Below are 56,687 nucleotides of genomic sequence, written 5' to 3' on the forward strand. Positions count from 1 at the left end.
TGAGTTTGTCGGCCACCTTTCTCTCTCGCATACCAACCAGATAATCCGGATACCCAAGATTTTCAGGGAGACGTCGAATTCCGTGGTTTCTTCCTGCAGGGCGATGTACGAGAAGCGCTTGAGCAGGGGCACCAGGTCCTCGATGTCGGCGGCCAGGTAGCGGTTGTCGGCGAAGCGGCGGGTGGCCAGTTCCACGAAGCGGAAGGCCACCTGGTGGGCGCCGGGGAGGTCGTCGGCCTGAAAGTATCGCTCCAGTTCGGGCAGCATTTGCGCCAGGTCCTCGATCTGGCCGGGTTGCCAGTCGCGGGCGGCGCGGGCGGCCATGTGGGAGAGCAGCAGGAAGAGAAAGTCGTACAGGTCGCGGACCTCGCTTTCCGTGACCTCGCAGACCCGCGCGCCGCGCCGGGGTTGCAGTTCGATCAGGTGTCGCTTTTCCAGCAGCCTGAAAGCCTCTCGCAGTGAGTTAGTGCTCACATCCAGACTTTTCGCCAGTTCCGCTTCGGGCAGTTTGGTGCCCGGGGCCAGTTCCCCGCGCACGATCCGTTCGCCCAGGTGATCGGCGATCTGTTCACTGAGACTGACGGCTTTCAACGACATCGTTTCCTCCTGAGGGTGGCGGCCATTATCCGCCCGGGGCGGTCCTGTGTCACTAATTGAGTTGTTTGACAATTCAAGAAAGGGTGCTAATGTTGCCATCGAGGACTGACAACGTCACGGGAGACCATCATGTTCGCCAACATGCATTCCGATACCATGCTGAAAATAAAAAAATGGGGGTATCTGGCCTTTTGGGCTCTGGTGCTGCCGCTGTTGCCGATGAGTGCCTTTATCGGGCGCGAGGCCGGGACCCAGGATTACTGGGCCTGGTTCATCTACTTCGTGGTGTTCGGCATCATTCCGGTGCTGGACTATCTGATCGGCAAGGACCCGTCCAACCCGGATGAGGAGGTGCAGGTGCCGTCGCTCAGCCAGGAGCGGCTTTACACCTATTCCCTGTTCCTCATGGGTTTCCTGTGGTTGGCGGTGTTGTTCTTCGCCGGCTGGGTGTTCGTGAACAACGACTATTCCTGGTTCGGCCAGTTGGGCTGGATCATTTCCATCGGCACCGTGGGCGGCATCATCGCCATCAACCTGGGCCACGAGTTCGTGCACAAGGACCCCAAGCTGGAGAACTGGATGGGCGGGCTGCTGCTGTCGTCGGTGACCTACGCGGGCTTCAAGGTGGAGCATGTGCGCGGCCACCATGTGCACGTGTCCACGCCGGAGGACGCGTCGTCCTCCCAGTACAACCAGGGGCTCTATGAATTCCTGCCCCATGCGTTCAAGCACAACTTCCTGAACGCCTGGAAGCTGGAGAAGCAGTACCTGGAGCGCAAGGGTAAGAAGAACCTGAGCGTCCACAACGAGCTGATCTGGTGGTATGCCATTTCCGCGCTGTTCGCGGTGGCCTTTGGGCTGGCGTTCGGTTGGATGGGCGTGCTGTTCTTCGTGGCGCAGAGCTTCGTGGCCGCCTTCACCCTGGAAGTGATCAACTACATCGAGCACTACGGCCTGCATCGCCGGGTCAAGGACAACGGCCGCTACGAGCGGGTGACGCCGGCGCACAGCTGGAATTCCAACTACCTGCTCACCAACCTGGCCCTGTTCCAGCTGCAGCGGCACAGCGACCATCACGCCTACGCCAAGCGCCGCTATCAGGTGCTGCGTCATTACGACGAGAGCCCGCAGCTGCCGGGCGGGTACGCGGCCATGTACGTGCTGGCGTTGGTGCCGCCGCTGTGGAAGAAGGTGATGAACCCGCGGGTGGAAGCCTATTACGAGGGCGAGATGGATCAGCTGTTCCGCGATGGACGCCGGGTCAACAACATCGCCTGAGGGGCGTGGCGACGGCGCGGCCCATGGGGCGCGCGCCGGATCGCGGCGGGACCGCCGCTCCTACGGTTTGGTGGGGGGCGGGGCGTCCGCCGCCACGTCCTCGATGCGGTCCACCTTGCGCAGCGCCGGGAAGGCGCTCATCCACAGGCCCACCACCGCCAGGGTGCCCACCCCGCCGATCACCGCCGCCGGCACCGTGCCGAACCAGGACGCGGTGACCCCGGATTCGAACTCGCCCAGCTCGTTAGAGGCGCCGATGAACAGCATGTTCACGGCGTTGACGCGGCCGCGCATGGCGTCCGGGGTGGCCAGCTGCAGCAGGGTCAGGCGCACGTACACGCTGATCATGTCGGCGGCGCCGGCCACGAACAGGGCCGCGAACGACAGCCAGAATTCCCGCGACAGGGCGAACACGATATTGGCCACGCCGAACACCGCCACCGCCGCGAACATCACCAGGCCGGCCCGGCGCTGGATGGCGCGCATGCCCAGATAAAGCCCCATCACGAAGGCGCCGGCGGCGATGGCGCTGCGCAGGGCGCCCAGCCCTTCCGGCCCCACGTTCAGCACTTCCTCGGCGTACACCGGCAGCAAGGCGGTGATGCCACCGAACAACACCGCGAACAGGTCCAGGGAGATAATGCCCAGAATCACCGGCTTGTGGCGGATGTAGAGAATGCCGGCGGTAAAGCGCCGCCAGGCGCTGGCTTCCGCCGGTGCCGGATCCCCCCGGTAACGCAGGCGCACCGCGAACAGCATCAGCACACCCAGCACGAACAGGCTCAGGGTGACGCAGTAGGCCACCACCGGGCCCAGCGGGTAGAGCAGACCGCCGGCCACCGGGCCGCCGATCACCGCGATCTTCATGATCGAGGAGTTCAGGGCGATGGCCTTGCCCAGCAGGCCGCGCGGCACGATCTGCGGCAGCAGGCTTTGCAGGGTGGGGCCGGTGAAGGCGCGGGCGGCGCCGAACAGCACCAGCACCGCATAGAACAGCCGGACGTCGGTGTCGGCGCGCCAGGACAGTACCATCAGCAGGGCGCTGCACAGCGCCTGCACGCCCCAGCTGAAATGCAGCAGCAGGCGCCGGTCGAGGCGGTCCACCAGGTCGCCGGCGGGCAGCAACAGGACCACCATGGGCAGAAACTGGGCCAGCCCCACATAGCCCAACGACAGCGGGTCGCGGGTCAGGGCGTAGACCTGCCAGGCGACGATGATGGCCTGGATCTGCATGGCCGCCGAGGCGAACAGCCGGGCGACCAGAAAGGGAACGAAACCGGGTTGGCGGTAGACGGCCGTGGCCGGATCGGAAACCGTCATGCGGGACCTGTGGCGGGCGGAGGGCCGCTCAATCAATCACCTTCCGGTGATTGGGTCAAGTTCCCGACCTACTGTTTCCAGGCCTACTGCTTCCAAAACAGCGGCGTGAACAGCACCAGGAAGGTAAAGATCTCCAGCCGGCCCAGCAGCATCAGCAGAGTCATCATCCACTTGGCTTCCGGGGTGATGTTGGCGAAGCCGGCGCCCACCTGGCCGATGCCCACGCCCAGGTTGTTGATGGAGGCGGCCACGGCGCTGACGGCGGTGGTCAGGTCCATGCCGGTGACGGTGAACAGCAGGGTAAAGATCACCGAGATGGTGATGTACACGCCGACGAAGCCCCACACCGCCTGCAGCACCCGGTCGTTGACCACGTGCTTGCCGAAGCGCAGCGCGAACACGCCATTGGGATAGATCAGCCGGCGCAGCTCACGCAGGCTGTGGCGGGCCACCAGGGCGGCGCGCACCGCTTTCATGCCGCCGCCGGTGGAGCCGGCGCAACCGCCGATAAAGCTGATCAGCACCAGCAGATAGGGGATGTAGCCGGGCCAGGCGGCGGCATTGGTGCTGGTCAGCCCGGTGCCGGTGCCGAACGAGGCCACCTGGAAGGCGGCATGGCGGAACGCCTGGTCCGCCGGGTCGTGGACGTGGAACACCATCAGCCCGAACCCGACCAGCAGAATGTAGAGCAGCATCAGGCCCATGAAGAAGCGGAATTCCGGATCGCGCACGAAGGTCAGCAGCGAGCGGCTGCGCCAGGCGGCGAAGTGCAGCGCGAAGTTGACGCCGCCGATCAGGATGAACACCGTCGCCACCCAGTCGATGGCGGCGTTGTCCCAGTAGGCCATGGAGGCGTCGTGGGTGGAAAAGCCACCGGTGGAGACGGTGCTGAAGCTGTGGCAGATGGCGTCGAACAGGGTCATGCCGGCGGCCCAGTAGGCCAGCGCGCAGACCACGGTGATCGCCAGGTACACGTACCACAGGGCCTTGGCGGTCTCGGCGATGCGCGGGGTCAGCTTGGCCTCTTTCATGGGGCCGGGGATTTCCGCCTTGTAGAGCTGCATGCCACCGATGCCCAGCATGGGCAGAATCGCCACCGCCAGCACGATCACGCCCATGCCGCCGAGCCATTGCAGCTGCTGGCGGTAGAACAATACCGACGGTGGCAGGTTGTCGATGCCGGACAGAATGGTGGCGCCGGTGGTGGTCAGCCCCGATACGGACTCGAACACCGCGTCGGTGAAGCCCACCGGCACCGCGTCGGAGATCAGCAGCGGCAGCGCACCGATCAGGCCCAGCACCGACCAGAACAGGGTCACCACCAGAAAGCCGTCGCGGGTTTGCAGCTCGGCGCGGTGGCGGAAGAACGGCAGCCACAGGGTCAGGCCCAGCAGCAGGGAAATGCAGAACGAGGTCAGAAACGGCCCTTCGGTGCCGTCGCCGTAAAAAAACGCCACCGCCACCGGCGGCATCATGGTGAAGCTGAACACCACCAGCAGCAGACCGAGCACCTTGGAAATCAGCGCGAAATGCATCGGCCGGCCCTAGAAGAAGGTGAACCCGACCTGGAACAACTTCTCCACGTCGCGGGTCCGCCGTTTGTCGATCAGGAACAGAATCACGTGGTCGTCCGGCTCAATCACCAGATCGTCGTGGGCGATCAGCACCTTTTCGCCGCGCACGATGGCGCCGATGGTGGTGCCCTCCGGCAGGTCGATGTCCTCGATGGCGCGGCCCACCACCTTGGACGACTTGGCGTCGCCGTGGGCGATGGCCTCGATGGCCTCCGCCGCGCCGCGGCGCAGGGAGTAAACGTTGACCACGTCGCCCCGCCGCACATGGGTAAGCAGGCTGCCGATGGTGGACTGCTGCGGCGAGATGGCGATGTCGATGTCGTGGCCCTGCACCAGATCCACGTAGGCCGGGTTGGCGATCAGCGTCATCACCTTGCGCGCGCCCAACCGCTTGGCCAGCAGCGAGGCCATGATGTTGGCTTCGTCGTCGTTGGTCAGCGCGCAGAACACGTCGGTGTTTTCGATGTTGGCTTTGAGCAGCTCATCCCGGTCGGTGCCCAGGCCCTGCAGCACCACGGTGTGGTCCAGCTTCTCGCCAAGCCACTCGGCGCGCTGCGGCGAACGCTCGATCAGCTTCACGTTGTAGCGGTGTTGGATGCTCTTGGCCAGCCGGTAGCCGATGTTGCCGCCGCCGGCGATCAGCACCCGTTTGTAATTGTGCTCCAAGCGGCGCAGCTCGCTCATTACCGCGCGGATGTCGTTCTTGGCGGCGATGAAGAACACCTCGTCGTCCGCCTCGATCACCGTATTGCCTTCCGGAATGATCGGCCGGTTGCGGCGGAAGATCGCCGCCACCCGGGTGTCCACGTTGGGCATGTGCTTGCGCAGTTCGCGCAGCTCGTTGCCCACCAGCGGGCCACCGTAATAGGCGCGCACCGCCACCAACTGCACCCGGCCGCCGGCGAAGTTCACCACCTGCAACGCGCCCGGGTGTTCGATCAGCCGCTTGATGTAGTCGGTGACCACCTGCTCGGGGCTGATGATCACGTCGATGGGAATGGCGCTTTCGTTGAACAGCTTGTCGCCGCGGGCGGTGTAATTGGCGGAGCGGATACGGGCGATCTTGGTGGGGGTGCGGAACAGGGTGTAAGCGACCTGGCAGGCGACCATGTTCGCTTCGTCGGAATTGGTCACCGCGATCAGCATGTCGGCGTCTTCGGCGCCGGCATCCTTGAGCACCCAGGGGTAACAGCCCATCCCCTGCACGGTGCCGATGTCGAGGCGGTCGCCCAGCTCCCGCAACCGCTCGCCGTCGATATCGATGACGGTGATGTCGTTGCGTTCCCCCGCCAGGTTCTCCGCCAGGGTGCCGCCCACCTGGCCGGCACCGAGAATGATGATCTTCATGATCCGGGATTGATCGCCTTCTTGTTGGGGCCGCCCTGGTCCGGACTCGCTTTATCCAGACAGGCCAGGTAGAAGCCGTCCGGGCCACCGTCGCGGGGCAGCAATTGCCAGCCCGCCGTTACCGCCACCGCCGTGTCCGGCCGTGGCGTGCGGTCCCGGGCGTCGTCGGTGCGCGCCAGAAACGCGTCCACCTGCTGGTCGTTCTCCGCGCGCAGCACCGAGCAGGTGGCGTACACCAGCCGGCCCCCGGGCCGTAGCAGCGGCCATAGTGCATCCAGCATCCGCGCTTGTAAATCCACCAGCGGCGGGATGTCCGCCCGGCGCCGGTGCCACTTCACGTCCGGCTGGCGGCGCAGGATGCCGGTGGCGGAACAGGGCGCGTCCAGCAGGATGGCGTCGAACGGTTCGCCGTCCCACCAGCCGCTCGGGTCGGCGGCGTCGCCCACGCGCGGGTCGGCCTCCACGCCCAGCCGCGCCAGGGTGTCGCGCACGCGGGCCAGGCGCCCTTCCGCCAGATCAAGAGCGGTGACCCGGGCGTCCGGGAACGCTTCCAGAATCTGGCCGGTCTTGCCGCCGGGCGCGGCGCAGGCGTCCAGCACCCGGCCGCCGGCGGGCACGTTCAGATATTCCGCCGGCAGTTGCGCGGCTTCGTCCTGCACCGAGAAAGCGCCGGTCTCGAAGTCCGGCAACGCCGTCACCGGGCGCGGCGGGCTCAGGTACAGACTCCAGGGCGCCAGTTCGCCGGGGCGGGCGCCGTCGCCCAGCAATGCCACGGCCTGCTCGCGAGTCTGCCGCCGGCGGTCCACGCGCAGCGTGAAGGGGGGCGGCGCCAGGCTGGCCTGGACCAGCTCATCGGCCTGCGCCGGCCAGTCTTCCTGGAGCTGGCGCCACAGCCAGTCCGGCAGGGAGCCGGCCACCGCCGGCGGGTAGTCGGCGAAGACGGTGGCGGCGTCGGTGCGGTCGGCCTTGCGCAGCACCGCGTTGGCCAGGCCGCTGGCCCAGCCGGCCTTGAGGCGCCGGCACAGTTCCGGGTAGGCGTTGACCACCGCGTGGGCCGGCCGCTCGCTGAACCACAGCTCATAGATGCCGCACAGCAGCGCCAGCCGCACCGGCTGGGCCTTGGCCTTGAGGGGCTTGTCGAGCTGGTCGTTGAGCCACTGATTGAGCGGGCGCAGGTAGCGGCACACGCCGAAGCACAGGTCGCGGGTGAGGCCGCCGGCGCTGCCGTCGGGGACGCCCCGGCGCAGCACTTCGCGCAGGCTGGCGCCATCGCCCTGGCCGGGCAGTACGCGGTTGAGGGCGCGCACCGCCGCCAGGCGGGGATCCGGGCTTTCAGCCAAGGAAGGCTCCTGGTTGGAACAGATCGGGATGGCCGCGGCGGATTTCCGCCACGGTCAGGGATTTCTTGCCGGGCAACTGCAGCCGGGTCAGGCGCACGGCGCCGTCGCCGCAGGCCACCAGCAGACCGTCGTCGCCGACGGTGAGAATGCGCCCCGGCTCGGCCTCGTCGTCGCCGGCTTCGGGGGCTTCTTCCGCGCCCCAGATGCGCAGCGGCTGGCCGTTCAGCTCGACCCAGGCCACCGGCCAGGGGTTGAAGGCGCGCACCCGGTTGACGATGCCCCGCGCCGGCAGACCGAAGTCGATGCGGGCGCCGGGCTTGCTCAGCTTGTGTGCATAGGTGACGCCGTCCTCGGGCTGGGGCTCGGCCCGTGCCAGGTGGCCGGGCAGATCGTCCAGCACGGTGGCCAGCAGGCGCGCGCCCTGGGCGGCCAGGCGGTCGTGCAGCTCGCCGCCGGTCTCCCGATCGCCGATGGTCAGCGCCTCGCCGAGCAGCATGGGACCGGTGTCCAGGCCCGCGTCCATCTTCATGATGGTGTTGCCGGTCTCGGTGTCGCCGGCCACGATCGCCCACTGGATCGGCGCCGCGCCGCGCCAGCGCGGCAGCAGCGAACCGTGCACGTTGACGCAAGCGAGACGAGGCAGGTCGAGCACCGCGCGGGGAATGATCAGGCCGTAGGCCACCACGATCAGGGCATCCAGGTCCAGGTCGGCGATCTGGCGCTGAATCTCATCGCCTTTCAGGGATTCCGGCTGCAGCACCGGCAGGTCGTGGGCCAGCGCCAGCTGTTTCACCGGGCTTTGCACCACCTTCTTGCCGCGCCCGGCACCCCGGTCGGGCTGGGTGAGTACGGCGGCGATCTCATGGGGGCCGTCGATCAGCGCCTGCAGGCTGACGGCGGCGAAATCCGGGGTGCCGGCGAACGCGAGTCGGAGAGGGGAAGTGCTCATCCGGCGTTCTGGCGGTGGATTTTCTGGAGTTTCTTCTTGATCCGGTCGCGCTTCAGCCGCGACACGTAATCGACGAACAGCTTGCCGTCCAGATGGTCGATCTCGTGCTGGATGCAGGTGGCCAGGATGCCGTCGGTGACGATCTCGAAGGGCTCGCCGTTCCGGTCCAGGGCATTGATGCGCACCTTGGCCGGGCGCTGCACTTCCTCGTAGAAACCGGGCACCGACAGGCAGCCTTCCTCGTAGGGGGCCAGGTCCTCGGTAAGCGGGGTAATCTCCGGATTGATGAACACCAGGGGCTCGTCGCGGGCCTCGGACACGTCGATCACCAGCAGCCGCTGGTGCACGTTGACCTGGGTGGCCGCCAGGCCGATACCGGACGCGTCGTACATGGTCTCGATCATGTCGTCGATCAGTTTGCGAAGCGCGTCATCCACCTGCTCCACCGGTTTTGCTACGGTGCGAAGCCGTGGGTCGGGAAATTCCAGTATCTCCAGCTTTGCCATGGGGCTCCCGTGGGTCTCTTTTACGGACGAACAGCTACTTGCGAAGCTGCTTTAAATTCGGTTGCTAAATCTATGATCGCGTTGCTAATATCCGAGAACGACTGTGCTCGATCCGGGGGTGCGTCCGCCTTCTCGCGGACGCCGATAATGATAAAAGGAATCCGCTGATGATGAAATCGCTGCGGCGAATCCTGTGTCTGGGGGTCCTGTGTCTGGGAATGGGGTCCATCGCCTCCGCGGTGGTGGCCGATACCGTCCAGTTGCGCGACGGGCATCCGGATGTCTACTACGTCAAAAAGGGCGACACCCTGTGGGACATCAGTGCCCGCTTCCTGGAGAACCCCTGGCAGTGGCCGGAACTCTGGCACGACAACCCTCAGATCGACAACCCGCATCTGATCTATCCCGGCGATGAAATCCGCCTGTTGTGGACCGATGGCGAGCCGCGCCTGACGGTGCGCCGCGACGGCAACAGCCGCACCGAACTGGCCGACGGCACCGTCAAACTGACGCCCCGGGCCCGGGAGCTGGACCGCGACAGCGCCATCCCCGCGATTCCCATGAACGCCATTCAGAGCTACCTGAAGGAAGCCCTGGTGGTAACGCGGGCCGAGATCAAGGACGCCCCCTATGTGGTGGGCGGCCAGGACCGCCGGGTGGTGTACGGCATGGGCGACACCGTCTACGCCCGTGATCCGGACGATCAGTTCGAAAACGCCCCGCCGCGCTTCGGCATCTACCGGGTCGGCGAGGAGTACGTGGACCCGGAAACCGACGAGGTGCTGGGCTACGAGGCCCGCCAGATCGGCCTGGCCACCATCACCGCCCACGATGAGGACATGGTCACCATGAAGGTGGTGCGCTCGTCGGAGGACGTGCGCGTGGACGACCGCCTGTTCCCGCAGCCGGACCGGCTGGTGCGGGCGGTGCTGTACCCGCACGCGCCGGCGGAGAAAACCACCGGCCACATCATCCGCTTCTTCGACCGCATCAACAGTGTGGCCCGCAACGACGTGGTGGTGATCAACAAGGGCGAGCGCGACGGCATGGAGCCCGGTCACGTGCTGGACATCTTCCAGCAGGGCGAGCTGGTGCGCGACCGCCAGCGTGACGAAATGGTGCGCCTGCCCCGCTCCCGCTCCGGCACCCTGGTGCTGTTCCGGGTGTACGAAAAGGTCAGCTACGGCCTGATCATGGAATCGGTTCGGCCCATTTACATGAAAGACATCGTGGAAAGCCCGGAGGGCAGTTACTGACCTCCCGGCGCGCACAGGGAGGTGCGCGATGGACCCTCAACTCAAACGGCTGGCCCTGGCCGCCGCCTTTTCCCCCGCCTCCGGCCGGCTTGGCCGGGCGCTGCGGGAACGATCCCCGGACCGTCACCGGCCGCTCGATTATCTGAAACATCTGCCGCCGGCCGGCGACGCCCGTCTGTTGCGTGACCCCGAGACCCTGGCGCCGGTACTGCACGGCCTGGCCGCCCACGGCTGGCGCTGGCTGGCTTTGGGTGACGACGACTATCCGCCGCTGCTGGCGGACCTGGAGGACGCCCCCGGGGTGCTGGCGGTGCGCGGCGACCCGGCGGTGCTGTCGGCGCCGCAGCTGGCGCTGGTGGGCGCCCGTCACGCCAGCGCCGACGGCCTCGACAACGCGCACCGTTTCGCCCGCGCCTTCGCCGGGGCCGGCTTCACGGTGACCAGCGGCCTGGCCCTGGGCGTGGACGGGGCGGCCCATCAGGGTGCTCTGGCCGGCGGCGGGACCACCGTGGCGGTGCTGGGCTGCGGGCCGGACCGGATTTACCCGGCGCGCCATGCGGGCCTGGCGGAACGCATTGTCCAGGGCGGCGGTGCGCTGGTCACCGAGTTCGCTCCGGGTGCCGGGCCCCTGGGCCCGCATTTTCCCCTGCGCAACCGGGTGATCAGCGGCCTCAGCCTGGCCACGGTGGTGGTGGAAGCGGCCCTGCGCAGCGGCTCCCTGATCACCGCCCGCACCGCCGCCGAGCAGGGCCGCGAGGTGTTCGCGGTGCCGGGCTCGCTGCACAACCCGCTCAGCAAGGGCTGCCACCGGCTGCTGCGGGACGGCGCCAACTGGCTGGAAAGCGTGGACGACGTGCTGGCCGCGTTCGGTGATTTTCGTCGCACCGTGGAACACAGCCCGGCGCTCAATACCACGCGCCCCGGCGGCTTGCTCCGGCACTTCACCGGTGGCGTCAACGACCTGGATGCCCTGTGCCGGCGCAGCGGCCTGGCCATGGCCGAGCTGGCCGATCAGCTGGCGGAACTGGAGCTGGAAGGCCGCGTGCAGCGAGTGGCCGGCGGTTACACGGCGCGCACCGCGCCGTCCCGGGACTGACGTCGGCCACGGCAATCGGTATCCTTGCCCGGTCCCTGACTACCGATGCCCGCGACCCATGAATCAGCACCTGGACACGGCCCTCCGCATCCTCCGCGCCGGCGGGGTCATCGCCTACCCCACGGAAACCGTCTATGGCCTCGGCTGCGACCCGTTCGACGAAGCGGCGGTGCGCCGGTTGCTGGCGATCAAGCAGCGGCCGGTGGAAAAGGGCCTGATCCTGCTGGCCGCCGATCTGCGGCAGCTGGACGACCTGGTGGTGCTGGACGACGCCCAGCGCCGCCAGCTGGCCGACACCTGGCCGGCGCCGGTGACCTACCTGCTGCCGGCCACCGAGCGGGTGCCGGCCTGGATCCGTGGCGCCCACCATAAGGTGGCGGTGCGGGTGGGCCCGCATCCCGTGGCCCTGGCCCTGGCCCGGGGGCTGGGCACGCCGCTGGTGTCCACCAGTGCCAACCGCGCCGGCCGTCCGTCCGCGCGCAACCGCTTTCTGGCCACCCGCCATCTGGGCCGGGACGTGGACTTCGTGGTCACCGGCGACACCGACCCGCGCGGTCGGCCCTCCGCCATCATCGATCTGCAAAGCGGCCGCGTGCTGCGCTAGTGCCTGAAGGAGCGAGCAAGATGCAAGACGTGTCCCCGGACGCCGTGAAAGCCTGGTTGCTGGAACTGCAGGACCGGATCGTCGCCGAGCTGGAAGCCGAGGACGGCGGCGGCCGTTTTATCGAGGACGCCTGGGACCGGGCCGAGGGCGGCGGGGGCCGCAGCCGGGTGCTGGCGGACGGCGACGTGTTCGAAAAAGCCGGGGTGAACTTTTCCCATGTGTTCGGCGCCCGCCTGCCGCCGTCCGCCTCGGCCCACCGGCCGGAACTGGCCGGCCGTTCGTTCCAGGCCATGGGCGTGTCCCTGGTGATCCACCCGCACAATCCCTATGTGCCCACCAGCCATGCCAACGTGCGCTTCTTTATCGCCGAGAAGGAGGGCGAGCCGCCGGTGTGGTGGTTCGGCGGAGGCTTCGACCTGACGCCCTTTTACGGTTTCGAGGAGGACGCGGTGGCCTGGCACCGCACCGCCCGGGACGCCTGCGCGCCCTTCGGCGAGGGGCTCTATCCCGAGTTCAAAGCCTGGTGCGACGACTACTTCTTCATCAAGCACCGGGACGAACCGCGCGGCGTGGGCGGCCTGTTCTTCGACGACTTCAATCGCCTCGGTTTCGAGGACAGCTTCGCGCTGACGCGCGGTATCGGCGAGGCCTTCATCCACGCCTACCGGCCGATCGTGGCGCGCCGCAAGGCCCTGCCCTTCGGCCAGCGCGAGCGGGACTTCCAGCTCTACCGGCGCGGCCGCTACGTGGAATTCAATCTGGTCTACGACCGGGGCACGCTGTTCGGTCTGCAGTCTGGCGGGCGCACCGAATCCATTCTCATGTCCCTGCCGCCCCTGGTGCGCTGGGATTATGACTGGCGGCCGGACCCGGGCAGCCCGGAAGCCGAGCTGTACGAGAAGTTTCTGATCCATCGGGAGTGGCTATGACTGATCGCTACGCGGTGTTCGGCAATCCGGTCAGCCATTCCCGGTCGCCGGACATCCACCATGCCTTCGCCGCCCAGCGCGGCGAGGACCTGACCTACCAACGCATCGAGGCGCCGGTGGACGGCTTTGCCGGCGCGGTGGCGGCGTTTTTCGACGCCGGCGGGCGCGGCGCCAATGTGACCGTGCCCTTCAAGGAAGAGGCCCACGCCCTGTGCGGCGAACTCACCGAGCGGGCCCGCCAGGCCGGCGCGGTGAACACCCTGTGGCGCCGCGACGGGGTGCTGCACGGTGACAACACCGACGGCGCCGGCCTGGTGGCGGATCTGCGGCGCAATCAGGGCTGGGCCTTGCAAGGCAAGCGCCTGCTGGTACTGGGCGCCGGCGGCGCGGTACGCGGCGTGCTCGGCCCGCTGCTGGCGCAGGCGCCGGCGGAGCTGGTGATCGCCAACCGCACGGTGGCCCGGGCGGACACCCTGGTGGAGCGGTTCACCGGCCTCGGCGTGCCGATGTTCGCCAGTGCTCTGGATACCCTGACCGGGCCGTTCGACGTGATCATCAATGCCATCTCCGCCGGCCTGCACGGCGAGATGCCGTCGCTGCCGGACGGGCTGATCGGTGACGCCACCGTGGCCTACGACATGGTCTACGGCGCCGAGCCCACGCCGTTCCTGCGCTGGGCGGAACAGGCCGGGGCCGCGGCGGTGTGCGACGGTTTGGGCATGCTGGTGGAGCAGGCGGCGGAGGCCTACGCGGTATGGCGCGGCCACCGGCCGGACACCGCCCCGGTGCTGGCCGATCTGCGCCGCCAGCAGGGCTGAGCCCGCCCCGGGCGCCGCGCGGTTTTACAACTTTTGTCGTCGCGCCGCTGGTGGCGGCGGCAAGGACGCGGTGAAATATTCGCCGGCGGTCGCCGGGGCGGCCGCTTTTTTCGCCTGACTGATTTTGTTTTTCGCGCCGTTCGAGCGGTGTGCTTGCCCGTTTGCGTTTCGTGGAGATTCACCAATGCGTGCACTGTTGGGTACGATGATGTTGGCCGGCCTGCTGGGTCCGACCTTCGGCCAGGCCGATACGCTCGGCTTCTCGTGGGACAACGACCTGTTTCTCGGCCAGGACAAGAACTACACCAACGGGGTGCGGTTCAGCTGGGTGGGCGACGGGCAGGACGATTGCGAGCACAACGGCGGCGCCACCTGCGCGGTGGCCCGTACCCTGGATCCGCTACCCGGCATTTCCGCCGCCGACGAACGCCATGCGCTGACCGTCAGCCTCGAGCAGATCATGATCACCCCCTCGGACATCGAGCGGACCACGCCGGACTACAACGACCTGCCCTATGTGGGTTACGCCAATCTGGAAGTGGGTCTGTTCAGCTGGGACCAGCGCAATCTGTACGGCTACGGTCTGCGCGTGGGTGTGGTCGGGCCGGATTCCGGCGCCGAGAACAGCCAGAAGTTCGTGCACCGGGTGGTCGGCTCCAACGAGCCCGAGGGCTGGGACAACCAGCTGGGACCGGACACCATCGGCGGCGCCTGGTTCATACAGGCCCACCGGCTGTTCCGGCACACCGGCGACCACGGCTATGAAACCGAGCTGGGCACCGCCTGGGGCATCGACGCCAACAACTTTGACGGCCATGCCCAGGCCGGCGGCTTCGTGCGCTTCGGGCGCAACCTGCCGGGCAATTTCATTCCCGACTACGCCGGCATCGGCACCGCCGGCTCCCTGGTGGGCCTGTTCGACCGCCGCGGCTTCGGTTGGGAGCTTTTCCTGGGTCTGGCCGGTCAGTACACCGGTTACTCCTACATCGAGGAGCACGCCGGGCCCTACGACATCGAAGCCCGCGACTTCACCGGCACCGCCATTGGTGGCTTCGGCCTGCGCAACGACGGCTTCAGCTTCACCATGACGCTGCAGACCTCCACCTCGCCGCTGCGCGACAGCAACGACCCGCTCAGCTTCGGCAACCTGTCGTTTATGTGGGCGATCTAGCTTCCGCCCGGTAATCGTCCTTGAGTTTGACGTAGTTGCCGGCCACGTAGGGCAGAAAACGCAACTCCTGCTCGGTGAGCTCGCGCACCGGGCGGGCCGGGCGACCCCGATACAGCCAGCCGGATTCCAGCCGTTTGCCCGGGCTCACCAGGCTGCCGGCGGCCAGCATCACGTCGCTTTCCACCACCGCGCCGTCCATGATCATGGTCTGCATGCCGATCATCACCCGGTCGCCCACGGTGCAGCCGTGCAGCATCGCCTGGTGGCCGATGGTCACGTCCTCGCCGATGTCCAGCGGGAAACCGCCAGGATTGAACTCGGAGGCGTGTGTGATGTGCAGCACCGCGTTATCCTGCACGCTGGTGCGCGCGCCCACGCGGATGCGGTGCATGTCGCCGCGCACCACCGCGCCCGGCCACAGGGATACGTCGTCGGCCAGTTCCACCTCACCGATCACGGTGGCGGCCGGGTCCACCCAGACCCGTTCACCCAGGGTCGGCGCCTTGTCTTTGAAGGGGCGAATCCCCATTTCACTACTCCTGAACGTTTCCGTTACCGCCCGTTTATACCGAGAGGTCCCATGAGCCACAATCCGCTGATCGATTATCCGGATCTGCCGCCGTTTTCCGACATCCGCCCCGAGCACGTGCAGCCGGCGGTGGACGCGCTGGTGGCCGCCGGTCGCGAACGCATCCGCGAGGTGCTGGCCAAGGGCGACTTCAGCTACCGCGCCCTGGAGCAGACCCTGGCCGAGGAAGACGACCGCCTCGGCAAGGCGTTCGGTCCGGTGGGCCACCTCAACGCGGTGGCCCAGAACGAGGCCCTGCGCGAGGCCTACAACGCCTGCCTGCCGCTGCTCAGTGAATACGGCACCGAGGTGGGCCAGAACGAAGCGCTGTTCGCCGCCTATCAGGCGCTGCGCGACAGCGACGAATTCCAGCAGCTCAGCCCGGCCCGGCGCAAGGACATCGACAATACCCTGCGTGATTTCCGCCTCTCCGGCGTGGCGCTGTCCGGCGAGCAGAAAAAGCAGTACATGGAGAACGCCAAGCGGCTCTCCGAGCTGACCACCCGCTTCGAGAACAACCTGCTCGACGCCACCCAGGCCTGGAGCAAGCTGGTCACCGACGAAGCCGAACTGGACGGCCTGCCGGAAACCGCCCTGGCCGGCACCGCCGACCGGGCCCGGGCCGAGGGCCATGAACAGGGCTGGCTGCTGACCCTGGACGTACCGGTGTTTATCGCCGTGATGAGCCATGCGCGCAACCGCGCCCTGCGCGAGGAAATGTACCGCGCCTTCACCACCCGGGCCTCCGACCAGGGGCCCCAGGCCGGCGAATACGACAACGCCGGGGTCATGGACGAGATTCTCAAACTGCGCCATGCCCAGGCCAGCCTGCTCGGGTTCGCCAATTACGCCGAGGAATCCCTGGCCACCAAGATGGCCCGGGACGTGGACGAGGTGATGACCTTCCTGCACGACCTGGCGCGCCGCGCCAAACCCCAGGCGGAACAGGAGCTGGCGGACCTGAAGGCGTTTGCCGCCGAACAGGGCGCCGATGAGTTGCAACCCTGGGATCTGGGCTTCTGGAGCGAACGGCTGCGCGAAGCCCGCTACGACCTGTCCGAGGAGGCCCTGCGCCCCTGGTTCCCGGCGGAGACCGTCATCGACGGCATGTTCCAGGTGGTGGGCAAGCTGTTCGGCATCCGCTTCCGGCCCCGGGAGGACGTGGACACCTGGCACCCGGACGTGCGCTTCTACGAGCTGGTGGACGACGACGGCACCGTGCGCGCCGCCTTCTACCTGGATATGTACGCGCGCACCGGCAAGCGGGGCGGCGCCTGGATGGACGATGCCCGCATCCGCCGCCGTCGTCTGGACGGCTCCCTGCAAACGCCGGTGGCCTACCTGACCTGCAACTTCGCGCCGCCGGCCGGCGGCAAGCCGGGGCTGCTGACCCACGACGAGGTGGTCACGCTGTTCCACGAGTTCGGCCACGGTCTGCACCATATGCTCACCGAACAGGACGTGCCCGGGATTTCCGGCATCAACGGCGTGGCCTGGGACGCGGTGGAGCTGCCCAGCCAGTTTCTGGAAAACTGGTGCTGGACCGAGGAAGGGCTGGCGCTGATCTCCGGCCACTATGAAACCGGCGAGCCGCTGCCCAAGGCGATGCTGGAAAAGATGCTCGCCGCCAAGAATTTTCAGAGCGCCATGGGCATGATGCGGCAGCTGGAATTTTCCCTGTTCGACATGCGTCTGCACGCCGAATACCAAGATGGCATGAGCATCCAGAAGGTGCTCGACGAAGTGCGCGAGGAGGTATCGGTGGTGCGGCCGCCGGCCTTCAACCGCTTCCAGAACGGCTTCGCGCACATCTTCGCCGGCGGCTACGCGGCGGGCTATTACAGCTACAAATGGGCGGAGGTACTGTCCTGCGACGCCTATTCCCGCTTCGAGGAAGAGGGCCCGTTCAACGCCGACACCGGTCGGGATTTCCGCGAGAAAATCCTGGCCCAGGGCGGCAGCCAGGAGCCCATGGAACTGTTCGTGGCGTTCCGTGGCCGCGAGCCGAGCGTGGAGCCGCTGCTGCGGCACAGCGGTATCGGAGCCTGATATGGCGGTAAAGCGTCAATTCATCGCCGGCGCCGCCTGCCCGTCCTGCGGCGCCCTTGATCGGGTCCAGCGCTGCCTGGACGGCGAACGCATCTGGATGGAGTGCGTTGCCTGCGGCATGGTCCGCGATCTGGACCAGCAGCCCGCCGCCGTCGGCGCCAATGAACAACCGGTCGCTCTGCGAGGGCCCAAATCACGCTGACACGATGGGAGAAGGGAGGAAGGATGGCACATCGTCGAGCCGATGACCCCTTGACGCTGCATATGGGGCACGAGGAGTTGGTGATCCGGCGGCGTTACGAGACGCTGAGCATCATCAACGACTTTCTGATCGCCATCTGGTTTCTGGTGGGCAGCATTCTGTTTCTGTATCCCAGCCTGGCGGAGCCGGCGGCCTGGCTGTTCATCATCGGCAGTTTCCAGTTCCTGATCCGGCCCACCCTTCGATTGCTCAGCCATATTCACCTGCAGCGCGTGCCGGAAAGCGACTGGGAACGTTAGCGCCGTTCCCGGTCGCCGGTGGCGTCCGCTTCAGGGCATCCAACTGGTCGCGGACAGGCTGTAAAGAAGCAGGGCGGCGCTGATCAGCGCCAGCACCATCAGCACGATGGCGATGATGCCCAGTACCATGCCGGCGGTGGTTTGCGGGCGGCCCCGCGGGTCCATGGCGCCGGCGTCCATGGCCGCCAGATCGCGAATCCCCAGCACCATGGCGATCACCCCCAGGGGCGCGAAAATCGCCACCGACAGTATCCCCATGACCAGAATCGGCGCGCCCCGGTGAGGGCGGGCATCGGGCGCCACCTCCACGACCGGGGCGGCCCGTCCGGCGAATGCCGCCGTCAGCAACAGCGCGGAAGCGCTCAGCCCCAGTATGAAGTGCACCGCTGAAGCGATCAGGCTGTAGGTCTCCCAGGTGATCACGCCGTCGCTGGCCAGACGCACCAGGAACATGTTGGCCAGCATCATGAAGGCCCCCTGGAGCAGCATCAGGGCGCTGGCGATGATCACCATGATCGCCGGTTTGCGGTAGCGGGACAGAAACGCGCAGCCCAGAACGATGCCGATCAGAGCGGGTACGATCAGCGGAAAGACAGCCAGAAAATTACCAAACACTGCGGACATACCGGTCAAGCTCCTTGAAGGTTTATGCGCAGGACCATACCGGGGCGCGCCGCCGCTGTCAGGCGAGAGCGCGATGAACCAAAAAAAAGCCCCGCCGGGCGGCGGGGCAGGTACTGAAGATTCAGCGCGGGCTTATTTCTCGACGAAAGCGCGCTCGATCACGTATTCGTGGGCGTGGCCGCCGCGGGACTCACGGAAGCCCCAACCGTCCAGAATGTCGGTGAGATCCTTGAGCATGGCCGGGCTGCCGCACAGCATGAAGCGGTCTTCGTCCAGATTCGGGGTCGGCAGGTTCAGATCCTCGAAGATCTTGCCGGAGGTCATCAGGTCGGTCAGGCGGCCCTTGTTGCGGTACGGCTCCCGGGTCACGGTGGGGTAGTACAGCAGCTGGTTGCGCACGTACTCGCCGAAGAATTCATTGTTCGGCAGTTCGTTCTCGATGATTTCCCGGTAGGCCAGCTCGGAGGTGTAGCGCACCCCGTGGGTGAGAATCACCTGGTCGAACTGGTCGTAGATTTCCGGGTCCTTGATGATGCTCATGAACGGCGCCAGGCCGGTGCCGGTGGACAGCAGCCACAGGCGCTTGCCGGGGCGCAGATGATCCGCCACCAGGGTGCCGGTGGGCTTGCGGCTCACGTAAATCTTGTCGCCGGGCTGAATTTTCTGCAGCTGGGAGGTGAGCGGGCCGTCCGGCACCTTGATGCTGAAGAACTCCAGCTCTTCCTCGTAATTGGCGCTGGCGATGGAATAGGCGCGCAGCAGCGGCCGGCCACCCTCCTGCTCCAGGCCGATCATGGTGAAATGACCGTTCTTGAAGCGGAAACCCGGGTCCCGACTGGTGGTGAAGCTGAACAGCGTGTCGTTCCAATGGTGCACGCTGGTGACGGTTTCGGTATTCAAATTTGACATAAGCTAATGCGCTTTTATTCCCAAATCTTCAGTTGGTGAGAATGTAACCACTTTTCCGATATCGGTAAAATGGGTAATTCCGATATTTGATATCGACGTTGCCGATATATAAACGCTAATAGTTCGCATTTGTGCGCCGCGGGCGCATATATACACGGGATCGCCGCCATGCGCTACACCCTGAGGCAGTTGGAAGTCTTTCTGGCCACCGCCCATTTCGAAAACGTGAGCCGCGCCGCCGCCCATCTCAGCATGTCCCAGTCCGCCGCCTCCGGGGCGCTCAAGGAGCTGGAATCCCAGTTCGAGGTGAAGCTGTTCGAACGCGCCGGCAAGCGGCTGCGCCTCAACGAACTGGGCCGTCAGCTCTGGCCCCGGGCCGAGGCGTTGCTGGCCCAGGCCCGGGACCTGGAGGCCGGCCTGCTGGCCCACCAGGAACTGGGTCAGCTCAAGGTGGGGGCGACCCTCACCATCGGCAACTACCTGGCGGTCAGCATCATGGCCCGCTATATGGCCGAGCAGCCCGGTGCCCGCGTGCAGCTGGAAGTGGCCAACACCCGCAACATTGTTGACCGGGTGTTGGGCTTCGACCTTGATCTGGGTCTGATCGAGGGTGAAATCAATCACCGGGACCTGGATCTGCTGCCCTGGCGGGACGACGAGCTGGTGGTGTTCTGCGCGCCGGACCATCCGCTGGCCGGACGCGAGCGCCTCGACGATGACGACCTCAAGGCCGCCACCTGGATCGTGCGCGAGCCCGGCTCCGGCACCCGCCAGACCTTCGAGCGCGGCATGCACGGCATTCTGCCGGATCTGCACCTGCTGCTGGAGCTGGAACACACCGAGGCGATCAAGCGCGCGGTGGAAACCGGGCTCGGCATCAGTTGCCTGTCACGGGTGTCCCTGCGCGAGGCGTTCCGGCGTGGTTCCCTGGTGCCGCTGCCGGTGCCAGGGCGGGACTTCAGCCGCGCGTTCTATTTCGTGCTGCACCGGGAGAAGTACCGCAGCCCGGGGGTGGAGCGCTGGCTGGAGCTGTGCCGGGCGTCCACCGCGCCAGGCTGAGGAGAATCAATACGGCCGATAGGACGGCCGGATCACGCCGTCCAGAGCGCTCCAGGGCACCGTCAGCTGCGGCTGGCCCATGGCATAGGGCGCGATGCTGTAAACGTCATAATGCAGCACCACCCCGTCCCGGGTGAGCCGGTAGGAATCGGTCTGCTGGAACGGCCAGTCTTCCCGGAAGCCATCGTCGGACGGCGCCTCTTTCTCCACCCAGCGGGCGTGGGCCTGCTCGGCGGCGTTCCAGAACGCCTCCTCCTGGCCGGATGCGATCAGCCGGCCCAGGGGCACGGCGTGGTTCTCCGCCAGATCCCAGTTCAGCCATTGAGTGATCGGCATGCCGTGGGCGCCGCCGGTGAATTCGTAGCTGTTGATGGCCACGGTAACCAGGTCGTGCCAGCGGCCGATCTGCTTGGTGTCGCCGGACAGTTCCCAACCGTGGCTGCCTTCGGCGGCGACGCCGGCGGCGGTGGCCAGGAACTGGTCGGCGGCGGCCTCCAGGCTGTCCGGGGTGGTCGGGTTCTCGCCGGTCACCACCAGCTGGCCGGTCAGTTGCCGGCGTACGGCGGCGTTCAATGCCGGTTGCCCGTCGTAAACCTGCAGATGCACTTCGAACACCGGGCAATCGTCCCCGTCACAGCCTTGCGGACGCCGTTCCAGGGTTTCCATTTGGTGGGTCAGCTTGGCCGGCACCGGTCGGGCCGACTGTTCGCCGCTGTCGCCGGTGTCATCGGATTTGGCGGGCTGCCCGCCGTCCGTGGCCGGGCCGGCTTCCTCCTTGGGCGGCGTATCGGTGCTGTTGTCGCAGGCGGCCAGGGACAAGGCCAGGGCCAGGGCGGAGGCGATCAGAAGGGGCGATTGCCCGGAGCGGCGCATCATGGCGGGTTCCCGTCGGTTCCATCGAAAAAAGCGGCGCGGGCGAGCCGCGCCATGGTTCGGGAGCATGCCTTGATTGCCCGCCATCGGGCAAGTTCGGCCGCCCTCAGTCCATTTTTTCGAAGTAGCCGAGAATGCGCAGCGCCGCGACCTTGCCGCCACGGATATCCAGATCGCTGCCGGCCAACGCCATGGCCGGATTGCGCTGGCCGGCGGCGATCTGCTTCCAGACCGGCTCGCGGGTGACCAGCACCGCCGCGGTGTCGTCGTCCAGGCCCTCGTGCACCACCGCCACGCCGTGGCGGATCGCCAGGGTGAAGGCACGGCCGGAATCGCTGAACTCGAAGCCCAGCTTCTCCTCCGCGTCCAGGGTCTCCTCGGCCTTCAGGAAGGCGGGCATGGCGTGCAGGAAGTTGTCGATGGGCAGCGTCGCCAGAAAGCCGTCCGGCGGGGGGGCGCGGAAACCGGGCTTGAGGCCGTCGGCGGCCTCCCGGGCCACGGTGAAATAATAGTTGCGGGCGTTGGGGTTGGCCTCGCCCTCGGCCAGCCGGCGCAGGGCGGCGGCGCGCAGGTCGGCCACCTGATCGTCGTCCGGGCGCAGCACCGCGAGATCGTCACTCAGGCTCAGGGCCCACTGGGCGTCGCCCTGCTCCAGCGCCTCGCGGGCCTTGTCCAGCAGGGCGGCATCGCCGCCGGCCAGGTCCGCCATATGACGGGCCCGCTCACCTTCGGGCAGGGGTTGCAGGGTGCTCGGGTTGCCGTCGAACCAGCCCAGGTAACCGTCGAACACGGAACGGATCGACCAGCTGACCTTGCCATAGAACGGTTGCAGCCAGGGGTGCTCGGCCAGATGCGGCGGCAGGTGCACCCGCTCGACGATCTGGTCCGGCGTGTAGCCTTTGTTCATGTAGCGCAGGGTCTGGTCGTGCACGTACTGGATGGCGTCCCGGTAGGCGGTCAGCGTGTCTTCGATGGTGTCGGCGCCGGTGAGCGGCCGGGTATGGCTGGGCACCAGGTATTCGGCGCCCAGGGCGCGAATCCTGTCGAGGCTGGCCACCCATTGGCCGGTGTCCCGGTAAGGGGTGCCGCGAATGGTGTACAGGTTCGGGAACGCCTGATAGATGTTGTCGCCGGACAGCACCACTTTCTTGTCCGGCAGCCACACGAACAGCTGGTCGTTGGTCTCCCCCGGGGCGTGCACCAGTTGCAGGCGCAGGCCGGCGATGGTCACTTCCAGCCGCTCATCCACGGTATGGTCCGGCGGCAGCGCGAACAGCTCGCTGTCCTCGGCGACCCCCAGGAACGGACCGATGCCGTCGTTGATCAGCTCCCCTTCCGGCAGATGGTGGCCGAACATGCGCATGGAGCGGGCGGTGATGATCGGGCGGATCTGGTTGACCACCCGGTTGATGTAGTAGCCGGTGCTTTCGTGGGCGTACACCGGCACCTCGCCGGGGGCGGCGAAGGCACGGGCCCCGAACACATGGTCGGCGTGGTTGTGGGTGTAGATCAGCGCCTTGATCGGCTTGTCGGTGATCTCGCGGAATTCCGCCAGCACCCGGCGCCCTTCCGCCACCGTTTCCATGGTGTCGACGATGATGATGCCGTCGTCCCCTTCCAGCATAATGGAGTTCGCCAGGCCGTAGCCGATCGCCACATACACGCCGTCGGTGACTTCCACCACGCCTTGCTTGAACACCTGGGTGTGCGCTTTCAGGGCGTCCGGAGCGGGGGCTTCGGGGGCGGCGATGGTGGTCTCGTCGTCGCCGCAGGCGGCCAGCGCCAGCGTCATTAAAAGAAACAGGTATCGCATGGAATCTTGTCCTTATTGGAATGCCTGGCAGCAGGCTAGCCCCGTGCCCGGGCCACACCAAGGTGGCAAACGGCCAGCGGGTGGTGGCCGGTGACCACCGCCACCACCGTGGCCGCCTGGCCGCTGGCGCTGGTAGGCACCCTGGAGCGTGGCGGCGTGTCGGCGGCGGCGCTGCTGGAGGCCGCCGGCCTGGAGCCGGCCCTGCTCGGCACCGAACCCGGCGGTCGGGTGCCGGTGGACGCCATGAGCCGGCTGTGGACGGCGGCGGAGCGGCTCAGTGGCGACCCGGCCATCGGCCTGCGCGTGGGCCAGGTGGCGCAGCCCATGCACCTGCGGCTGCTGGGCCTGCTGGTGCAGACCGCCCCGAGCCTGGACCGGGTGCTGGATCTGGTGGTGCGATTCCAGGCGCTGATTTCCACCAGCGTCACGGTGTCCCGGCTGCACCGGCCCGGCGCCGAGGGCCTGGCGATCCAGGCCCTGCCCGGCGAGCCGGTGCACGCCTGCGCCCTGGACGCCTTTGTCGCCGTGCACGTGAAGCATCTGCAGCGGGTGGCGCGCCCTGGCGTGGTCCGCGATATCGAACTCAGCCGCCCGCGGCCCCCGGCGGCCACCCTGTGGCGGGAGCGCCTGGGCGTGGAAGTGCGTTTCGGCGCCGAGCGCAATGTGATCTGGCACGATGCCGGTGGCCTGCGTGATCCGCTGCCTCTGGGCGACGCGGCGCTGTGCCGCCAGCACGAGCAACTGGCGGAGCAGGCCCTGGCGGAACTGGACCGGGCGCCGCCGCTGATCCGCACCCTGCGCGGGCTGCTGCGGCTGCGCGCGGACAACCCGCCCTCCCTGGCCGAACTGGCCGCCTCCGTGAATCTCAGCGAGCGCTCACTGCGCCGTCATCTGGCGGACGCCGGCAGCGGCTATCGCAAGCTGATCGAGGAGCAACGGGCGGAGCAGGCCGCCGCCTTGCTGCGCCGCGACGGCCTGCCGGTGGGCGAAGTGGCGCGGCGGCTCGGCTTCTCCGATGCCAGCAATTTCGGCAAGGCCTTCAAACGCTGGTATGGCGTGAGTCCCGACCGTTTCCGACAAGATCGTTGAACTAACCCCTTGTTTTTCAGTGTTTTGCACCCATATAGGACGGGTCAATCAATAATAGAGGAGTGTTAGTGCCTAATTCTCGGAGTGAACCGATGCGACGACCGTCCCTTCTTCTTGCCGCGGCCCTGATGATGGCCACCACCGCCAGCAGCTGGGCGCAGGACGCCACCGAAGGCGTGCCCAATGTGAAGCAGCCCGAGCAGGAAAACGTTCAGACCCAGATGCGCGATACCTGGGAAGCCATCAAGCAGTTTTCCGCCGAACAGAAGGATCAGGCGTTGGCCGCCCTGAGCCAGGCGATGACCGCGTTGGATGAAGACATCGACCAGGCCCGCGCCAATATCGACGAAAACTGGCAGGACATGTCCCAGGAAGCCCGCCTGCAGAAGCAGGAAGCGCTCGCCGACATGAAGGACAAGCGCCAGGACCTGGGCGAGCAATACCAGGAACTGAAAGCCGCTTCAGCGGATAATTGGGAAGTGGCCAAGGCCCGTTTTGGCGGTGCCTGGGAAGAGACCAAGGACGCCTGGGCGGAACTGACCGCGCCCCAGCCGAAAGCCGCCGACTGACCGCTCAGACGTCGGCGAAATCCTCGCCGCCGCGCAGCCAGCGCCGCAGTAGCCGCTCCACCTGATGCGGATGGTGCGCCAGCAGCTCGGCGGCCACCTGCCGCGCCGGCGCCATCAACGCCTCGTCGCGGACCAGATCGGCGATGCGGAACGCCAGATCCCCGGTCTGGCGGGTACCCAGCCATTCGCCGGGCCCGCGCAGCTTCAGATCCTCCTCGGCGATCACGAAGCCGTCGCTGGTGTCGCGCATCACCGCCAGCCGCTTCTTGGCGGTCTGTGACAGCGGCGTCTGGTAGAGCAGCAGGCAGTAGCTCTGCGCGCCGCCCCGGCCCACCCGGCCGCGCAGCTGGTGTAACTGCGCCAGCCCCAGCCGTTCCGCGTTTTCCATCACCATCAGGGTGGCGTTGGGCACGTCCACGCCCACCTCAATCACCGTGGTGGCCACCAGCAGCTGCGCCTCGCCCCGGGAGAAGCGCCCCATCCGTTCCTGCTTTTCCTTTGCCTTCATGCGTCCGTGCACCAGCTCCACGGTCAGTTCCGGCAGCGCCTCGCGCAGGGTCTCGAAGGTGGCCTCGGCGGCCTGGGCCTGCAGCTCGTCGGATTCCTCGATCAGGGTGCACACCCAATAGGCCTGGGTGCCCTCCAGGCAGGCGGCGCGGATGCGCGCCACCACGTCGTCGCGGCGCGAGGTGGGCAGCGCCAGGGTCTGGATCGGCTTGCGCCCCGGTGGCATCTCGTCGATCACCGAGGTGTCCAGATCGCCGTAGACGCTCATCGCCAGGGTGCGCGGAATCGGCGTGGCGGTGAGCGTCAGCTGGTGCGGCACCTGATTGCCGAAGCGGCCCTTCTCCCGTAACGCCAGGCGTTGCTGCACGCCGAAGCGGTGCTGCTCGTCGATGATGATCAGGCCCAGGCGCTGGAACGCCACCGCCTCCTGGAACAGGGCATGGGTGCCCACCACCAGGGCGCCGCCGCCGTCGGCCAGGGCCGCCAGGGTCTCGCGCCGGGCCTTGACGCCGACGCTGCCCGCCAGCCACTGCACCTGGATGCCCAGGGGCGCCAACCATTGGCGGAAATTGTTCAGGTGCTGCTCGGCGAGCAGTTCGGTGGGCGCCATCAGCGCCACCTGATAGCCGGACTCCATGGCGACCAGGGCGGCGGCGGCGGCCACCAGGGTTTTGCCGGAACCCACGTCGCCCTGGATCAGGCGCAGCATGGGGTGGCGGCGGCGCAGGTCGGCGCGGATTTCGCCGATCACCCGCTGTTGGGCGCCGGTGAGCGCGAACGGCAGGCTCTTCAGCAACTGGCCGGTGAGCCGTTCCCCTTGCAGGGTGGGGGCTTCCAGGGCCTTCTGGCCGGCCCGTTTGGCCAGCATGCCGAGCTGGTGGGCCACCATTTCCTCCATCACCAGCCGTTTCACCGCCGGATGGTTGCCGTCCAGCAGCAGATCCACCGGATCGTCGGGCTGCGGGTGGTGGAGCTTGCTGAGCGCTTCCGCCAGACCGGGCAGGCCGCTCCGGTCCAGCAGGCTGGCGGGGATCAGTTCCTCCGGCTCGTGGGTGCGCAGCCATTGCAGGGCCTGGCCGGCCAGATTGCGCAGCAGCTTCTGGCTGACGCCGTCGGTGGTGGGGTAGACCGGGGTCAGGGATTTTTCCAGCGGCGGCAGATCCGGGCCGGTCTGGTATTCCGGGTGGTAGAACTCCAGGCCGGCGGCGCCGGGCCGGGGCTCGCCGTAGACGCGAATCGCCCGGCCCTTCTCCAGGGCGTTCTTCTGGGCGGCGCTGAAATGGTAGAAGCGCAGCACCACCAGACCGGTGCCGTCGCCCACCTTGCACAGCAGCGAGCGGCGCTTGCCGAACACCACGTCCGCGGCCAGTACCTCGCCCTCGATCACCACCCCCTGTTCCGGGCGCAGGCCGCCGATGGGGGTGATGCGGGTGCGGTCCTCGTAGCGGAACGGCAGGTGGAAGAGCACGTCTTCCAGGGTGTGCAGGCCCAGTTTGGCGAGCCGCTCCGCCGCCCGGGGGCCGACCCCCTTGAGGCGGGTGATGTCGATGCGTTCCGGCGCGTCGGGCCGGCTCATACCGTGGCGCTCATCAGGATCGGATCAGGCCGCCAACCCTTCACGGGGCACCGAGTGGCGCAGAACTTCGATGGCCTTCGGCCGCGGGAAGCTGTCGCGCCACACCAGGGCGATGGTGCGCGACGGCACCGGCGGCGCGAACGGGCGCACCGCGAAGGTGGATTTGTCGTAGCCGTGTTGGTGCAGGGCGGAGTCCGGCAGCACCGTGATGCCCAGGCCGGAGGCCACCATGTGCCGCAGGGTCTCCAGGGAGCCGCCCTCGATCTGCACCAGGTTGCGTTGCCGCTCGGAATCGATGGCCGGGCACAGCTCCAGCACCTGATCGCGGAAGCAGTGGCCCTCGCCGAGCAGCAGCAGGGTTTCTTCCAGCAGCTGCTCCGGGCGGATGTGCTTCTGTTTGGTCCAGGGGTGGTCGCCGGGCAGCAGCACCGAGAAGGATTCCTCGTACATTTTGGCGCGCACCAGGCCGCCGCCGGAGAACGGCAGCGCCACGATGATGGCGTCCAGCTCACCCCGGTCGAGCTTGCCGCGCAGCACGTGGGTGTAGTTCTCCTCGATGAACAGCGGCATCTCCGGCGCTTCCGCGCGCACCCGCGGCACCATGGTCGGGAACAGGTAGGGGGCCACGGTGAAGATGGCGCCCACCCGCAGCGGCGAGCCGAGCTGGTCGCGCTGGCTCATGGCCATCTGCTCCAGCAGGTCGGCCTGCTCCAGCACGCGCTGGGCCTGGGCGACGATGGGCTCGGCCTGGGGCGTGACCACCACCTCCCGGGGGCGTCGCTCGAACAGCGGCATGCCGAGCTGCTCTTCCAGTTTCTTGATCGCCGCGCTGAGCGTCGGCTGGCTCACGTTGCAAACCTGGGCGGCGTGCCCGAAATGGCGTTCACGGGCGAGAGCGACCAGATAGCGAAGTTCTGTTAGGGTCATAAGCGTCAGAAGTTTTTTCGATGATGCACCATTCTGCCGGACTGATACCCAATGAGCCATATTCTGATTGCCGGTCTCGGTGACCTGGGCACCGGCCTGGCCGCGCGGCTGGGCGCCGACGGCCACCGCATCAGCGGCATTCGCCGCGGCCACACCGCCCCCGCCGGGGTCGATCTGTACAGCCAGGACCTGCTCGACGGCGCGGCGCGCCTGCCGCCGGACCCGGTGGATCTGGTGGTGGTGATCATGACGCCGTCGCGCTACGACGAGGAAGGCTACCTGCAAGCCTATGTGCGGGCGCCGCTGAACCTGCTCGATGGGCTGGCGGCGCGGCAGCCGCTACCGCCGGTGCTGTTCGTGTCGAGCACCGCGGTGTTCGGCGACCAGGACGGCGACGTGGACGAGGCCACCCCGCCCCGCCCGAGCCGCTACAACGGCAAGGTGGTGCTGGCGGCGGAAGAGGAAATCAGCGCCCGGGGCCTGGCCACGGCGGTGCGCTTCTCCGGGATTTACGGGCCCGGGCGGCATCGTTTGCTGAGCAAGGTGGAAAAGCTGGCGCGCGGTGAGGAGGCGCTGCCGGAGGCCGCCTGGAGCAACCGCATGCACCGGGACGACTGCGTCGGCCTGCTGCACGCCCTGGCGACGCGCTGGCTGGCCGGGGAGACGATGCCGCCGCTGGTGGTGGGCACCGACAACCATCCGGCCAGCAATCTGGAGGTGTACGCCTGGCTGGCGGAACGCATGGGGTTATCGCTGGCGGTGCCGGATGCGGCCCCCACCGGCAAGCGTATCCACAGCCGCTTTATCGCCGAGGGCGGTTACAACCCGCGCTACGGCGATTATCGGGCGGGCTACGAAACGGTGCTGGCGGAGCGCCGGGCGGGGTGACCGGTCCTGGGCCTGGAGGGCGCGCTGCGGTATCTTTACGCCCTTGTGCCCAGCCCTGGAATCGGTACAGTGTGCGCCTTTCAGAACGGGGCGACCGCCCAAGTGGAGAATCAAGCGATGACGATACCGGTAGCCGTGGTAATGGGGTCCCAGTCCGATTGGGAGACCATGAAGGAAGCCTGTGACGCCCTCAGCCAGTTCGGCGTGGGCTGGAAGGCCGAGGTGGTGTCCGCCCACCGCACGCCGAAACGGCTGGTGGAATTCGCCGAGCAGGCGGTGGACGAGGGCTACCAGATCATCGTCGCCGGCGCCGGCGGCGCCGCTCACCTGCCCGGCATGATCGCGTCCCTGACGCCGCTGCCGGTGCTGGGCGTGCCGGTGAAAAGCCGCGCCCTGTCCGGCCTGGACAGCCTGCTGTCCATCGTGCAGATGCCCAAGGGCGTGGCCGTGGGCACCCTGGCCATCGGCGCCTCCGGGGCCTGGAACGCGGGCCTGCTGGCCGCGCAGATGCTGGCCACCCGGGACCCGGACCTGCTCAAGCGCATCGCCGACTGGAAAGCCTCCCGCGCCGACGAGGTGCTGGCGAACGCCCAGCTGGGCCAGGAAAGCTTCGAATGAACCGGGTGCTGGTGCTCGGCGGCGGCCAGCTCGGCCTGATGATGGCGGAAGCGGCGGCCCGGCTCGGTCTGGTGGTGGATCGCTACGACCCGGAACGGGCGGTATTGTTGCCCGGCACCTCCGATCTGGCGGTACCGATCACCTGGGAAGAATGCCTGGAGCGCTACCCGGTGATCACCGTGGAGCGGGAGGCCTTTCCGGACACCGGCCTGTCCGCGCAACTGGCGGCCAGTGACCGCTGCGTGGCGCGCGGCGCCCTGGCCACCATCCCCGACCGCTTCGACCAGAAATCCATGCTCGACCGTCTGGGCATCCCCACCGCGCCCTGGCGCCTGCTGGACCGGGCCGACGACCTGGCGGCGGCGGTGGCGGACTTCGGCGGCGTGGTGGTCAAGGCACGCAGCGGCGGCTACGACGGCCGGGGCACCTGGATCGTCGGCGAAGGTGGCGACCTGGGCGCGGTGCCCGTCGACGAGCTGGCCGGTCGCGCCATCGTCGAGAAGAAGATTCCGTTCCGCCGCGAGCTGTCCATCGTCGGCGCCCGGGCGCTGTCCGGCGAGACCCTGTTCTACCCGCTGACCCGCAACTGGCACGTGGACGGCATCCTGCGCCTGAGCCTGGCGCCGGCCAATGCCAGCGCCGCGCTGCAGCCCCACGCCGAGAACACCCTGCGCCGCATCATGGAAGAACTGGACTTCGCCGGCGTGATGGCGGTGGAGTTCTTCGAGCAGGACGGCGAGCTGCTGGTCAACGAGATCGCCCCGCGGGTGCACAACTCCGGCCACTGGACCCACGAGGGCGCCGACTGGTCGCAGTTCGACCTGCACGTGCACGCCCTGGCGGGCGTGCCTCTGCACTCGCTCAACGTGCACGGCCCCACCGCCATGGTGAACCTGATCGGCACGCCCTTTGATCAGGCCTGGCTGCAGCATCCCGGCGTGATGCACTGGTACGGCAAGTCGGTGCGCCCGGGTCGTAAGGTGGGCCACGCCAATCTGACCGCGCCGACCCTGGACACGCTGCGCGAGGACCTGCGCGCCTGGGCCGATGTGCTGCCGGAGGGGTTCGAGAAGGTGCTGGACTCGGAGCTGGACCTGGATCGCGGCTGAAGCGATCCCGCCCAATAAAAACGCCCCGCTCAGCGGGGCGTTTTCGTTTCCGGTCGATGGAACCCGCCGGTTACGGAGGGGTACAGGACGGCAGACCGGCGCGGTCGCTGCTGAACTGACAACCGAAGTCGTCGTTGGCCACCGTGGCCGGGTCCAGGAAGTCGTCGCCGTCGGGCCGGATCGAATTCTGTTCCCATCTGATCATGTCGTCGAAAGCGGTTTCCTGCTCGTCCAGCGTGAAGTCGCAATGAGACAGGGACCGGATGGCCCGCTGCACCAGCCAATCGCCGTTGCCATTGGCTTCCGCCCGTTCGCGGTAGATTTTGCCGTGCTCGAACGGTACGTACAGATCCCCAAGCCCCTGCAGGCTGACCACCGGCACGCTGAACTCGCCATTGATCACCGGAATCCAGCGCAGGCCGTCGCCGCGCGGGCCGTTGGCCGCCGGGTTCATCTCCACACGCAGGATGGTGTCATTGAAAGCCTGTTCCTCGCTGGTCAGCGCTGGATCGTTATCGAACTGATATTCCACGCCGGCGTTGCCGCTGAGATCGCGGGCGAGGATGCCGTTGACGGTACCGTCGCGGCCACCGGTGCCCATCACGGTGCCCCAGAGGGCGGTTCGGAAACCGAGGTCGGCCAGCGGGCGCTCGCCGCCGGTGAGGTGCCGGAACAACGCCTGGAGTTTTTCGCCCTCTTCAGTCAGCACCCCCAACGACGCGCCCTGGGGCACCGTGGTCCATACCACGTCATTGATGGCGGTCACATCGAAATTGGTGGCGGGAAACGCTTCCAGGGGCGGGGCAGCGGGATCGACGGTGTGGGCGAAGTGCTGTGCGGCCAAAGTGGCGCGGGTCAGATATTCGAACTCATAGGTGTCGCCCACCACGCCACAGATGGGCACGGCGCCGTTGTACTGCACCTTGTGGTTGGCGGTCTGATAGGTCTCTTCCTCGATGGCCGCGGCGGTGACGTGACCGCCCATGGAGTGGCCCATGATGTAGATTCTGTCCGGCGCGGCCAGGCCGCGGCCGTTGTCCTCGGCGATGTCGTTGAACGCCAGCGCCAGCTCGTTGGTGTCCTCCACGCCGGTGCGCACATCGTAGTAGTTGGTGGAGTAGCTGGAGGCGGCCCAGGCATAGCCCTCGTCGAGCAGATGCTGACGGATGCTCGGGTTGCCCACCGCCAGTTCCTGGCCCTCGCCCCGGTAGCCGTGGGCGTACATCACCAGCCGACCGTTCCAGGTCTCCGGCACCTCGATGCGGTAGCCGGCGCCGCTGGGGCGCACGCCCCACCAGCGGCTGGCGTTGGCGTGGCCGGTGACACCGCTCTCATCGAACGGCAGGGTCGCCTCGTCCACCGCGAACGTGCGGCTGTCCTGCTGGCGTTGGGGCTCGGAGGGGCTTTCGGTGTAGTCGTTGTCGCTGTCGCCGCCGCAGGCGGTCAGCAGCCCGGCGGCCAGCAGGCCGGCGAGCAGGGATCGGGTGCGTATTCCGGATGGAAAATCCACGATAAGTCTCCCGTTATTCTTGGCGTTATGGGTTGGTTGTTCTTGCTGTCTTATCTGGTATTCCGCTCTGCGAAATAGCGTTTTCACAAAGCGTGGAGCTAATATCCGGCTCGGTCGGAGAGGGTGTCAAGGGGAGAAATGCGTTTTTGGCGGGGTGTTTCGCTGTGCGAAATAAAAACGCCCCGGGCGGGGCGTTTTTGTGAACCGGTCGGACGTGGGGCCGACTCAGGCGATGTCCATGATGCCGTCCATTTCCACGCCGGCGCCCTTCGGCAGGGCCGCCACGCCGATGGCGGCGCGGGCCGGGTAGGGCTCCTGCAGGTAGCTGGCCATCACCTCGTTGACCAGGGCGAAGTGGCTCAGGTCGGTGAGGAAGATATTCAGTTTGACGATGTCCTTGAGGCCGCCGCCGGCCGCTTCGCAGACCGCGGTGAGATTATCGAAAACCTGACGAATCTGGGCCTCCATGTCGCCGTCCACCAGCGTCATGGTGGCCGGATCCAGGGGGATTTGCCCGGACAGGTAGACGGTGGCGCCGGCCTTGATGGCCTGGGAATAGGTGCCGATGGCGGCGGGCGCCCGGTCGGTGTTGATCACGGAACGATTGGACATGATTGTGCTTTCCTGCTGAATGAATGGCACCGGCCCGGCGGGCTCAGGCGCTGATACGGTGAATCCTCACAACATTATCCAGCGTACGCAAACGTTTGATGATGCGGGCCAGATGAATGCGGTCCTTGACGGTGAGGGTGACGTTGATGACCGAGAGCGTGGGGTCCTTCTCGGCCATGTCGATGGTGTCGATGTTGGAGCCCAGCTCGGAGACGCTGTTCGCCAGGGTGGCCAGCACGCCGCGCTTGTTGACCAGCTCGATGCGCAGGGCGGCGGTGAATTCCTGGCCCACTTCCTTATCCCAATCCAGCGAGATGCATTTTTCCGGGGCGCTGCGCATTTCCGCCAGCAGGTTCTTGCAGGTGTCGCGGTGCACCACGATGCCGCGGCCGGCGCTCAGATGGCCGAGGATGGTGTCGCCGGGCAGCGGATAGCAGCATTTGGCGTAGGTCACCATCAGCCCTTCGCTGCCACGGATGGCCAGCGGGCGGCGGTCCCGGTCGCGGCTTTCCTCTTCATCCTCGCGGGCGCCGGCCAGCTTGCGCGCCACCAGCGGCGCCAACCGGTTGCCCATGCCGATGTCCTCGAGCAGGTCATCGAAGCTGGCGTAGTTGTTGTCCGCCAGTTCCACCGCCAGGGTCGCCTCGGACAGCCGGCTCAGTTCCATCTCATAGCCGCTCAGGGCTTTTTCCAGCAGGCGGCGGCCCAGCTCGGCGGCGTCCTCGCGGCGCTGCTGCTTGAGGAAATGGCGGATGTTGGAGCGTGCCTTGCCGGTGACCACGAAGTTGAGCCAGCCCGGGTTCGGCGTGGCGCTGGGGGCGGTGATGATCTTCACGGTCTGGCCGGACTCCAGCGGCGTGGAGAGCGCCGCCAGCTTGCCGTCGATGCGCGCCGCCACGCAGCGGTTGCCCACCTTGGTGTGCACCGCGTAGGCGAAGTCCACCGGGGTGGCGCCCGCGGGCAGTTCCTTGATGTCGCCCTTGGGCGTGAACACGTAGGCCTCGTCCGGGAACAGGTCCACCTTCACGTTTTCCAGGAACTCCATGGAGTTGCCCGCCTTCTGCTGGATTTCCAGCAGGCGCTGCATCCAGGACTGGGCGCGGGTGTGGGTGGGCGAGCCGGAGTCGTCGCTGGCCTTGTACAGCCAGTGGGCGGCGATGCCGTTGTTGGCCATCGCCTCCATTTCCTCGGTGCGGATCTGGATCTCCAGCGGAATGCCGGAGTGGGCCTTCAGGGTGGTGTGCAGCGACTGGTAGCCGTTGGCCTTGGGAATCGCCACGTAGTCCTTGAAGCGCCCGGGAATCGGAATGAAGTGGTTGTGCACCGCTCCCAGCGCCCGGTAGCAGGTGTCCACCCGGTCGACGATGATGCGGAAGCCGAACACGTCCATGATTTCCGAGAACGGCTTATGCTGTTCCTTCATCTTCTGGTAGATGCTGTAGAGGTGCTTCTCGCGGCCCAGCACCCGCGCCTCGATGCCCTCCTCCCTGAGGCTGTGCTCGATGCTCGCCTTGATCGAGGAGAGAATTTCCTTGCGGTTACCACGGGCCGCCTGCACCGCCTTGCCGATGCGCCGGGCGCGCATCGGGTAAATGTTGTGGAAGGCCAGGTCCTCGTATTCCACCCGCATGTTGTACATGCCCAGCCGGAAGGCGATGGGGGCGTAGATTTCCAGGGTCTCGGTGGCGATGCGGCGGCGTTTCTCCGGCTTCATCACATGCAGGGTGCGCATGTTGTGGAGCCGGTCGGCCAGTTTCACCAGAATCACGCGGATGTCGCGGGTCATGGCCAGCATCATCTTGCGCAGGTTCTCGGCCTGCTGCTCGGCCTTGGACTCGAACTTGATCTGGGCGATCTTGGAGACGCCGTCCACCAGCTCGGCCACCTCCTCGCTGAATTCCTCGGCGATCTGCTCCTTGCTGTAGCCGGTGTCCTCGATCACGTCGTGCAACATGGCCGCCATCAGCGAGGCGTAGTCCATGTGCATGTCCACCAGGATGTTGGCCACCGCCAGCGGATGGGTGATGTAGGGGTCGCCGGTACGCCGGTACTGGCCCTGGTGAGCCTGCTCGGCGAAACGGTAGGCGCGCGTGACCTGGGCGATCTGGTCGTCCGTCAGGTAGCTGCGCAGCCGTTTTTCCAGGTTACGAATGGAGGGCAAGGGGCCTCGCCGTGCCGCCAGGGCGTTGAAGGTTAACGTTGATTCCTAGCTTAGGAGTGGCGTGACAATTTGTCTACGATGAGGCTCGTGAGTGCTTGATAAAGCAGGGATTTCACCGGCGGGGCCACCACGAAAAAGCCCGCCTCGATGGGCGGGCTTGTCCGAACGGCGCCGGCGCCGGCGATTATTCGCCGAACGACTGGGTCAGCAGCGCCAGATCGTCCACCTCGGCGCCCTGGTCGGCCATCGGGTTTTCCACCGATTCGGCGGTCACGTGGCCTTCGGCGATCTCGCGCAGCGCCACCACGGTGGGCTTGTCGTTTTCCCAGGCCACCCGCGGCTCCTTGCCGCCGGTCTGCAGCTGGCGCGCGCGCCGGCTGGATACCAGAACCAGCTCGAAACGGTTGTCCAGTTTTTCCAGGCAGTCTTCTACGGTTACACGGGCCATGGAGGTTCTCCTGTTGCGGGAGCGGGATTTTACTGGGTTTCCGTGCCCGACAACAAGTCGGCCAGCGTGGCGGCCTGGCGGACCGCCTGGCGGGTGGTCCGCAGCCGGTCGGCCTCGACGATGCAGGCCATCTCGTGCAGGGCCCGCTCGAAGTTGTCGTTGACCACCAGATAGTCGAACTCGGCGTAGTGGCTCATCTCTTCCCGGGCGCCGGCCAGGCGCTTCTCGATCACATGGTCGTGGTCGGAGGCACGGCCGCGCAGGCGCTGCGCCAGGGTCTTCAGGCACGGCGGCAGGATAAACAGGCTGACCGCGTTCGGCATCAGATGGCGGATCTGCGAGGCGCCCTGCCAATCGATCTCCAGGATCACGTCCTCGCCGTCGCGCAGGGTGTCCGCCACCCAGTCGGCGCTGGTGCCATAGAGATTGCCGAATACCTCGGCGTGCTCCAGAAAGCGGCCTTCCTCGATCATGCGCACGAAGTGCTCGCGGCCGGTGAAGTGGTAGTTCACCCCTTCCACTTCACCTTCCCGGCGCGTCCGGGTGGTGTGTGACACGGAAATCCGCAGCCGTGGCAGCTTCTCGACCAGCGCGGCCACCAGCGATGTCTTGCCGGCGCCGGAGGGGGCCGACACGATATAAAGGGTGCCTTTGTCGGTCATGGGGGCGTCCTGTATGGCGGAGGGCGCGGCCGGGCCGCGAAAACCGGCATTATAGGCACAAAGGCCCGGTCCGTCATGGCCACCGGCGCCCTGCCTCGCGGGGCTCGTAGAGGGGCGCGCCGGCAGGCTATATTGGCCTGCCCCGCCCGGACCCGAACCGCGCTGATCGCCAGGAGACCCCATGCAGGACAGCCCGACGCCGGACAGCCCGATCACCGCCACCGTGGACTACCACCGCGACGGCGTGCAGCACGGCTTCCTCAAGCTGCCCCACTCCCACGACGACTCGGCCTGGGGCAGCCTGATGATCCCGATCACCGTGGTGCGCAACGGCGAGGGCCCCACCGCCCTGCTCACCGGTGGCAACCACGGCGACGAATACGAGGGCATCACCGCCCTGCTGAAACTGGCCCGGCGCCTGCGCGCCGAGGACATCACCGGCCGGGTGATCATCGTGCCGATGATGAACCACCCCGCCGCCCTCAACGGCACCCGCACCTCGCCCATCGACAAGGGCAACCTGAACCGGGCCTTTCCGGGCAGCCCCACCGGCACCCTCACCCAGCGCATCGCCGACTACTTCACCCGTTACCTGGTGCCGCTGTGCGACCTGGCCCTGGACATTCACTCCGGCGGCCGCACCCTGGACCTGCTGCCCTTCGCCGCCACCCACCGGCTCGACGACGACGAGCTGGCCCGCCGCTGCCTGGACGGCGCCCTGGCGTTCGGCGCCCCCAACACCCTGTTGATGGCGGAGCTGGAAGGCGCCGCCCTCTACGACACCGTGGTGGAGGCACAGGGCAAGGTGTTCATCAGCACCGAGCTGCGCGGCGGCGGCACCTCCACCCCGGAAAGCGTGGCCCTGGCCGAGCAGGGCGTCGAAAACGTGCTGCGCCACGCCGGCATCCTGGCCGGCGCGCCCCAGGCCGGCCCCACCCGCCTGCTGGAAATTCCGGATGCCGCTCACTATTTGCAGAGCGAGCATGCCGGCCTGCTGGAATTCGCCGTCAACCTGGGCGACCCGGTGCGCGCCGGCGACCTGATCGCCCGGGTGCACAGCCTGGAGCGCACCGGCGTCGACCCGGCGGAATACCGGGCCCCGGTGGACGGCCTGCTGATCGGCCGCCGCCACCCGGCGCGCATCAGCCTGGGCGACACCTTCGCGGTGCTGGCGGTACCGCTGGACGCCTCATAAAAACCGACTGGGGAGACGGACCCGTGTCCTTTTCACTCTACGAAGACCTTGGCCACGACATCACCCGCATCGACACCGCCATGCTCCGCGAGGAACTGGCGGCCTGCTACCTGCTGCGCGGCGGCGACGAGTTCGCCATTATCGAGACCGGCACCCACCACACGGTGCCGATCATTCTCGACCTGCTGGCGGAGCGGCGCATCGACCGGCGGCAGGTCAAGTATGTGATCCCCACCCATGTGCACCTGGACCACGCCGGCGGCGTGGGCGGACTGATGGCGGCGCTGCCCGAGGCGACCTTGCTGGTGCACCCGCGCGGGGCGCGGCACATGATCGAGCCGGCGAAGCTGGTGGCGGGCGCCACCGCCGTGTACGGCGAGGCGGCGTTCCGCGAAACCTATGGCGAGATCCTGCCCGTGCCGGCGTCCCGGGTGCGCACCCCCGGGGACGGCGACGAGGTGAAGGTGGGGGATCGCCGGCTGGTGTTCCTGGATACGCCGGGCCACGCCAGGCACCATTTCTGCGTGTACGATCCGGCTTCCGCCGGGGTCTTCACCGGCGATACCTTCGGGCTCTCCTATCCACCGCTGACCACGGAGAAAGGCCCGTTCATTTTGCCCACCACCACGCCGGTACAGTTTGACCCGCCGGCGCTGCAGGCCTCCATCGGCAAACTGATGGCGCTGAATGCGGAACGCATGTATCTCACTCACTACGGCCCGGTGGGCAATCCCGGCACCCTGGGCGAACGCCTGCGCGGCCAGGTGGACGACTACGTGGATCTGGCCGAGCGGGTGGCGGGCGAGGTTGGGGATGACGAGCTGGAGGCGGCCCTGCGCACCGCCCTGCGCGACTACCTGTTCCGCCAGGTGCGCGAGCACGGCGTCCGGATGGACGACGACCGGCTCGACGCGGTGCTGGGCATGGACCTGACGCTCAACAGCCAGGGGCTGGCGGTGTGGTTGCGCTCCCGGCGTGCGGCCTGAGCCGCGCGCCGATCAGCCCAGCACGCGGGGCAGGAAAAGAATGATGTCCGGAAACGCCATCAGCACCGCCAGCACCAGAATGTCCATCACCAGGAACCAGAGCACGCCCTTGAAGATGGCGCCGGTGGCGACCAGATCGCCGACCACGCTTTTGATCACGAAGATGTTCATGCCGATGGGTGGCGTCACCATGCCGATCTCCAGCAGTTTGGTGAGCACCACCCCGAACCAGATCAGGCTGAGATCGACGCTGTCGATGATCGGCAGCACGATGGGCAGTGTCAGCAGCATGGCGCCAATGGGCTCCAGGAACATGCCCAGCAGCAGATAGATCAGCACGATGATCAGCAGTATCGCCAGGGTGCTGGCGCCGGCGTCGATCACCATCGACGACAGGAAATCGCCGGCGCCGGACAGCGACAGGAAGCGGGTCAGCAGGCTGGCGCCCATGGCGATGATCAGCAAGGTGCCGGTGGTGAGCAGGGTTTCCAGCACCGCGTCGCGGAAGCGGCCCCAGGTGAGTGTGCGTTTGCACAGCGCCACCACGCAGGCCAGGGCAGCGCCCACGGCGCCCGCTTCGGTGGGCGTGAACAGCCCGGCGAACAGACCGCCAAAGATGCCGACCATGATCGCCACCACCGGCCACACTTCCCACAGAGCTTTCCATTTCTCGGCGCGGTCGATGTGCTCCGTGGTGGAGGGCGCCAGGGCCGGATTCAGTTTCACCCGGGTCACCACCACGATGATGTAACCGAGCACCGTGATCAGGCCGGCGGCGATGCCGCCCAGGAACAGCTTGGTGATCGACTCCTGGGCGATGATGCCGTACAGAATCATGATGATCGACGGCGGCAGCAGCGCCCCGACCGTACCGGCAATGGCCACGGTGCTGGTGGCGAGACCGGGCTGGTAACGGTGCTCGATCATCTCCGGCACGGCTACCCGGCCCATGGCGGCGGAGCAGGCCACCGACGAACCGCACACCGCGGCGAAGCCGGTGGTGCCGAAAATGGACGCCACCGCCAGCCCGCCGGGAATACGGGTCAGCCACAGGCGCGCCGCCCGGAACAGGCCCTGGGTCAACTGTGCGTGGTAGCACACGTAGCCGAGCAACAAGAACATGGGCACCGAGCTCAGCACCCAGTTGGCGGAGAACTGATAGGGAATCAGACCCAGGGACCCCCAGGCGATGCCCCAGCCCATCATGTACCAGAGGCCGGCGAAGGAGACGCCGATCAGTGCCAGGGCCACCGGCAAACGCAGGGCGATCAACACGAACAGCACCGCCAGCCCGGACAGGCCGATTTGAACGTCACTCACGGGGCGCGCCCTCCCCGCTGGCCTGGGGGCGCACGTCCGCCTCGCGGCGGCGCTCTTCGTCGCTGACACGCAGCCCGCTGCGGGCGCCGGTCAGATACACCAGGAATTTATAGGCCAGCACCAGCACCATCAGGCCCAGGCCAAGCGGCAGCATAAAGTAGCCCGGCCAGGTGATGATGGTGGTACCCCCTTCCACCAGGGCGGCGCCGCTTTGGTATTTGGTGACGGCTTCGTCCCAGGTCTTGACGGTCATGAAGCCGACCACGATGGCGCTCACCGGCAGCAGCCAGTGCGCCAGATGGCGCTGCAGCTTATCGGGCAGGCGCTCCACCACCACTTCCACGCTGACATGGGCATCCAGCTTTTCCGCGTAGGCCAGCGGCACGAAGGCGGCGATCACCATGTAGTAGTTGGACACATAGGTGATGGTGCCGGGAGGCGGTGACGAAAACAGAAAGCGCAGCACCACATCGGCGGTGATGTGCAGCATCATCAGCGCGATGGCAAGCCCGCCGATCAGGGTGGTGAAATCCGTCAGGCCCGAAAGCCAACGTCCTAGCCGGTACATCATGTTTTCTCCCGCATGCCCACGGGCCGGTTCAGGCGCGCGCCTGGAAGCGCACCCGGGCGGTGGCCACGGTGGTGGTTTTATCGTTCTGATTGTTCAGCGTCAGGCTGAGGGTGGCGCCCTGTTCATCGCACTCGGTGACCTGGCCGGCGCCGGTCAGCACGTCGCCGAGATAGGCGGCCAGCCGGTTGCTGTAGGTAAACGAGGCCAGCACGCCATGCTCGCCGAGCCACTCCTCCACCATCTGTGTCAGCCAGTCGCCTTGCAAAGGGCCGTCGATCAGCAATTGTGGATGACCCTCGGCTTGCTGCGTGTAGGGCAGATCGTAATGAATGCGGTGCGGATTCCAGATCGCCGCGTTATAAAGAAAAAGCTGCACGCTGTCCGCTTCGAAGCGGCGCGTTTCCAGAGTGTCGCCAATGGCGATCGAAAGTCTGGACATGGCGGTTACCTCGCGATCCGGGTGAGATATTCGGTGACCACGGGTTCGCCGTCCCGGGTTTCGAAACGGTTTTCGAACACCATGAAAATCAGCGGTCCGGAGCCGCCTTGCTTTTCGTAAAGATCCGACAGCTTTTGCCGGCAGACCAGCACCTGGCCGGGCAGGATCCGGCCGTGAACGCGGTATTCGCTGCCGCCGGCCATGATGCGTTTCAATGGCAGCTCGGGAATCAGCGGGCTGTCCGGCTGGCGCCCGTCCGGCAGCAGCTCGGACAACGGAATCACCGGCATCATGGCGCTGAACAGGAACAACAATGGCGCCTCGTCACCGTTCAGATAGCGCTGCTGGCGCTGGCCGGTGGCCACTGCGTACTTACGGATGTCGTTGCGGCTGATCTCGAACTCGAACGGCGCCACCTCGGTGCCGATCAGCGCGCGCAGCTCGTCGGTCAGAATGCTCATGTCTTTATCGCCATAACGGTGGCCGCCACGGGTTGCGGGCCACAAAAAAGGGCGCGGCGAAAGGGGGCCGCGCCGTACTCTTAAAGACCGTGCTGGCTGACGTCCACTTTGGAGAAAATCTCCTGCCAGTAGAGGCCGGCCAGCGCTTCTTCGCTGTTCACGTCCTGGACCAGGCCGGTCCACTTTTCCAGCAGCGCGCGGAATTCCTTGATCAGGGCCTCGCCGTTCTCGACGCCATAGCGCGCTTTGTAATCCTCGGCGATATGTTGCATGTCCTGTTCGATAAAGGCACGGTTCTTCTCGATCAGCGCCGCGTCGGCATGGTGGATTTTGACGCCACGCTCCTCGGCCTCGGACAGAATGCGATCTTCATGCTGGTGGTAGATCCAGGGCACACCGGCGGAGAACACGCTGGCGGCGCGCAGCATCACGGTGCGCTGTTCCTCGGACAGATCCTTCCAGGTATCGGCGTTGATATTGGTGCCGGCGATCGGCATCGGGCCGCCGGGTACGTCCATGTTGATGTCGGTAACCACATCGGTGAGGCCGAAGTTATGGATTTCCGGTGATGCCAGCACGATGCAGGACACCACGCCCTGGCTCAGGGCCTCGAACATTTCGTTGGCGGACATGGTCACCGGCGAGGCGCCCACCGCCTCCGCCCAGCGTGACCAGTTGGCCGCGCCGACGCGCAGGCGCATGCCTTTCAGGTCCGCTTCGGTTTCCACCGGTTTATTGCACACCAGACCGTAGGAGGTGCCGCCGGTGCTGCCGGTGTACACCTGGTTCTGCTTCTTGAACTCCTGGTTGCACTCCGGGCATTTGAAGAAGGTGAACTCGGAAAGCGCGCCCATGAAGATCATGCCCTCCCGGCCGCGTGCTTTTTCACCCAGCAGGCCCACCAGCATGGAGGCTTCCACCGCCACGTTGCTGTGCGGAAATTCGGACGGGAAATAGGAGGTCAGCACGAAACCGATGTCGGCCATGCCGTCGCGCACGCCGCCGGAGGTTTCCGCGAAGTTCAGCAGTGACATGGGAAAGACACGCACCTTGAGATCACCGTCCGACTGTTCCTCGACGGTCTCGGCGTACTGCTTGGCCACATCGACCACGAAGGAACTGGGCGGATGACCGATGGCGTAGCGCAGGGTGCGCGCGTCGGCGGCGCCGCTCAGGGTGCCGAACAGGACGGTGCAGACCAGCGCCAGGCTGGCGAAATGTTTACCGTTCATAGCGATACCTTATTTTGTTGTTTAATGGTTTCTTGCTCAGGGGCGCGGCGTTACACCACACCGTCCCGCCGCAGTGCTTCCAACTCTTGCTCGGAGCGGCCCAGCCAGCCCTGGTACACCGCCTGGTTGGACTCGCCCACCATGGGTGCGCGGGCGCCCTGCTCGTTGGTGCCGCCGGACATCTTTACCGGGTTGCCGAACACCTCGAAGCGGGCGCCGCGGTAGTCCACCGGGATCACCATGTTGCGCTCGCGCACATGGGGATCCTCGACCACCTCGTCGATGGTCTTGATCGGCGAAAGCGGGAATCGGGACCCGGTCATCTCTTCCAGCTCCGCCTTGGTGTAGGCGGCGCACCAGCGCTCCACCACCGGATGCACGCGGCGCTGGTACACCTCGTGGTCGAAACGCTTGGCCATGGTGTCGATTTCGGGGTCGCTGATCAGGGCTTCGTCGCCGAACACCAGGCAGGCTTCGCGCCAGAATTTGTCCGTGTAGGCGCCGAAGAACACGTAGCCGTCCTTGCAGGCGAAGCGGCCGTAGGGTTTGACGAACGGATGGCCGTTGCCTTCCGGCACCGCCACCTTGCCGGTGGCGGTGTAGTTGACCAGGGCGTTCTCGGTCAGCGAAATGATCGAGTCCTGCTGGGAAATATCCACGTGCTGGCCCTGCCCGCCGCGCTCCGCCTCGCGCAAGGCGCCCAGGGTGCCGATGGCGCCGTACAGCGCGGCGCTCAGATCGCCGAGCACCGTGCCCACGCGCATCGGCTCTTCCACGGTGCCGTTCATGGACCAGAGCCCGCCGGACGCCTGGGCGCTGCTGTCGAAAGCGGGGCGCGGCGCGTTGGGTCCGTTTTGCCCGAAGCCGCTGATCGAGGTCATCACGATGGCCGGGTTGGTGGCCTTGAGTACCTCATAACCCAGGTCCAGTTTGTCCATGGTGCCGGGCCGGAAATTCTCCAGAACGATGTGCGCCTTGCCCACCATTTCCAGGAACAGGTCGCGGCCGGCGGCCGCTTTCAGGTCGAGGCTGATCGCCATCTTGTTTCTGTTGTATTGCGCGAAGAAGCCGCTGATGGCTTCTTCGCTTCCGCCGAGGGCCGGAGGAAAAGCGCGGGTCAGGTCCGGGTCGCGAGGATGCTCGATCTTGATCACGGTGGCGCCCATGTCGGCCAGCAGCATGGCGCAGTACGGGCCGGCGACGACGCGCGTCAGGTCCAGAACGATAACGTCCTTGAGCGCGCCCTTGGGGGGCAGGGGCAGACCGGTGTTTTCGATCATCTCTCCTCCGGATTTTTTGTCGTATTGTTGGCGCGCTGGGCGCGGGCCACCCGGGATTGGGTGGCGCGACCCAGGTGCTGGTCCACGAAGCCGCCGGCGGCCACCAGCCGGTCCAGGTCCACGCCGGTGTCCAGGCCGAGGCCTTCGAACAGGTACACCAGCTCCTCGCTGGCCACGTTGCCGGTGGCGCCGGGCGAGTAGGGGCAGCCGCCCAGGCCGGACACCGAGCTGTCGAACACGCGCACGCCTTGTTCCAGGGCGGTCAGACAGTTGGCCACCGCCATGCCCCGGGTGTCATGAAAGTGCACCGCCAGCCGTTGCACCGGTATGTCCGTGGCGCAGGCGGTCAGCAGCGATTTCACCGCCGACGGCACGCCGGCGCCGATGGTGTCGCCCAGGCTGATTTCATGGCAGCCCAGCCGCGCCAGCGCCGAGGCGGTACGCACCACCTGGGCCACCGGCACCGCGCCGTCGTACGGGCAGCCGAGCACGCAGGATACATAACCCCGCACCGGCACACCGTGCTCGCGGGCCTGCGCCAGCACCGGTTCGAAGCGGGCCAGGCTGTCGGCGATGGAGCAATTGATATTGCGTTGGTTGAACGTTTCCGAGGCGGCGGTGAACACCGCCACCTCATCGGCGCCGGCGGCCAGCGCCGCGCTCATGCCGCGCTCGTTGGGCACCAGCACGCTGTAGGTCAGATCCGGCCGCTTCGGTAGCCGCGCCAGCACCTCGTCGGTGCTGGCCATTTGCGGCACCCAGCGCGGCGATACGAAGGCGCCGGCCTCGATATGCCGCAGCCCCGCCTCGACCAGACGCCCGATCAGCTCGGCGCGCACCGCCGGTGTCAGCGTGCGGGCTTCGTTCTGCAGCCCGTCGCGGGCGCCGACCTCCACCAGCCGGACCGCCTCGCTCATTGCTCGCGCAACGCTTTCAGCAGGGCTTCCGCGCGGTCCGCGCGCACGTCGTGGTTCTCCACCATTTGCCGCACCAGCTGATCCACCTCGGCGCCCCGGGCGCCGGCGGACAGCGCGATATTGCGGGCATGCAGCGCCATATGACCGCGCTGAATGCCCTCGGTGGCGAGCGCGCGCAGGGCGCCCAGGTTCTGCGCCAGGCCCACCGCCACGGCGATCTCCGACAGCTCCTGGGAGGTCTTCACGCCCAGCAGCCGCAGGGACAATTGCGCCAGCGGATGGGTCTTGGTGGCGCCGCCCACCAGGCCCACCGGCATCGGCATCTCGATGGTGCCCACCAGGTGGCCGCGGGCGTCCTTCTCCCAGGTGGTCAGCGAGCCGTAATGGCCCTTGCGGCAGGCCCAGGCGTGGGCGCCGGCTTCCACCGCCCGCCAGTCGTTGCCGGTGGCGACGATCAGCGGATCGATGCCGTTCATGATGCCCTTATTGTGCGTGGCCGCGCGGTACGGATCGATGGCGGCGAACGTGTAGGCGTCGATGATACGGTCGATCACGTCCGCGCCACCAAAGGCATCTGTTTCAAAGTGTTCGGGAGCGATGGACACCTGGGCGCGGGCCAGCCGCAGGTCGGCCAGGTTGGACAGAATACGCAGGCGCACCTTGCCGCCGGTGATCTCCTCCATCAGCGGTGCCACCGCTTCGGCCATGGTGTTAACGGTGTTGGCGCCCATCGCGTCGCGCACGTCCACCACCAGGTGGGCCACCACCATGGGGCCGCGCGGGCTGTCGGTGAACAGATGCACCTCCAGGTCACGGCAGCCGCCACCCAGCTTGTTGAGCAGGGCGTCCTTGCTGTTCGCCAGCTCGATGATGCGCTGGCGATGGCGCAGCAGGCTCAGGCGGGCGTGGGCCGGATCGTCCAGGCCGATGATCTGAATCTGCGCGCGCATCAAGGGCGCGCTGCTGGAGGTCAGGAAGCCGCCCGCGGGGCGCGCCAGTTTGGCCATGTAGGACGCCGCCGCCACCACCGAGGGCTCTTCCACCGCCATCGGCACCACCACCTCGCGACCGTTGATCATAAAGTTGCCGGCCAGCCCCAGGGGCAGCTCGAACTTGCCGATCACGTTCTCGATCATGCCGTCGGCGATTTCCATGGGCAGCGCGCCCTGGTCGCGCAGCAGGGCGGTGTCCTTCTCGCTCAGCCCGAACTGTCGGCGCAGCACCTCCAGGCGCTCGGACGGAGAAAGATTGCGGAAACCGGGGAGTTGGGAACTGGCAGTCACTGAAGACCCCTTCTGGGCAGCGTTGTTGTTAGAGGGCGCGTGTGATCGCGCCGGTTTCGATCTAACATATCGGCGCCTGTACCCATGAAAAAGGTACAGTTAGCACAAACAGTGGGGCGGACCAAAAGGACATCGTGACGATGCGGAGAATCACCCTGACACAACGGATCGCGTCCGATATCGCGGGACAGATTGCCGAGGGTATCCTCCGCGAAGGGGACAAGCTGCCGTCTCTGCGGGAGTACATGCGGCTGCACGGTTACTCCAAGAACACCGTGATCACCGCCTACGAATACCTGGCCGCCGAGGGTCTGGTGGAGGCCCGCCACGGACGTGGCTTTTTCGTGCGCGCGGTGCCCGCCGCCGGCGACGGAGACCAGACGCCGCCGCCCTATGCCCGGGCTCTGGACACCATCTGGATGATGCGGCAGCAACTGGTGCGGGAGCCGGGGCACTCCCATCTGGGCGAAGGCTTTCCGCCGGTGGATTGGCTGATGGACATGCGTCTGGACAAGTTTCATCGCCAGGTGGTGCGCGGTGGCGTCACTACCCTGTTCCGTTACGGCAACCGCTACGGCAACGCCAGCCTGCGCGAGCAACTGGTGAAAAAGCTGGCCGGCTACGGCATCAACGCCGGCCCCGGCCAGATGCTGACCACCTTCGGCGCCAACCACGGCATGGACCTGATCATCCGTCGCTTCGTCAAACCCGGCGACCCGGTGCTGGTGGAAAGCCCCGGCTATTACCCCCTGTTCGGCAAGCTGCAGCTGCACGGCGCGCGCATGCTGCCGGTGCCCCGTCGCATTGATGGCCCGGACCTGAACGCGCTGCAACGCTGGCTGGAACGGGAAAAGCCGGCCCTGTTCTTCATGCAATCGGTGGGGCACAACCCCACCGGCACCGACCTGTCCGAGGAAAAGGCCCGGCGCATTCTGGAACTGGCGGAGAAGCACAAACTGCTGGTGGTGGAAAACGACGCCATGGCCGACTTCAAGCTCAACACCTGCACCCGGCTGTCCACCCTGGACCAGTTCCGTCGCACCCTCTACGTGGGCAGCTTTTCAAAGCCGATCTCCGCGGCCCTGCGGGTGGGTTTTCTGGCCGGTGACGAAGGCCTGATCAGCGAGCTGGCGGACGTGAAAATGCTGCTGCACATCGGCGGCACCGAATACGCCGAACGCACCGTGGACGTGATTCTTCGGGAGGGGAATTATCTGCGCCATCTGTCCCGGCTGCAGGAAAAACTGCGCGCCGCCACCGTCACCGGCCTGCGCGTGCTCGACGAACTGGGCGCCGACGTCTTCCACCGCCCCGAGCAGAGCCTCTATCTCTGGGCTCGCTTCCCCGGCATCGGCGACGCCAACGACCTGACCCGCCGCTGCCTGGAACGGGGCGTCATGCTCGCCCCGGGTTCGATCTTCTCGGTGGACCGCCGCGACCGGGTGCCCTGGACCCGGCTCAACGTGGCCTATCTGGACGACCCGGCATTCCGCGCCAGCTTGCGGACCTGAGCGGCGGCTGGCGCCGTCAATCGATGGGGTGATTCCTCGCGGCAGGAAAGTTCGAGCAGTTCAGTTAGAAACGCCTTCCAGACCCTGTAGATCATAAAACGTCCCTGGCTCGGGAAACTGCGAAAGCTGACGTTGGGCAGGCCAGCGGCCAGGCCACGGGCGCTGCCGATGGAGATGATGCGGTCCTCCTCCCCGTGCCAGTAGGTGATAGGCACGCTGATCTGGCTGAGATCCACATGCCAGGGGTGCTGCATACGCAGATACTCATCAATGATGATGCGGGCGCCTTGGAAATGACTGAGCTTCATGCGCTCGATCAGCCGGGCCAGCAGGTCCGGGTCTCCGAGTACGGCCTGGTCTTCGGGGCACAGGGATTTGGCCAGCCGTGAGAAATACTTTTCCGGCGAGCGCTGCATTCCGCGCAGGGCGAGCCGTCCGACCAAGACGAACAGACGTGGATCCTTACGGAAGATACGCAGCAGCATGGCGTGGATAGGGTCAAGCTTGTCCAGCTCGAAGTGTTCGATCGGAACAGTACTGGATAGCAGCCCCAGTCGATCAAACAGATCCGGATCCATAGCGGCGGAGCACAGTGCATAGGGACCGCCGCCGCAATAGGCCGCCATCGGTGGTCGTTCGATGTCGAGATGGCGGCATAGCGCGCGGATATCCGGACTGAAATCCCGGAACTCCATCTCCGGCCTTGCGGTTGAAAGGCCGTAACCGGGCCTTACGATCAGGATCATGCGCAGACCCTGTTCGCGATACCAGGTTTCGAACAGGCGGTGGTCTGGGAGTGCGCCACCGAGGTTATCCAATGTCAGGACCGGCCGCCCGGCTGGATCACCGTACTCGAACCAGCTCAATACCCGGCCGTCGGCCAGAGTCATGGTGCGCTCCGGTACCGGTGAGGTCGTCCCGGGCGGAGCGGTCTGCACCAGAGCATGCCCCATTGCCTGGCTTACCAGTTGTACCTGGCTGTTGACGTCCAGCTTTGCCATGGCGGACTTGATTTGAGCGCGAGCGGTATGAACGCTGATCGACAGCAATGCCGCGCTTTGATTGAGATTTCCGATCTTACACAGCAGGTGAAGAAGGCGGGATTCCGCATGAGTGATGGGGAAGATGGCTTTCAAGGATTCGGGAGAGGGAGTCACCACATTCTGACCCGCCAATACCCAGATAATAGTCCGCACCCGGCTAATGGTCCCCGCGGCGTCGGACTTCTTCACTGGCAGACAGAGCAGGGTCACCGCGGCGTGTCGTGAAGTGAGCAGTTGGGTATGCCGGCCGGCCGCGCGGTTATTGACCCGCTTCAATGACTGCTTCAATTCCCGGTCGGCGATGCGTAGTTGCCCATCGGGGAGCAAGGTTACCGGCTCGCGGGTGAGCGTCTGACGCGCCGCCAGGTTGCATTCCACTACATGCATTTCCTGGTCGAGCATCAGCATTGGCCAGGGCATTTGGTCATACATGGTATTGAGGAGCTGTGTGCGGTCCTCAAGAGCATGTATATAGGAGCTGCCGCGTACCGCCCGCTCAAGGTGGCCGATCAAGCGTTCCACATGAACGGGCGCATCGGGGGTATCCCTTGACGGCGTGGTGTAGGTCCAGCCGGTAATGGTGTCCAGCAGTTCCACCCAATCGCCGGGGGACAAGGCTGTTTCATAGATCTTGCCAATCAGATCGTCATTATCATTCTGCAAGACAGAGGCCCCGGGCTCGGCGAAATATGACCTTGATCATAGAAAGCGTTTGCCGGGGGTGCAACGAAAACGGCCCCGACGGAGCGGGGCCGGAATTGGCCTGCGGATTTTTTACTGTATGTCGGGAGTGTCTTCCGTAACATCGACCAGCACCACCAGGCCGAGTTCATTGGGATCGCCATCATCCGGTACCCAACGGGTGGTGAACACCCCCAGGCTGGCATCCTGGTTGAAGAACCCTTCCATGAGGTTATGACCGTCTTCGTCGTTGAGGGTCAGTGTTGTGGCGCCCTGGGCGTCGACGCTCACGGCCACGGGTTGATTGACGCTGTCCTGCTCCACGGAAAGATCACCGCCGAGACCGCGTTTTTCCACCACGGTAAAGTTGCCGTCCAGGGTGCCGGCGGTGGCACTGCTCAGATTGATGTAGCTGTTGAACCGGCTGTTGATCATCTCAATATCACTGGTGCCGTTACCGACGCCTTCCAGTGACACGGACAACAACATCAAACGGTATCGCTTACCGGCGATATCCGGGGTGCTTTCCGGTAATTTCACCATCAGAGTTTTGTTGAATTCCGCCCAGAGAGTGTCGTTGTTTTCGGTTTCCGCGAAGGCGATGAAGTCGAAGTCGTCGTTGATGAACCCATCGGTGGCCGTCGGCTGCCCTTGTTCGCTGCCCGCCGAAACAATATCCCCTTGGGCGGAAGTGACAATAGGCTCTCCCGTGGAGCCGTTTTCGGATAGGGCCATATAGGTGGCGCCGCTGCTTTCCAGTCCGACCCGGTGCCCGGTGCCGCCGCCTTGGTCGAAGGTGCCGTCGCCGTTAAAAGTGACGCGGCTGACTTCAGTCTGCAGCTCGATAACACCGGACTGCACGTAGGTCTCCATGAAAACCCGCCCGAAAGTGCCGTTAAGATCGGAGCTCTCCATGGACGAGGGGGTGCGTGCGAAGACCTCCAGGGCCCGAAACGCCTCGTCTCCTTTCCGGTCATTGGGGTTCAACGCATCCGGTTGCTGATCACCATTGGTGTCGGTGGTGCCATAGCGTACCGCGGCTTCCTGGGAAAGCAGGAAAAACAGGCCTTTCTCTTTCACTTTCTGCAGGTTGTAGACCATTGCGGGGTAGCGAAAGGCGTAATCACCGTTCACGCTTTCTTCGAAGGGGCCCTCTATGGTGAGGAGGCCGGAATCACTCAAGGTACCCGAAAGGACTTCACTATCCTCGATGCCGGTTTCATAGAACAGTGAAGCGGTTGCCACACTGGGGCCGGAGAAGTTGGAATAGGCATTCTCTTCGGTCTCCAGCGTGATTGACACGACATTGTCACCGCCGTCGGCGAAACGGAATTCGCTTAACCAGAGATCATTGGCGAAGGTGCCGAAGTTTTCGTTGTCGCTGTCATGCAAGCCCAGGCCGAAGGCGGAGCTACGATAGTTGCCGGCAACGCCGCTGGCATCGCCCGGTTGACTATTGATGGCCGCGACCTGCTGTTCCACAAACTCACCCACTTCCAGGTCCAGTTTGGAAAGCATGTCACTGAGATCGTTGCCTGCGGTGAGGTCGAACGTATCCACCTTGCCTTTTAATGTCACCACTTCGGAGACGGTCAACTGGTCAAGATCCGCCCCTTGTTCAATAAATTTTCGCAGCACGAATTCGGATGCCGGATTGATGTCCACTGTCTGGTCGACCACCTGGGCGCGCATCTGAGCACCGGACCCGGTGATACGCACGAGCAGATTGCCCGCCAGGTTCACATCTTGTGGCAGGGGCAAAGTATAATCCCCGCTGATCGAGGTAACCGTTTCCGCAAGCACATCGCCCACCGGGTTGCCTTCGTCATCGACTCGCAGAAGTTGGACGGTGGCACCCGCCACCGGATCGAGACCGGTGATCGCCGCATTGGCGGAGGAAATCAGCAGGTTCAGGGCGATCTCCAGAAAGCCCGGTTGAGGGTGAATGGCCACCGCCCCGGCTGGAGCGGTGGCGGTACCGTTGATGCTCAGGCCGGCATCGCCATCCTCGGCGCCGCCGCCGGAAGAGGAGGAGCCGCCGCACCCGGAAAGAAGTGTGGCCGATGCCACCGAAGCAATGAGGAGTAAGGCCGTTTTTTTCATCGTCGTTCCACCAGTCCCAAATCAAAGTTTCTTGAGTGTAGGGAGTAGGTAGAACGCGGACATACCCCATATGGGCTATCCGTGGATTCCACCGGGGCCAGAGCCTGTGCCCCGGGCCTTTCTTTTCTTTATTACTTCGGCTTGAAATCGGGCCTGGATGCCCACCAGGTTGCCCACCTTTTATGGTGGGCAGTGGTGGATATGCTCGGACTGGCTGGTAAGGGAATTCGTGCGAAAGTGCAGCTAAAAACAGGGATTTAAGGATTGATTGAAATATCCTGAGACTTTATTCGATATTCTGCACCTGCTCAAAGAATAATAAATTAAAATCCTTTAAAAACAGATGTTTGATTTAGATTTTTCATCGATCTTCGCCAAGTACTACCCATTTTACTACCCATGGATAGAAATTTTATCTCTGATTGGCCCAATCGGTTACTACCCATGATTATAAACTGGGATAAGTGGGAAACTGGGAATTTCTGATCCTTTTCCGATTTACCAACACCTTGTCTCAACCGAAAAAACCTGCTGGCAAGTCTAACAAGAGCGGCACTCCCGATGCACCACCGCTGATACACCGAAGTTTGTACTGTCAGTACAAAATATTGATTTTATTAATTATTTTTCCGTTTTGCTCTTGCGTATTTGCAACTTCGTGCGAGTATTTTAGAAAACGCAGGAGTTCAAAATGACCAAGTTGAAGACCATTTGTTTTGCTGTAACTACAGCCGCGCTCGCGGGTTGCGCTGCCACGCCTCGACACTATGACGACGAATCATCCCGCGCACTGAATCTGGCCCGTGCCGGCGGCGTCTACGATCAGGACCTGCGGGATTCACCAGACGGGACGCGCTCGTATCGAAAGGGTTTGTTGGTAAGCGCCCTCAACCTGGCCAGTCTGGCTACCTCATTAGATGCGCCGCTTCGTCATCTTACCGGCACCCAGACGCTGCTCCTCAACGCCACTGACATCATGATGACGCCGGACAACCCTTCGGCGCGACCCAGCCTGATGGGCTGGATGCCGGAATCACAGGCGGCGAGCGAGGATGACGCCTATGACCACTATGCCGCAGTCGTAGATGAGGCCATCACACAGGCCGCCAAATCGATGGCAATTACGGCAACGAAACTCACAGACGTGAAGACGCCGGAGATTGACGGGCACCCGCTCATGCTATGGTCGGTAACAGCAGAGCAATATGGCTGTGCCGATAGCAACTGCATCATCGCCTACAACATCCAACAGCCGAATCACTGGAAGACACCACGCTATGTCATCGGTGGTGAAGCTGCCAGTTACAACATCGCTGCCAACCACCCCGAGAAATATTCCCGACTGGTATTTCGGCAGTCCGGCCATGAACGTACCTTTCCAGTAGATGAGTTCTATGGCGCTGTCAGCGCCGACATGCCTCCCTGGATAGTGATGTACTTTCCACCGAACACCGTGATCCAGGACGGCGTGCCGCTCCCCTATCCGGTGTTGTATGAACAGGGCCAACAGCTGATGTTCAGGGAGCCCGGCCATGAGTGACTGGCACGATGAACTTGAGTTGGCACTGCTGCCGCTGGAGGACCTGAGAGTCGATAGCGTCTACATGACTTTTGTGATCAGCAATGCCCTGAGCGAGCGAGGCATCTTCCATCAATGCCGTATCGGATACGCGGAGGACCGACTGAGCCGAATGACCACCGCTCCCCATTGCTGGATCGAGCTCGAACAGGGCTGGTGTATCGATCTCCGGCTCAGACAGTGGCTGGGCGATGAGGACGACCTCCCTCATGGCGTATTCCAGCCAACCAACTACCCGCGAGCTCGATACCAAGGCACTGCGTTGGTGGTTCCACACCTGGACGTGGAAGATTTGAGGGCGATGACGAACGATGCCTACAGCAAGGTGAAACTGCCGTGGCTGGCCGGGCAAGCCGCAGCGGCCTGACGCCGGGCAAAACTTGCATTTTCTCAGGTTCTGGTAGCTTCAGTGTAAAGAACTATCGGGGACTGAGGCCGTGGTGAGAGTGGCAAAACTCGTAGCAGTGGGGCTCGCCGGAATCGGCGTTGTGGAGATCGCCTTTAGGGGCGCTGATGCTGCGCTTTACGCATGGTATCTATTGTTCGCGCTCTGGATGGTCGCACTGCTCACTCGCTTCGCACTGGCCGCAGTCGATGCTTACAAGACGGTTTTCGCCAAGGGACCCGATGGGGAAATGACATTTCCTGAATTCGAGAAAAAGATGGCGTCGTTTAGTCGAAGCAGTGATAGGGAAGAAAGCGGTCCGAGCAGCAGGACAACTTCCGGCACCGGGAGCCAAGACGGCACTGGCGATCTTTCCGATGACTTCAGAGTCAATCCGATCCTCCGGGAAGATGATCCGTTCGGGGAGTTCTTTGACTCTTGAGGCGGTTCCTTATGGGTACAGATCAGAGAAACCAGAGGTTCGAACCCGGTAACGGCCAACAGAACCACCTAAACCAGACCGGCCAGAGAGAACCACTTATAACAGACTGAGGAACCGACAATGTTTATTCGAGCCTACCTTCGGGCATCCACGCAGGAACAGAATGCGGAGCGAGCCCGGGACTCACTGGTACAGTTCGCAGCCAACCACGGTCAGCGCATTGCGGCTTTCTATGTGGAGAACGTATCCGGAGCCACCTTGCACCGCCCCGAGCTAATGAAGCTGATTGCGGATTCGGGCGACGGTGACATTGTGCTGGTCGAACAGATCGACCGGCTAGCCCGCCTCAAACAGAGTGACTGGGACTCTCTCAAGCAAAAGCTGGCCGCCAAACGACTGGCCATTGTTTCCCCGGAATTGCCGACCAGTTGGCTCGCCCTGGAGAAGAAAGACAACACCGGCTTCACGGACTCTATTCTTCAGGCAGTCAACGCCATGATGCTCGACATGCTGGCTGCGGTGGCCCGAAAAGACTACGAAGATCGCCGGCGCCGCCAGTTCCAAGGCATCAACAAAGCCAAAACGGAGGGTAAGTATCAAGGGCGGCAGCGAGACCTGAAGCGCAGGCAACACATCGCCAGCCTTCTCAAGAGCGGCCACAGCTACAGCGAAATCCAGGAGATGCTGAGCTGCTCGCGGCACTTGATCGCGTCTGTCGCCAAAGAACAAAGACAGGCCGATGCTGCGGCCTGAAACCAACAAAGTGCCCTGACAGGGCAATCAACTATTGGAGACCTGAATATGCTGAATCTATATGCCACCCTGATTGCATTCCTGAGCTTTGTCGCGGTCGTACTTTTTATCTGCGTTATGGCCTACCGCAACGCCGATCGGCTGGAAGTGTTCCTGGAGCGAAAGTTCCGAAAAAGATCACCCCGACACAATGGCGATCTGAAATAAATTCGGGGCAAACCGGTGTTCTTGCCCAAAACGGGCAGTTTGAGAGCCGTGCCTACTGCGTCGTCCATGGCAGCATAATCGTGAAGTCGATATGAGGTTATGCACATGACGGACAAAACAGCCATGCTTCCCGAAGGCTTTCTATATTTGCTAGAACAGGAAGAAAAGCGGAGGCAGCAGCGGGAGGAGACGGGGCTTCCGGCTCTCACAATACTGATCGACGCCGCTCATAGTGGAGGCGGCCAGGCCCGGCATATCCGGCGATTCCTGCTTGGCCTTTATAACGCGAGCCACTGGCCATTCGAGTTGAACCGGTTGAGGGCCTTGGATACCGAACTGCAACAGGCAGCCTTGCAGGTTCTGGCGCTGGATTGGAATGGCCGGGAGGTTCACACCTATTTGCCGCATGGTGATGAGTTATTTCAGTCCTGGTGGGAGCGGGAATCGGAAACTTGATAGCTGCTGGCCTACGTGGTTTGAAATTTACCCAACCAAACAATAGGCGTTACCTCACAGCACTGGGCTGAGCGCAGAGAAACTGGAAGGGGTTTCTCCCTAGTCGTCGCGACGTGGCGGTTGAAACTGAGGGTGTCGGGACGGCGACTACGCAAGCCTTTCGCGGTGCGTTCGCCACGAGAACACTATTTCTAGGTATCGATTGCCAAGTTGCTTTTCCATCATACGGAACATGGCATTATGTCCGTCAGTATAGGCCCCGATCAGGATCAAGGACGCAGAGCGGTACTGGCTCAGCCCGCTCATACTATACGGCACTACCATTGCCGGTGGATGACCTTCACTCCAGCTGATCAACTCAGAGCTTTCCGAAATGTTATCCTGGGTGTTTGGGGTATCGCCTGTTGATTCATTTTCAAGTTAACCTGCCTCTACGGCCCGTTCCGTAGCGCTCAACCCGCTGCATCCCGGCCCCGATATCTGGCTTCTGCCTCCCGTCTGAGGCGTTACCTGGATCTGCGTACTGATGCGCTCCTTTAAAGCAGGCACGTGTGAAATAACACCGATCAGCTTGCCGTCCTGCTGCAGGCCTCCAAGAGTTTCCAGGGCGGTATCGAGGGCTTCATCGTCCAGCGTGCCAAAGCCTTCATCCAGGAACAGCGAGTCCACACGGACATTCTTGCTGGCCATATGGGACAGACCCAGAGCCAGGGAGAGACTGACGATAAAGCTTTCACCACCGGAAAGATTCTTCGTGGGCCGAATCTCCCCAGCCTGGTAGTTGTCAACCACGTTGAGCTCCAGGGGCTGAGCATCATGACGGACCAGCAAGTAGCGGTCGGTCATTTTTTGCAGTTGTCTGTTGGCGTGGCCAATCATCATTTCGAAGGTCAACCCCTGGGCAAAGTTTCTATACTTTTTACCGTCTGCGGATCCGATCAATTCGTGCAGGTTTTCCCACCTGCGACACTCTTTGCCCTGGGCCTCAATAGCCGCTTGTTTCTCTTTTATCCTCTCTTTGGCGGCCGTATTTTCGCTCAGCTTGTGCTTAAGACCGGCAATGATGTCCCGCAACTCCCTCAGAGACTCCTCGTACTCCTTGAATTGGGGTTCGAGCTCTTCCAGAGATTTGTCGGTCACTTTTCGGGCCATCTCTGTGGCCAAGCGCGTCTCCCGATCCTTTTGCCTGGCTTTCAGATCTGTTTGACGCTCATCCAGTTCATTGGCCTTAACCGCGAGCTCACCTCTCCGCTCAGAGGTCAATCTGGCTCCCAGAAACTGTTCTTCATCTGAAAAACCAACTGGCGTAAGTGCTTCGGAGAAATCAGTTTCCATCCTTCCCAGTTCCGGCTCTCGCTGGTCGATCCGCTTTCTCAGGGATTCGACATGGGCCTTTGCGGTATGCCACCTTTGCTGTAGTTGATTATGCTGATCTCTGGCCTGCCTCTCGGCAACTTCGGCGTCAAATACCGTCTTATTCAAACCGCGCTCTTCTTCGTCGGGATTCCTGTCGTCGTAAAGTGCTTTGCGCTCATCATTTCCTGCGGCAAATTCCGTTTTCAGTGTTTCCAGGCGCTCCCGTTTTTCGGCAAGGGAAGTGCTTTGGGTTTCGATAACCGCATCCAGTCTCTTGATCTCACTGTCGAGGTCGGCAACCTGTTTCTCGATGTCTGCCTTCTTCTTGACTTGGGCCTGCCATTCCTTCAGCCGTGCTTTGAGGGTCTCGAGCAGCGATGAAATGTCCGTTTCAGGGATGTTCTCAATACCAAGCGGCAGGAGCCTGGAGGAAACGGCGTGCCTGCGTTCGGCAAAGTCTGCACGGAGCTTTTCCAAGCTGCCCTTTACCTCGGCAAGTGTTCTTTCGGCTGCCTTTTTGTCATTAGCCGCCGCTGACTCCAGCTTTTCAGCCTCCGTCAGGTTTTTACGGGCCAAGCTTTCAGCTACTTCGAGCTTCTTGATGGCGGCTTCCTGATCCTCGGCTTTGTT

The 56,687-nt window shown here is 64.9% G+C and carries 54 protein-coding genes (1 of these 54 running past the window's edge); 24 read left to right on the plus strand and 30 right to left on the minus strand.

What is annotated here, in order from left to right:
• Positions 1-597 (minus strand): GntR family transcriptional regulator (locus tag IM760_RS15920; protein WP_204431240.1); only part of this gene is annotated, 597 nt, incomplete at its 3' end.
• A gap of 129 nt (positions 598-726) precedes the next feature.
• Here IM760_RS15920 and IM760_RS15925 point away from each other — a divergent pair.
• Positions 727-1,875 carry an alkane 1-monooxygenase gene (locus tag IM760_RS15925; RefSeq protein ID WP_204431241.1) on the plus strand — a complete coding sequence of 383 codons (1,149 nt, stop codon included), beginning with the start codon at positions 727-729 and terminating at the stop codon, positions 1,873-1,875.
• Between the two features lie 60 nt (positions 1,876-1,935).
• On the opposite strand, the gene IM760_RS15930 is transcribed toward IM760_RS15925, so the two are convergent.
• From IM760_RS15930 to def, 6 genes are all read right to left on the minus strand, one after another.
• On the minus strand, positions 1,936-3,195 hold the full coding sequence (locus IM760_RS15930) for an MFS transporter (protein WP_204431242.1): 1,260 nt from the start codon (positions 3,193-3,195) through the stop codon (positions 1,936-1,938).
• Between the two features lie 83 nt (positions 3,196-3,278).
• Positions 3,279-4,730 (minus strand): TrkH family potassium uptake protein, encoded by a 1,452-nt coding sequence (locus IM760_RS15935; protein ID WP_204431243.1) that lies wholly within the window; start codon positions 4,728-4,730, stop codon positions 3,279-3,281.
• 9 nt (positions 4,731-4,739) lie between these two features.
• Positions 4,740-6,116, minus strand: a complete 1,377-nt coding sequence (trkA, locus tag IM760_RS15940; protein WP_204431244.1) for a Trk system potassium transporter TrkA — start codon at positions 6,114-6,116, stop codon at positions 4,740-4,742.
• Positions 6,113-7,456, minus strand: coding sequence for a 16S rRNA (cytosine(967)-C(5))-methyltransferase RsmB (gene rsmB, locus IM760_RS15945; RefSeq protein WP_204431245.1), 1,344 nt, complete (start codon positions 7,454-7,456; stop codon positions 6,113-6,115). Before rsmB ends, trkA begins: the two co-directional genes overlap by 4 nt.
• Positions 7,449-8,405: a methionyl-tRNA formyltransferase gene (fmt, locus tag IM760_RS15950; RefSeq protein ID WP_204431246.1), complete on the minus strand. Its 957-nt coding sequence runs from the start codon at positions 8,403-8,405 to the stop codon at positions 7,449-7,451. The genes rsmB and fmt overlap by 8 nt, the downstream gene beginning before the upstream one ends.
• Entirely contained in the window at positions 8,402-8,911 is a 510-nt protein-coding gene (gene def, locus IM760_RS15955) for a peptide deformylase (RefSeq protein ID WP_204431247.1), read from the minus strand. The genes fmt and def overlap by 4 nt, the downstream gene beginning before the upstream one ends.
• 167 nt (positions 8,912-9,078) lie before the next feature.
• Here def and IM760_RS15960 point away from each other — a divergent pair, with 167 nt between their 5' ends.
• The 6 genes from IM760_RS15960 (at position 9,079) to IM760_RS15985 (ending at position 14,785) form a co-directional block, all read left to right on the plus strand.
• A complete protein-coding gene (locus tag IM760_RS15960; protein ID WP_204431248.1) occupies positions 9,079-10,167 on the plus strand; it encodes a LysM peptidoglycan-binding domain-containing protein in 1,089 nt (362 codons plus the stop codon).
• Between the two features lie 28 nt (positions 10,168-10,195).
• Positions 10,196-11,263, plus strand: coding sequence for a DNA-processing protein DprA (dprA, locus tag IM760_RS15965; protein WP_204431249.1), 1,068 nt, complete (start codon positions 10,196-10,198; stop codon positions 11,261-11,263).
• A gap of 58 nt (positions 11,264-11,321) precedes the next feature.
• Entirely contained in the window at positions 11,322-11,867 is a 546-nt protein-coding gene (gene tsaC, locus IM760_RS15970) for an L-threonylcarbamoyladenylate synthase type 1 TsaC (RefSeq protein ID WP_204431250.1), read from the plus strand.
• Between the two features lie 20 nt (positions 11,868-11,887).
• Positions 11,888-12,796, plus strand: a complete 909-nt coding sequence (hemF, locus tag IM760_RS15975; protein ID WP_204431251.1) for an oxygen-dependent coproporphyrinogen oxidase — start codon at positions 11,888-11,890, stop codon at positions 12,794-12,796.
• Positions 12,793-13,614 carry a shikimate dehydrogenase gene (aroE, locus tag IM760_RS15980; protein ID WP_204431252.1) on the plus strand — a complete coding sequence of 274 codons (822 nt, stop codon included), beginning with the start codon at positions 12,793-12,795 and terminating at the stop codon, positions 13,612-13,614. Before hemF ends, aroE begins: the two co-directional genes overlap by 4 nt.
• A 184-nt stretch (positions 13,615-13,798) precedes the next feature.
• On the plus strand, positions 13,799-14,785 hold the full coding sequence (locus tag IM760_RS15985) for a lipid A deacylase LpxR family protein (protein WP_204431253.1): 987 nt from the start codon (positions 13,799-13,801) through the stop codon (positions 14,783-14,785).
• On the opposite strand, the gene IM760_RS15990 is transcribed toward IM760_RS15985, so the two are convergent.
• The gene (locus IM760_RS15990; RefSeq protein WP_204431254.1) at positions 14,769-15,314 is read right to left on the minus strand and encodes a gamma carbonic anhydrase family protein; all 546 of its coding nucleotides are present in this window, start codon (positions 15,312-15,314) and stop codon (positions 14,769-14,771) included. The genes IM760_RS15985 and IM760_RS15990 overlap by 17 nt on opposite strands.
• A 51-nt stretch (positions 15,315-15,365) precedes the next feature.
• Between IM760_RS15990 and prlC the strand changes: the two genes are divergently transcribed.
• The 3 genes from prlC to IM760_RS16005 are packed head-to-tail and all read left to right on the plus strand — an operon-like array spanning position 15,366 to position 17,903.
• Positions 15,366-17,402: an oligopeptidase A gene (prlC, locus tag IM760_RS15995; protein ID WP_204431255.1), complete on the plus strand. Its 2,037-nt coding sequence runs from the start codon at positions 15,366-15,368 to the stop codon at positions 17,400-17,402.
• Between the two features lies 1 nt (position 17,403).
• Positions 17,404-17,604 (plus strand): YheV family putative metal-binding protein, encoded by a 201-nt coding sequence (locus IM760_RS16000; RefSeq protein WP_204431256.1) that lies wholly within the window; start codon positions 17,404-17,406, stop codon positions 17,602-17,604.
• Positions 17,605-17,627: 23 nt separating this feature from the next.
• Positions 17,628-17,903: a YrhK family protein gene (locus IM760_RS16005; RefSeq protein WP_204431257.1), complete on the plus strand. Its 276-nt coding sequence runs from the start codon at positions 17,628-17,630 to the stop codon at positions 17,901-17,903.
• Positions 17,904-17,933: 30 nt separating this feature from the next.
• Here the strand turns inward: IM760_RS16005 and IM760_RS16010 are convergent, their stop codons facing one another.
• Together IM760_RS16010 and IM760_RS16015 are read right to left on the minus strand one after the other, a co-directional pair.
• A complete protein-coding gene (locus tag IM760_RS16010) occupies positions 17,934-18,527 on the minus strand; it encodes a hypothetical protein (RefSeq protein WP_204431258.1) in 594 nt (197 codons plus the stop codon).
• Between the two features lie 132 nt (positions 18,528-18,659).
• Positions 18,660-19,436, minus strand: coding sequence for a ferredoxin--NADP reductase (locus IM760_RS16015; RefSeq protein ID WP_204431259.1), 777 nt, complete (start codon positions 19,434-19,436; stop codon positions 18,660-18,662).
• 168 nt (positions 19,437-19,604) lie between these two features.
• Here IM760_RS16015 and IM760_RS16020 point away from each other — a divergent pair, with 168 nt between their 5' ends.
• Positions 19,605-20,495, plus strand: coding sequence for a LysR family transcriptional regulator (locus IM760_RS16020; RefSeq protein ID WP_204431260.1), 891 nt, complete (start codon positions 19,605-19,607; stop codon positions 20,493-20,495).
• A 6-nt stretch (positions 20,496-20,501) separates the two neighbouring features.
• On the opposite strand, the gene IM760_RS16025 is transcribed toward IM760_RS16020, so the two are convergent.
• Together IM760_RS16025 and IM760_RS16030 are read right to left on the minus strand one after the other, a co-directional pair.
• On the minus strand, positions 20,502-21,371 hold the full coding sequence (locus IM760_RS16025) for a DUF3298 and DUF4163 domain-containing protein (protein WP_204431261.1): 870 nt from the start codon (positions 21,369-21,371) through the stop codon (positions 20,502-20,504).
• Positions 21,372-21,474: 103 nt separating this feature from the next.
• Positions 21,475-23,181: an alkyl sulfatase dimerization domain-containing protein gene (locus tag IM760_RS16030; RefSeq protein WP_204431262.1), complete on the minus strand. Its 1,707-nt coding sequence runs from the start codon at positions 23,179-23,181 to the stop codon at positions 21,475-21,477.
• Positions 23,182-23,271: 90 nt separating this feature from the next.
• Between IM760_RS16030 and IM760_RS16035 the strand changes: the two genes are divergently transcribed.
• Together IM760_RS16035 and IM760_RS16040 are read left to right on the plus strand one after the other, a co-directional pair.
• A complete protein-coding gene (locus IM760_RS16035; protein ID WP_204431263.1) occupies positions 23,272-24,270 on the plus strand; it encodes an AraC family transcriptional regulator ligand-binding domain-containing protein in 999 nt (332 codons plus the stop codon).
• 92 nt (positions 24,271-24,362) lie between these two features.
• The gene (locus IM760_RS16040; RefSeq protein WP_204431264.1) at positions 24,363-24,839 is read left to right on the plus strand and encodes a hypothetical protein; all 477 of its coding nucleotides are present in this window, start codon (positions 24,363-24,365) and stop codon (positions 24,837-24,839) included.
• A 4-nt stretch (positions 24,840-24,843) separates the two neighbouring features.
• Here the strand turns inward: IM760_RS16040 and recG are convergent, their stop codons facing one another.
• Positions 24,844-26,922, minus strand: a complete 2,079-nt coding sequence (gene recG / locus IM760_RS16045; protein ID WP_204431265.1) for an ATP-dependent DNA helicase RecG — start codon at positions 26,920-26,922, stop codon at positions 24,844-24,846.
• A gap of 24 nt (positions 26,923-26,946) precedes the next feature.
• On the minus strand, positions 26,947-27,849 hold the full coding sequence (locus IM760_RS16050; RefSeq protein WP_204431266.1) for a hydrogen peroxide-inducible genes activator: 903 nt from the start codon (positions 27,847-27,849) through the stop codon (positions 26,947-26,949).
• Positions 27,850-27,900: 51 nt separating this feature from the next.
• Here IM760_RS16050 and IM760_RS16055 point away from each other — a divergent pair, with 51 nt between their 5' ends.
• The 3 genes from IM760_RS16055 (at position 27,901) to IM760_RS16065 (ending at position 30,464) form a co-directional block, all read left to right on the plus strand.
• Positions 27,901-28,737, plus strand: a complete 837-nt coding sequence (locus IM760_RS16055; protein ID WP_204431267.1) for an NAD-dependent epimerase/dehydratase family protein — start codon at positions 27,901-27,903, stop codon at positions 28,735-28,737.
• Between the two features lie 117 nt (positions 28,738-28,854).
• A complete protein-coding gene (gene purE / locus IM760_RS16060; RefSeq protein WP_204431268.1) occupies positions 28,855-29,355 on the plus strand; it encodes a 5-(carboxyamino)imidazole ribonucleotide mutase in 501 nt (166 codons plus the stop codon).
• Positions 29,352-30,464: a 5-(carboxyamino)imidazole ribonucleotide synthase gene (locus IM760_RS16065; protein ID WP_204431269.1), complete on the plus strand. Its 1,113-nt coding sequence runs from the start codon at positions 29,352-29,354 to the stop codon at positions 30,462-30,464. The genes purE and IM760_RS16065 overlap by 4 nt, the downstream gene beginning before the upstream one ends.
• 70 nt (positions 30,465-30,534) lie before the next feature.
• Here IM760_RS16065 and IM760_RS16070 read toward each other — a convergent pair whose 3' ends face one another.
• From IM760_RS16070 to gmk, 5 genes are all read right to left on the minus strand, one after another.
• Positions 30,535-31,974: an alpha/beta hydrolase gene (locus IM760_RS16070; protein WP_204431270.1), complete on the minus strand. Its 1,440-nt coding sequence runs from the start codon at positions 31,972-31,974 to the stop codon at positions 30,535-30,537.
• A 225-nt stretch (positions 31,975-32,199) separates the two neighbouring features.
• Positions 32,200-32,586 (minus strand): RidA family protein, encoded by a 387-nt coding sequence (locus tag IM760_RS16075; protein ID WP_204431271.1) that lies wholly within the window; start codon positions 32,584-32,586, stop codon positions 32,200-32,202.
• Positions 32,587-32,629: 43 nt separating this feature from the next.
• Positions 32,630-34,747, minus strand: a complete 2,118-nt coding sequence (gene spoT, locus IM760_RS16080) for a bifunctional GTP diphosphokinase/guanosine-3',5'-bis pyrophosphate 3'-pyrophosphohydrolase (protein WP_204431272.1) — start codon at positions 34,745-34,747, stop codon at positions 32,630-32,632.
• A 184-nt stretch (positions 34,748-34,931) separates the two neighbouring features.
• Positions 34,932-35,195 carry a DNA-directed RNA polymerase subunit omega gene (rpoZ, locus tag IM760_RS16085; RefSeq protein ID WP_204431273.1) on the minus strand — a complete coding sequence of 88 codons (264 nt, stop codon included), beginning with the start codon at positions 35,193-35,195 and terminating at the stop codon, positions 34,932-34,934.
• Positions 35,196-35,224: 29 nt separating this feature from the next.
• Complete coding sequence (gene gmk / locus IM760_RS16090; RefSeq protein ID WP_204431274.1) at positions 35,225-35,857, minus strand: guanylate kinase; 633 nt, start codon at positions 35,855-35,857, stop codon at positions 35,225-35,227.
• Positions 35,858-36,038: 181 nt separating this feature from the next.
• On the opposite strand from gmk, the gene doeB reads away from it, so the two are divergent.
• Together doeB and IM760_RS16100 are read left to right on the plus strand one after the other, a co-directional pair.
• On the plus strand, positions 36,039-37,052 hold the full coding sequence (doeB, locus tag IM760_RS16095) for a N(2)-acetyl-L-2,4-diaminobutanoate deacetylase DoeB (RefSeq protein WP_204431275.1): 1,014 nt from the start codon (positions 36,039-36,041) through the stop codon (positions 37,050-37,052).
• A gap of 23 nt (positions 37,053-37,075) precedes the next feature.
• Positions 37,076-38,038 (plus strand): MBL fold metallo-hydrolase, encoded by a 963-nt coding sequence (locus IM760_RS16100; RefSeq protein WP_338021408.1) that lies wholly within the window; start codon positions 37,076-37,078, stop codon positions 38,036-38,038.
• A 12-nt stretch (positions 38,039-38,050) separates the two neighbouring features.
• Here IM760_RS16100 and IM760_RS16105 read toward each other — a convergent pair whose 3' ends face one another.
• From IM760_RS16105 to IM760_RS16140, 8 genes are all read right to left on the minus strand, one after another.
• The gene (locus IM760_RS16105) at positions 38,051-39,358 is read right to left on the minus strand and encodes a TRAP transporter large permease subunit (RefSeq protein ID WP_204431276.1); all 1,308 of its coding nucleotides are present in this window, start codon (positions 39,356-39,358) and stop codon (positions 38,051-38,053) included.
• Positions 39,351-39,929, minus strand: coding sequence for a TRAP transporter small permease (locus IM760_RS16110; protein WP_239549917.1), 579 nt, complete (start codon positions 39,927-39,929; stop codon positions 39,351-39,353). Before IM760_RS16110 ends, IM760_RS16105 begins: the two co-directional genes overlap by 8 nt.
• 28 nt (positions 39,930-39,957) lie before the next feature.
• Positions 39,958-40,368 carry a hotdog family protein gene (locus tag IM760_RS16115; RefSeq protein ID WP_204431277.1) on the minus strand — a complete coding sequence of 137 codons (411 nt, stop codon included), beginning with the start codon at positions 40,366-40,368 and terminating at the stop codon, positions 39,958-39,960.
• A gap of 5 nt (positions 40,369-40,373) precedes the next feature.
• A complete protein-coding gene (locus tag IM760_RS16120) occupies positions 40,374-40,829 on the minus strand; it encodes an FAS1-like dehydratase domain-containing protein (RefSeq protein WP_204431278.1) in 456 nt (151 codons plus the stop codon).
• Between the two features lie 80 nt (positions 40,830-40,909).
• Positions 40,910-42,061, minus strand: coding sequence for a C4-dicarboxylate TRAP transporter substrate-binding protein (locus IM760_RS16125; protein WP_204431279.1), 1,152 nt, complete (start codon positions 42,059-42,061; stop codon positions 40,910-40,912).
• Between the two features lie 50 nt (positions 42,062-42,111).
• Positions 42,112-43,341, minus strand: coding sequence for a CaiB/BaiF CoA transferase family protein (locus tag IM760_RS16130; protein WP_204431280.1), 1,230 nt, complete (start codon positions 43,339-43,341; stop codon positions 42,112-42,114).
• Positions 43,338-44,258, minus strand: coding sequence for a hydroxymethylglutaryl-CoA lyase (locus IM760_RS16135; RefSeq protein WP_204431281.1), 921 nt, complete (start codon positions 44,256-44,258; stop codon positions 43,338-43,340). Before IM760_RS16135 ends, IM760_RS16130 begins: the two co-directional genes overlap by 4 nt.
• On the minus strand, positions 44,255-45,541 hold the full coding sequence (locus IM760_RS16140) for a hydroxymethylglutaryl-CoA reductase, degradative (RefSeq protein WP_204431282.1): 1,287 nt from the start codon (positions 45,539-45,541) through the stop codon (positions 44,255-44,257). The genes IM760_RS16135 and IM760_RS16140 overlap by 4 nt, the downstream gene beginning before the upstream one ends.
• A gap of 140 nt (positions 45,542-45,681) precedes the next feature.
• Here IM760_RS16140 and IM760_RS16145 point away from each other — a divergent pair, with 140 nt between their 5' ends.
• Entirely contained in the window at positions 45,682-47,052 is a 1,371-nt protein-coding gene (locus IM760_RS16145; protein ID WP_204431283.1) for an aminotransferase-like domain-containing protein, read from the plus strand.
• Here the strand turns inward: IM760_RS16145 and IM760_RS16150 are convergent.
• The gene (locus tag IM760_RS16150; protein ID WP_239549918.1) at positions 47,010-48,758 is read right to left on the minus strand and encodes a bifunctional helix-turn-helix transcriptional regulator/alpha/beta hydrolase; all 1,749 of its coding nucleotides are present in this window, start codon (positions 48,756-48,758) and stop codon (positions 47,010-47,012) included. The genes IM760_RS16145 and IM760_RS16150 overlap by 43 nt on opposite strands.
• 111 nt (positions 48,759-48,869) lie before the next feature.
• Positions 48,870-50,879: a hypothetical protein gene (locus tag IM760_RS16155; RefSeq protein ID WP_204431284.1), complete on the minus strand. Its 2,010-nt coding sequence runs from the start codon at positions 50,877-50,879 to the stop codon at positions 48,870-48,872.
• 691 nt (positions 50,880-51,570) lie between these two features.
• Here IM760_RS16155 and IM760_RS16160 point away from each other — a divergent pair.
• From IM760_RS16160 to IM760_RS16180, 5 genes are all read left to right on the plus strand, one after another.
• A complete protein-coding gene (locus tag IM760_RS16160; protein ID WP_204431285.1) occupies positions 51,571-52,419 on the plus strand; it encodes a hypothetical protein in 849 nt (282 codons plus the stop codon).
• Positions 52,412-52,825, plus strand: a complete 414-nt coding sequence (locus IM760_RS16165; protein ID WP_204431286.1) for a hypothetical protein — start codon at positions 52,412-52,414, stop codon at positions 52,823-52,825. The genes IM760_RS16160 and IM760_RS16165 overlap by 8 nt, the downstream gene beginning before the upstream one ends.
• Before the next feature lie 79 nt (positions 52,826-52,904).
• The gene (locus IM760_RS16170) at positions 52,905-53,285 is read left to right on the plus strand and encodes a hypothetical protein (RefSeq protein ID WP_239549920.1); all 381 of its coding nucleotides are present in this window, start codon (positions 52,905-52,907) and stop codon (positions 53,283-53,285) included.
• A gap of 120 nt (positions 53,286-53,405) precedes the next feature.
• The gene (locus IM760_RS16175; protein WP_204431288.1) at positions 53,406-54,038 is read left to right on the plus strand and encodes a recombinase family protein; all 633 of its coding nucleotides are present in this window, start codon (positions 53,406-53,408) and stop codon (positions 54,036-54,038) included.
• 312 nt (positions 54,039-54,350) lie between these two features.
• Positions 54,351-54,701: a DUF7673 family protein gene (locus tag IM760_RS16180; RefSeq protein WP_204431289.1), complete on the plus strand. Its 351-nt coding sequence runs from the start codon at positions 54,351-54,353 to the stop codon at positions 54,699-54,701.
• Positions 54,702-55,121: 420 nt separating this feature from the next.
• Here the strand turns inward: IM760_RS16180 and IM760_RS16185 are convergent, their stop codons facing one another.
• On the minus strand, positions 55,122-56,687 hold the 3' portion of the coding sequence (locus IM760_RS16185) for an AAA family ATPase (protein ID WP_204431290.1). Its footprint extends 1,710 nt past the window's final position; the window shows 1,566 of its 3,276 coding nt (coding positions 1,711-3,276); its start codon lies beyond the right edge, outside the window; it ends in the stop codon at positions 55,122-55,124.

The sequence above is a fragment of the Alloalcanivorax marinus genome (genome assembly GCF_016906305.1).
GTDB classification, from domain to species: Bacteria; Pseudomonadota; Gammaproteobacteria; order Pseudomonadales; family Alcanivoracaceae; genus Alloalcanivorax; species Alloalcanivorax marinus.

Coding starts and splice junctions, on each gene's coding strand:
- IM760_RS15925 (WP_204431241.1), top strand. CDS start 727: ATGTTCGCCAACATGCATTCCGATACCATGCTGAAAATAAAAAAATGG.
- IM760_RS15930 (WP_204431242.1), bottom strand. CDS start 3,195: ATGACGGTTTCCGATCCGGCCACGGCCGTCTACCGCCAACCCGGTTTC.
- IM760_RS15935 (WP_204431243.1), bottom strand. CDS start 4,730: ATGCATTTCGCGCTGATTTCCAAGGTGCTCGGTCTGCTGCTGGTGGTG.
- trkA (WP_204431244.1), bottom strand. CDS start 6,116: ATGAAGATCATCATTCTCGGTGCCGGCCAGGTGGGCGGCACCCTGGCG.
- fmt (WP_204431246.1), bottom strand. CDS start 8,405: ATGAGCACTTCCCCTCTCCGACTCGCGTTCGCCGGCACCCCGGATTTC.
- def (WP_204431247.1), bottom strand. CDS start 8,911: ATGGCAAAGCTGGAGATACTGGAATTTCCCGACCCACGGCTTCGCACC.
- IM760_RS15960 (WP_204431248.1), top strand. CDS start 9,079: ATGATGAAATCGCTGCGGCGAATCCTGTGTCTGGGGGTCCTGTGTCTG.
- dprA (WP_204431249.1), top strand. CDS start 10,196: ATGGACCCTCAACTCAAACGGCTGGCCCTGGCCGCCGCCTTTTCCCCC.
- tsaC (WP_204431250.1), top strand. CDS start 11,322: ATGAATCAGCACCTGGACACGGCCCTCCGCATCCTCCGCGCCGGCGGG.
- hemF (WP_204431251.1), top strand. CDS start 11,888: ATGCAAGACGTGTCCCCGGACGCCGTGAAAGCCTGGTTGCTGGAACTG.
- aroE (WP_204431252.1), top strand. CDS start 12,793: ATGACTGATCGCTACGCGGTGTTCGGCAATCCGGTCAGCCATTCCCGG.
- IM760_RS15985 (WP_204431253.1), top strand. CDS start 13,799: ATGCGTGCACTGTTGGGTACGATGATGTTGGCCGGCCTGCTGGGTCCG.
- IM760_RS15990 (WP_204431254.1), bottom strand. CDS start 15,314: ATGGGGATTCGCCCCTTCAAAGACAAGGCGCCGACCCTGGGTGAACGG.
- prlC (WP_204431255.1), top strand. CDS start 15,366: ATGAGCCACAATCCGCTGATCGATTATCCGGATCTGCCGCCGTTTTCC.
- IM760_RS16000 (WP_204431256.1), top strand. CDS start 17,404: ATGGCGGTAAAGCGTCAATTCATCGCCGGCGCCGCCTGCCCGTCCTGC.
- IM760_RS16005 (WP_204431257.1), top strand. CDS start 17,628: ATGGCACATCGTCGAGCCGATGACCCCTTGACGCTGCATATGGGGCAC.
- IM760_RS16010 (WP_204431258.1), bottom strand. CDS start 18,527: ATGTCCGCAGTGTTTGGTAATTTTCTGGCTGTCTTTCCGCTGATCGTA.
- IM760_RS16015 (WP_204431259.1), bottom strand. CDS start 19,436: ATGTCAAATTTGAATACCGAAACCGTCACCAGCGTGCACCATTGGAAC.
- IM760_RS16020 (WP_204431260.1), top strand. CDS start 19,605: ATGCGCTACACCCTGAGGCAGTTGGAAGTCTTTCTGGCCACCGCCCAT.
- IM760_RS16025 (WP_204431261.1), bottom strand. CDS start 21,371: ATGATGCGCCGCTCCGGGCAATCGCCCCTTCTGATCGCCTCCGCCCTG.
- IM760_RS16030 (WP_204431262.1), bottom strand. CDS start 23,181: ATGCGATACCTGTTTCTTTTAATGACGCTGGCGCTGGCCGCCTGCGGC.
- IM760_RS16040 (WP_204431264.1), top strand. CDS start 24,363: ATGCGACGACCGTCCCTTCTTCTTGCCGCGGCCCTGATGATGGCCACC.
- recG (WP_204431265.1), bottom strand. CDS start 26,922: ATGAGCCGGCCCGACGCGCCGGAACGCATCGACATCACCCGCCTCAAG.
- IM760_RS16050 (WP_204431266.1), bottom strand. CDS start 27,849: ATGACCCTAACAGAACTTCGCTATCTGGTCGCTCTCGCCCGTGAACGC.
- IM760_RS16055 (WP_204431267.1), top strand. CDS start 27,901: ATGAGCCATATTCTGATTGCCGGTCTCGGTGACCTGGGCACCGGCCTG.
- purE (WP_204431268.1), top strand. CDS start 28,855: ATGACGATACCGGTAGCCGTGGTAATGGGGTCCCAGTCCGATTGGGAG.
- IM760_RS16065 (WP_204431269.1), top strand. CDS start 29,352: ATGAACCGGGTGCTGGTGCTCGGCGGCGGCCAGCTCGGCCTGATGATG.
- IM760_RS16075 (WP_204431271.1), bottom strand. CDS start 32,586: ATGTCCAATCGTTCCGTGATCAACACCGACCGGGCGCCCGCCGCCATC.
- rpoZ (WP_204431273.1), bottom strand. CDS start 35,195: ATGGCCCGTGTAACCGTAGAAGACTGCCTGGAAAAACTGGACAACCGT.
- gmk (WP_204431274.1), bottom strand. CDS start 35,857: ATGACCGACAAAGGCACCCTTTATATCGTGTCGGCCCCCTCCGGCGCC.
- doeB (WP_204431275.1), top strand. CDS start 36,039: ATGCAGGACAGCCCGACGCCGGACAGCCCGATCACCGCCACCGTGGAC.
- IM760_RS16110 (WP_239549917.1), bottom strand. CDS start 39,929: ATGATGTACCGGCTAGGACGTTGGCTTTCGGGCCTGACGGATTTCACC.
- IM760_RS16115 (WP_204431277.1), bottom strand. CDS start 40,368: ATGTCCAGACTTTCGATCGCCATTGGCGACACTCTGGAAACGCGCCGC.
- IM760_RS16120 (WP_204431278.1), bottom strand. CDS start 40,829: ATGAGCATTCTGACCGACGAGCTGCGCGCGCTGATCGGCACCGAGGTG.
- IM760_RS16125 (WP_204431279.1), bottom strand. CDS start 42,061: ATGAACGGTAAACATTTCGCCAGCCTGGCGCTGGTCTGCACCGTCCTG.
- IM760_RS16130 (WP_204431280.1), bottom strand. CDS start 43,341: ATGATCGAAAACACCGGTCTGCCCCTGCCCCCCAAGGGCGCGCTCAAG.
- IM760_RS16135 (WP_204431281.1), bottom strand. CDS start 44,258: ATGAGCGAGGCGGTCCGGCTGGTGGAGGTCGGCGCCCGCGACGGGCTG.
- IM760_RS16145 (WP_204431283.1), top strand. CDS start 45,682: ATGCGGAGAATCACCCTGACACAACGGATCGCGTCCGATATCGCGGGA.
- IM760_RS16155 (WP_204431284.1), bottom strand. CDS start 50,879: ATGAAAAAAACGGCCTTACTCCTCATTGCTTCGGTGGCATCGGCCACA.
- IM760_RS16160 (WP_204431285.1), top strand. CDS start 51,571: ATGACCAAGTTGAAGACCATTTGTTTTGCTGTAACTACAGCCGCGCTC.
- IM760_RS16165 (WP_204431286.1), top strand. CDS start 52,412: ATGAGTGACTGGCACGATGAACTTGAGTTGGCACTGCTGCCGCTGGAG.
- IM760_RS16175 (WP_204431288.1), top strand. CDS start 53,406: ATGTTTATTCGAGCCTACCTTCGGGCATCCACGCAGGAACAGAATGCG.
- IM760_RS16180 (WP_204431289.1), top strand. CDS start 54,351: ATGACGGACAAAACAGCCATGCTTCCCGAAGGCTTTCTATATTTGCTA.